General features: G+C 68.3%; 52 protein-coding genes (2 of these 52 cut by a window edge). 26 read left to right on the top strand and 26 right to left on the bottom strand.

All coding sequences use genetic code 11. The features are described 5' to 3' along the window. Window positions 1-32, top strand: partial view of an ABC transporter substrate-binding protein gene (locus EJI01_RS20910; protein ID WP_126839045.1) — the final stretch only. The gene continues 1,036 nt to the left of window position 1, outside the view; 32 of the gene's 1,068 nt are visible here — the last part of the coding sequence; the start codon falls outside the window, past its left edge; it ends in the stop codon at window positions 30-32. 19 nt (window positions 33-51) lie between these two features. Here EJI01_RS20910 and EJI01_RS20905 read toward each other — a convergent pair whose 3' ends face one another. Both EJI01_RS20905 and EJI01_RS20900 read right to left on the bottom strand, forming a co-directional pair. Next, window positions 52-714: an NUDIX hydrolase gene (locus EJI01_RS20905; protein ID WP_126839044.1), complete on the bottom strand. Its 663-nt coding sequence runs from the start codon at window positions 712-714 to the stop codon at window positions 52-54. Between the two features lie 3 nt (window positions 715-717). Then, window positions 718-1,230 (bottom strand): MarR family winged helix-turn-helix transcriptional regulator, encoded by a 513-nt coding sequence (locus tag EJI01_RS20900; RefSeq protein WP_126839043.1) that lies wholly within the window; start codon window positions 1,228-1,230, stop codon window positions 718-720. A gap of 74 nt (window positions 1,231-1,304) precedes the next feature. Here EJI01_RS20900 and EJI01_RS20895 point away from each other — a divergent pair, with 74 nt between their 5' ends. After that, window positions 1,305-2,219, top strand: a complete 915-nt coding sequence (locus EJI01_RS20895) for an EamA family transporter (RefSeq protein ID WP_185878992.1) — start codon at window positions 1,305-1,307, stop codon at window positions 2,217-2,219. A gap of 54 nt (window positions 2,220-2,273) precedes the next feature. On the opposite strand, the gene EJI01_RS20890 is transcribed toward EJI01_RS20895, so the two are convergent. Then, on the bottom strand, window positions 2,274-3,788 hold the full coding sequence (locus EJI01_RS20890) for a tripartite tricarboxylate transporter permease (RefSeq protein WP_126839042.1): 1,515 nt from the start codon (window positions 3,786-3,788) through the stop codon (window positions 2,274-2,276). A gap of 13 nt (window positions 3,789-3,801) precedes the next feature. After that, entirely contained in the window at window positions 3,802-4,287 is a 486-nt protein-coding gene (locus tag EJI01_RS20885; RefSeq protein WP_126839041.1) for a tripartite tricarboxylate transporter TctB family protein, read from the bottom strand. Between the two features lie 224 nt (window positions 4,288-4,511). Here EJI01_RS20885 and EJI01_RS20880 point away from each other — a divergent pair, with 224 nt between their 5' ends. After that, window positions 4,512-4,937, top strand: coding sequence for a MarR family winged helix-turn-helix transcriptional regulator (locus EJI01_RS20880; RefSeq protein WP_126839040.1), 426 nt, complete (start codon window positions 4,512-4,514; stop codon window positions 4,935-4,937). A gap of 19 nt (window positions 4,938-4,956) precedes the next feature. On the opposite strand, the gene EJI01_RS20875 is transcribed toward EJI01_RS20880, so the two are convergent. Together EJI01_RS20875 and EJI01_RS20870 are read right to left on the bottom strand one after the other, a co-directional pair. Then, window positions 4,957-8,001: an FAD-binding and (Fe-S)-binding domain-containing protein gene (locus EJI01_RS20875; protein ID WP_126839039.1), complete on the bottom strand. Its 3,045-nt coding sequence runs from the start codon at window positions 7,999-8,001 to the stop codon at window positions 4,957-4,959. A 10-nt stretch (window positions 8,002-8,011) separates the two neighbouring features. Then, entirely contained in the window at window positions 8,012-8,710 is a 699-nt protein-coding gene (locus EJI01_RS20870) for a GntR family transcriptional regulator (protein ID WP_126839038.1), read from the bottom strand. A gap of 127 nt (window positions 8,711-8,837) precedes the next feature. Between EJI01_RS20870 and EJI01_RS20865 the strand changes: the two genes are divergently transcribed. From EJI01_RS20865 to EJI01_RS20855, 3 genes are all read left to right on the top strand, one after another. Continuing rightward, window positions 8,838-10,079 (top strand): pyridoxal-phosphate-dependent aminotransferase family protein, encoded by a 1,242-nt coding sequence (locus EJI01_RS20865; RefSeq protein ID WP_126839037.1) that lies wholly within the window; start codon window positions 8,838-8,840, stop codon window positions 10,077-10,079. Window positions 10,080-10,111: 32 nt separating this feature from the next. Next, complete coding sequence (locus tag EJI01_RS20860; protein WP_126839036.1) at window positions 10,112-11,092, top strand: Bug family tripartite tricarboxylate transporter substrate binding protein; 981 nt, start codon at window positions 10,112-10,114, stop codon at window positions 11,090-11,092. Window positions 11,093-11,153: 61 nt separating this feature from the next. Further along, the gene (locus tag EJI01_RS20855; protein ID WP_126839035.1) at window positions 11,154-11,909 is read left to right on the top strand and encodes a fumarylacetoacetate hydrolase family protein; all 756 of its coding nucleotides are present in this window, start codon (window positions 11,154-11,156) and stop codon (window positions 11,907-11,909) included. Window positions 11,910-11,980: 71 nt separating this feature from the next. Here the strand turns inward: EJI01_RS20855 and EJI01_RS20850 are convergent, their stop codons facing one another. Next, entirely contained in the window at window positions 11,981-12,259 is a 279-nt protein-coding gene (locus tag EJI01_RS20850) for a hypothetical protein (RefSeq protein WP_126839034.1), read from the bottom strand. Here EJI01_RS20850 and EJI01_RS20845 point away from each other — a divergent pair. The 3 genes from EJI01_RS20845 (at window position 12,258) to EJI01_RS20835 (ending at window position 18,507) form a co-directional block, all read left to right on the top strand. Continuing rightward, window positions 12,258-12,584: a DUF6172 family protein gene (locus EJI01_RS20845; RefSeq protein ID WP_126839033.1), complete on the top strand. Its 327-nt coding sequence runs from the start codon at window positions 12,258-12,260 to the stop codon at window positions 12,582-12,584. The genes EJI01_RS20850 and EJI01_RS20845 overlap by 2 nt on opposite strands. Then, entirely contained in the window at window positions 12,581-13,120 is a 540-nt protein-coding gene (locus tag EJI01_RS20840; protein ID WP_126839032.1) for a hypothetical protein, read from the top strand. Before EJI01_RS20845 ends, EJI01_RS20840 begins: the two co-directional genes overlap by 4 nt. A gap of 137 nt (window positions 13,121-13,257) precedes the next feature. Next, window positions 13,258-18,507, top strand: a complete 5,250-nt coding sequence (locus EJI01_RS20835) for a non-ribosomal peptide synthetase (RefSeq protein ID WP_126839031.1) — start codon at window positions 13,258-13,260, stop codon at window positions 18,505-18,507. On the opposite strand, the gene EJI01_RS20830 is transcribed toward EJI01_RS20835, so the two are convergent. Both EJI01_RS20830 and EJI01_RS20825 read right to left on the bottom strand, forming a co-directional pair. Beyond that, window positions 18,452-19,114 carry a DNA-3-methyladenine glycosylase gene (locus EJI01_RS20830; protein ID WP_126839030.1) on the bottom strand — a complete coding sequence of 221 codons (663 nt, stop codon included), beginning with the start codon at window positions 19,112-19,114 and terminating at the stop codon, window positions 18,452-18,454. The genes EJI01_RS20835 and EJI01_RS20830 overlap by 56 nt on opposite strands. Beyond that, complete coding sequence (locus tag EJI01_RS20825) at window positions 19,111-20,031, bottom strand: LysR family transcriptional regulator (protein ID WP_126839029.1); 921 nt, start codon at window positions 20,029-20,031, stop codon at window positions 19,111-19,113. The genes EJI01_RS20830 and EJI01_RS20825 overlap by 4 nt, the downstream gene beginning before the upstream one ends. Before the next feature lie 116 nt (window positions 20,032-20,147). On the opposite strand from EJI01_RS20825, the gene EJI01_RS20820 reads away from it, so the two are divergent. From EJI01_RS20820 to EJI01_RS20805, 4 genes are read left to right on the top strand one after another with little or no spacing between them, the layout of a single operon-like run. Beyond that, window positions 20,148-20,609: a DoxX family protein gene (locus EJI01_RS20820; RefSeq protein ID WP_126839028.1), complete on the top strand. Its 462-nt coding sequence runs from the start codon at window positions 20,148-20,150 to the stop codon at window positions 20,607-20,609. After that, window positions 20,606-21,235: a (2Fe-2S)-binding protein gene (locus EJI01_RS20815; RefSeq protein ID WP_126839027.1), complete on the top strand. Its 630-nt coding sequence runs from the start codon at window positions 20,606-20,608 to the stop codon at window positions 21,233-21,235. Before EJI01_RS20820 ends, EJI01_RS20815 begins: the two co-directional genes overlap by 4 nt. Beyond that, window positions 21,228-22,223 (top strand): FAD binding domain-containing protein, encoded by a 996-nt coding sequence (locus EJI01_RS20810; RefSeq protein ID WP_185878991.1) that lies wholly within the window; start codon window positions 21,228-21,230, stop codon window positions 22,221-22,223. Before EJI01_RS20815 ends, EJI01_RS20810 begins: the two co-directional genes overlap by 8 nt. A gap of 4 nt (window positions 22,224-22,227) precedes the next feature. Beyond that, window positions 22,228-24,438 (top strand): xanthine dehydrogenase family protein molybdopterin-binding subunit, encoded by a 2,211-nt coding sequence (locus EJI01_RS20805; protein WP_126839025.1) that lies wholly within the window; start codon window positions 22,228-22,230, stop codon window positions 24,436-24,438. Window positions 24,439-24,513: 75 nt separating this feature from the next. Here the strand turns inward: EJI01_RS20805 and EJI01_RS20800 are convergent, their stop codons facing one another. Next, window positions 24,514-25,158, bottom strand: coding sequence for a TetR/AcrR family transcriptional regulator (locus tag EJI01_RS20800; RefSeq protein WP_260602560.1), 645 nt, complete (start codon window positions 25,156-25,158; stop codon window positions 24,514-24,516). A 106-nt stretch (window positions 25,159-25,264) separates the two neighbouring features. Between EJI01_RS20800 and EJI01_RS20795 the strand changes: the two genes are divergently transcribed. Together EJI01_RS20795 and EJI01_RS20790 are read left to right on the top strand one after the other, a co-directional pair. Then, window positions 25,265-25,672: a VOC family protein gene (locus EJI01_RS20795; RefSeq protein WP_126839023.1), complete on the top strand. Its 408-nt coding sequence runs from the start codon at window positions 25,265-25,267 to the stop codon at window positions 25,670-25,672. A 45-nt stretch (window positions 25,673-25,717) separates the two neighbouring features. After that, window positions 25,718-26,146: a VOC family protein gene (locus EJI01_RS20790; RefSeq protein ID WP_126839022.1), complete on the top strand. Its 429-nt coding sequence runs from the start codon at window positions 25,718-25,720 to the stop codon at window positions 26,144-26,146. 21 nt (window positions 26,147-26,167) lie between these two features. Here EJI01_RS20790 and EJI01_RS29380 read toward each other — a convergent pair whose 3' ends face one another. After that, window positions 26,168-26,299 (bottom strand): hypothetical protein, encoded by a 132-nt coding sequence (locus tag EJI01_RS29380; protein WP_260602559.1) that lies wholly within the window; start codon window positions 26,297-26,299, stop codon window positions 26,168-26,170. An 82-nt stretch (window positions 26,300-26,381) separates the two neighbouring features. On the opposite strand from EJI01_RS29380, the gene EJI01_RS20785 reads away from it, so the two are divergent. Together EJI01_RS20785 and EJI01_RS20780 are read left to right on the top strand one after the other, a co-directional pair. Continuing rightward, window positions 26,382-27,398, top strand: a complete 1,017-nt coding sequence (locus EJI01_RS20785; protein ID WP_260602558.1) for a M14 family zinc carboxypeptidase — start codon at window positions 26,382-26,384, stop codon at window positions 27,396-27,398. Continuing rightward, window positions 27,395-28,153, top strand: a complete 759-nt coding sequence (locus tag EJI01_RS20780; protein ID WP_126839021.1) for an alpha/beta fold hydrolase — start codon at window positions 27,395-27,397, stop codon at window positions 28,151-28,153. The genes EJI01_RS20785 and EJI01_RS20780 overlap by 4 nt, the downstream gene beginning before the upstream one ends. Before the next feature lie 6 nt (window positions 28,154-28,159). Here the strand turns inward: EJI01_RS20780 and EJI01_RS20775 are convergent, their stop codons facing one another. Further along, on the bottom strand, window positions 28,160-29,008 hold the full coding sequence (locus tag EJI01_RS20775; RefSeq protein ID WP_126839020.1) for a helix-turn-helix domain-containing protein: 849 nt from the start codon (window positions 29,006-29,008) through the stop codon (window positions 28,160-28,162). A gap of 190 nt (window positions 29,009-29,198) precedes the next feature. Between EJI01_RS20775 and EJI01_RS20770 the strand changes: the two genes are divergently transcribed. The 3 genes from EJI01_RS20770 to EJI01_RS29375 all read left to right on the top strand — a co-directional run bounded on the left by EJI01_RS20770 (window position 29,199) and on the right by EJI01_RS29375 (window position 30,466). Beyond that, window positions 29,199-29,468, top strand: a complete 270-nt coding sequence (locus EJI01_RS20770) for a hypothetical protein (RefSeq protein ID WP_126839019.1) — start codon at window positions 29,199-29,201, stop codon at window positions 29,466-29,468. A 27-nt stretch (window positions 29,469-29,495) separates the two neighbouring features. After that, the gene (locus tag EJI01_RS20765; protein ID WP_126839018.1) at window positions 29,496-30,191 is read left to right on the top strand and encodes a hypothetical protein; all 696 of its coding nucleotides are present in this window, start codon (window positions 29,496-29,498) and stop codon (window positions 30,189-30,191) included. An 80-nt stretch (window positions 30,192-30,271) separates the two neighbouring features. Then, the gene (locus EJI01_RS29375) at window positions 30,272-30,466 is read left to right on the top strand and encodes a putative quinol monooxygenase (protein WP_260602556.1); all 195 of its coding nucleotides are present in this window, start codon (window positions 30,272-30,274) and stop codon (window positions 30,464-30,466) included. A 165-nt stretch (window positions 30,467-30,631) separates the two neighbouring features. On the opposite strand, the gene gap is transcribed toward EJI01_RS29375, so the two are convergent. Together gap and tkt are read right to left on the bottom strand one after the other, a co-directional pair. Then, on the bottom strand, window positions 30,632-31,633 hold the full coding sequence (gene gap, locus EJI01_RS20755; RefSeq protein ID WP_126839017.1) for a type I glyceraldehyde-3-phosphate dehydrogenase: 1,002 nt from the start codon (window positions 31,631-31,633) through the stop codon (window positions 30,632-30,634). A gap of 42 nt (window positions 31,634-31,675) precedes the next feature. Then, window positions 31,676-33,727: a transketolase gene (gene tkt, locus EJI01_RS20750; RefSeq protein WP_126839016.1), complete on the bottom strand. Its 2,052-nt coding sequence runs from the start codon at window positions 33,725-33,727 to the stop codon at window positions 31,676-31,678. Window positions 33,728-33,830: 103 nt separating this feature from the next. Between tkt and EJI01_RS20745 the strand changes: the two genes are divergently transcribed. Both EJI01_RS20745 and EJI01_RS20740 read left to right on the top strand, forming a co-directional pair. After that, window positions 33,831-34,223, top strand: coding sequence for an S-adenosylmethionine decarboxylase family protein (locus EJI01_RS20745; RefSeq protein WP_126839015.1), 393 nt, complete (start codon window positions 33,831-33,833; stop codon window positions 34,221-34,223). A gap of 11 nt (window positions 34,224-34,234) precedes the next feature. Then, a complete protein-coding gene (locus EJI01_RS20740) occupies window positions 34,235-34,960 on the top strand; it encodes an NDP-sugar synthase (protein WP_126839054.1) in 726 nt (241 codons plus the stop codon). 15 nt (window positions 34,961-34,975) lie between these two features. Here the strand turns inward: EJI01_RS20740 and EJI01_RS20735 are convergent, their stop codons facing one another. Then, window positions 34,976-36,715 (bottom strand): hypothetical protein, encoded by a 1,740-nt coding sequence (locus tag EJI01_RS20735; RefSeq protein WP_126839014.1) that lies wholly within the window; start codon window positions 36,713-36,715, stop codon window positions 34,976-34,978. A 1,081-nt stretch (window positions 36,716-37,796) separates the two neighbouring features. After that, window positions 37,797-39,614, bottom strand: a complete 1,818-nt coding sequence (locus EJI01_RS20725) for a hypothetical protein (protein WP_185878990.1) — start codon at window positions 39,612-39,614, stop codon at window positions 37,797-37,799. A gap of 293 nt (window positions 39,615-39,907) precedes the next feature. Here EJI01_RS20725 and EJI01_RS20720 point away from each other — a divergent pair, with 293 nt between their 5' ends. Next, entirely contained in the window at window positions 39,908-41,293 is a 1,386-nt protein-coding gene (locus EJI01_RS20720) for an aminopeptidase P N-terminal domain-containing protein (protein WP_126839011.1), read from the top strand. Here EJI01_RS20720 and EJI01_RS20715 read toward each other — a convergent pair. The 7 genes from EJI01_RS20715 to EJI01_RS20685 form a co-directional block, all read right to left on the bottom strand. After that, window positions 41,290-41,889 carry a zeta toxin family protein gene (locus EJI01_RS20715; protein WP_126839010.1) on the bottom strand — a complete coding sequence of 200 codons (600 nt, stop codon included), beginning with the start codon at window positions 41,887-41,889 and terminating at the stop codon, window positions 41,290-41,292. The genes EJI01_RS20720 and EJI01_RS20715 overlap by 4 nt on opposite strands. Further along, a complete protein-coding gene (locus tag EJI01_RS20710) occupies window positions 41,889-42,257 on the bottom strand; it encodes a TA system antitoxin ParD family protein (protein WP_126839009.1) in 369 nt (122 codons plus the stop codon). The genes EJI01_RS20715 and EJI01_RS20710 overlap by 1 nt, the downstream gene beginning before the upstream one ends. 197 nt (window positions 42,258-42,454) lie before the next feature. Then, a complete protein-coding gene (locus EJI01_RS20705; protein ID WP_126839008.1) occupies window positions 42,455-44,023 on the bottom strand; it encodes an FAD-dependent oxidoreductase in 1,569 nt (522 codons plus the stop codon). Beyond that, window positions 44,024-45,565, bottom strand: a complete 1,542-nt coding sequence (locus EJI01_RS20700) for a polyamine aminopropyltransferase (RefSeq protein WP_126839007.1) — start codon at window positions 45,563-45,565, stop codon at window positions 44,024-44,026. A 97-nt stretch (window positions 45,566-45,662) separates the two neighbouring features. Continuing rightward, window positions 45,663-45,884: a DUF350 domain-containing protein gene (locus EJI01_RS20695; RefSeq protein WP_126839006.1), complete on the bottom strand. Its 222-nt coding sequence runs from the start codon at window positions 45,882-45,884 to the stop codon at window positions 45,663-45,665. A gap of 21 nt (window positions 45,885-45,905) precedes the next feature. Continuing rightward, a complete protein-coding gene (locus tag EJI01_RS20690) occupies window positions 45,906-47,384 on the bottom strand; it encodes a DUF4178 domain-containing protein (RefSeq protein WP_126839005.1) in 1,479 nt (492 codons plus the stop codon). Window positions 47,385-47,461: 77 nt separating this feature from the next. After that, window positions 47,462-48,517 carry an SPFH domain-containing protein gene (locus EJI01_RS20685; RefSeq protein ID WP_126839004.1) on the bottom strand — a complete coding sequence of 352 codons (1,056 nt, stop codon included), beginning with the start codon at window positions 48,515-48,517 and terminating at the stop codon, window positions 47,462-47,464. A 157-nt stretch (window positions 48,518-48,674) separates the two neighbouring features. Between EJI01_RS20685 and EJI01_RS20680 the strand changes: the two genes are divergently transcribed. The 3 genes from EJI01_RS20680 to EJI01_RS20670 all read left to right on the top strand — a co-directional run bounded on the left by EJI01_RS20680 (window position 48,675) and on the right by EJI01_RS20670 (window position 52,089). Next, on the top strand, window positions 48,675-51,014 hold the full coding sequence (locus EJI01_RS20680; RefSeq protein ID WP_126839003.1) for an NADP-dependent malic enzyme: 2,340 nt from the start codon (window positions 48,675-48,677) through the stop codon (window positions 51,012-51,014). A gap of 179 nt (window positions 51,015-51,193) precedes the next feature. After that, window positions 51,194-51,607, top strand: coding sequence for a ribonuclease domain-containing protein (locus tag EJI01_RS20675; RefSeq protein WP_126839002.1), 414 nt, complete (start codon window positions 51,194-51,196; stop codon window positions 51,605-51,607). A 47-nt stretch (window positions 51,608-51,654) separates the two neighbouring features. Beyond that, window positions 51,655-52,089 (top strand): barstar family protein, encoded by a 435-nt coding sequence (locus EJI01_RS20670; RefSeq protein WP_093107358.1) that lies wholly within the window; start codon window positions 51,655-51,657, stop codon window positions 52,087-52,089. A 245-nt stretch (window positions 52,090-52,334) separates the two neighbouring features. Here EJI01_RS20670 and rsmA read toward each other — a convergent pair whose 3' ends face one another. The 3 genes in view from rsmA to EJI01_RS20650 are tightly spaced (at most 11 nt apart) and all read right to left on the bottom strand, a layout consistent with a single transcriptional unit that may run on beyond the window. Further along, window positions 52,335-53,108, bottom strand: coding sequence for a 16S rRNA (adenine(1518)-N(6)/adenine(1519)-N(6))-dimethyltransferase RsmA (gene rsmA / locus EJI01_RS20660; protein WP_126839000.1), 774 nt, complete (start codon window positions 53,106-53,108; stop codon window positions 52,335-52,337). An 11-nt stretch (window positions 53,109-53,119) separates the two neighbouring features. Next, a complete protein-coding gene (locus EJI01_RS20655; protein WP_126838999.1) occupies window positions 53,120-54,532 on the bottom strand; it encodes a peptidylprolyl isomerase in 1,413 nt (470 codons plus the stop codon). Window positions 54,533-54,543: 11 nt separating this feature from the next. Next, window positions 54,544-55,391: the 3' portion of an LPS-assembly protein LptD gene (locus EJI01_RS20650; RefSeq protein ID WP_126838998.1), read on the bottom strand. 1,543 nt of this gene lie beyond the right edge of the window; the window shows 848 of its 2,391 coding nt (coding positions 1,544-2,391); its start codon lies beyond the right edge, outside the window — the gene reads right to left on this strand; the stop codon is at window positions 54,544-54,546.

Below are 55,391 nucleotides of genomic sequence, written 5' to 3'. Positions count from 1 at the left end.
TCCTGGCGTCGGCGGATGCGGTGATCGAGTAGCTAGTGCGAAGTCCGCCAGCTAGCGGCGCGCGAACAGCGGCTGCTCGAAATGCGCGACGCGCGTGGTGCGCCCGGCGATGCACAGCTCGCGGAACTGATAGAGGAAGGCCGCTGTCGGTGCCGCGATCCAGGCGTCGCCGACCGGCATGCGCAGCACCGGGTGCACGCTGTCCTCGATGGGGTCGAGCAGCGGCGCATCCGCGCGCATGAACTCGGCAACCGGAATGCGGTGGATGCTGGCGACCTCGGCCTCGCTGGCCACCAGCGCGCGTGCGGCGCCGGCCCAGACCACGACCGGCGTGATCGCGAAGCCGGAGCGGGTGACGAAGTCGTCGAGCCGGCCGAGGATCGCGCTGTCGTCGAGCTCGAGGCCGACTTCCTCGTGCAGTTCGCGCAGCGCAGCCTGTTCCGGCGACTCGGCGCCGTCGATGCTGCCGCCCGGCAGCGCCCATTGCCCCGGGTGATTGCGCATGTGGGACGGGCGCCGGGTCAGCAGCACCGCGGCGTCGCGGCTCCAGGCCGCGGGCGCGGGAAGTCCCGGCAGCGCCGCGCCGGCGCCTTCCTCGATGAGCGCAAGGGCGACGGCCGCACGCCTCGAGCCGGGGACGGCGCTCAGCGCCTGGCGCTCGAAGACGCGAAGCCGTTCGGCGATCAGGGCACGCAGCGTGTCATCGAGCAGCATCGGTCACTCCCTGGGTTCCAGCGCGGCGAGCAGCAGGGCCAGGCGCGCATCGAGCGCCGCGAGGTCCGCGGACTTGATGGATGCCAGCAGGCGCTGCTCGTTCGCCACATGCGCCTCCACCGCGCGGTCGATCAGCTTCAGGCCGGCCGGCGTGAGCTGCACCAGCATGCTGCGCGCATCCTCGCGGCTGGCGATGCGCTTCACGAAGCCGCGCGACTCCAGCCCCTTGAGGCGGTGCGTCATGGTGCCGGAGCTGATCATGAGCGACGAGAAGAGGGCGGTCGGTGCCAGGCAGTAGGGCGCGCCGGAGCGCCGCAGCGTGGCCAGTACGTCGAACTCCCAGCGCGTCATGCCGAAGTCCGCGAAGCATCGGTCGAGCTCGCGCTGCAGCAGCGCCGCGCAGCGCTTGATGCGGCCGATGGTGCCCATCGCGCCCACGTCCAGGTCCGGACGCTCGCGCCGCCACTGATCGAGGATCGCATCCACCGCGTCCGCCGGCCGCTTCTTCGCACCCATGGCCAAAACCCCGTTTATCTTGAATTCGAGATTATCTGCTAGGCTTCGTTTATCTTGAACTGAAGACAAATTCGATGCGCAACGCACACGCCTCCATCGCCTGGACCGACGTCCTCCTGACCGGCCTGGCCCCGGCGATCTGGGGCTCGACCTACATCGTCGCCACCGAACTGCTGCCGCCCGACCGGCCCTTCACCGCGGCCCTGCTGCGCGCGCTGCCGGCCGGGCTGCTGCTGGCGCTGTACTGCCGCCACCTGCCGGCGCGCGGCGAGTGGGGCCGACTGATCGTGCTGTCCGCGCTCAACATCGGCTTCTTCCAGGCGCTGCTGTTCGTCGCGGCCTACCGGCTGCCCGGCGGACTGGCCGCGGTGGTCGGTGCGATTCAGCCGCTGCTGGTGATGGGCCTCGCCTGGGCCTTCGACCAGCACCGGCCTCCGCGGCTGGCGGTCGGCGCCGCGGTGCTGGGCATCGCGGGCATGGCGGCACTGCTGCTGTCGCCGGGCACGGTATGGGATCCCATCGGCATCGCCGCGGCCCTGGCCGGCGCGGCCTGCATGGCGGCCGGCACCTTTCTCACGCGGCGCTGGCAGCCCGCGATGCCGGTGCTGGCGCTCACCGGCTGGCAGTTGTTGCTCGGCGGGCTGATCCTCTTGCCCATGGCATGGGCCATCGATCCGCCGCTGCCGGTACTGAGCGGCACGCACATCGCGGCCTACGCCTATCTTTCGCTGGTCGGTGCGCTCGTGGCCTATGCGCTGTGGTTCCGCGGCATCGCGCGGCTGTCGCCGGTGGCGGTGTCCTCGCTCGGGCTGCTGAGCCCGCTGACCGCGGTGATCCTCGGCTGGGCCTTGCTGGGACAGGCGATGCGCGGCCTGTCGCTCCTCGGGCTGGTCGCGGTGCTGGCGAGCATCCTCGCCGTGCAGTGGGCCATGAGCCGCCGGGCCGCTCCCAAGGCGAATACCGCAGCGCGTAGCGCGGAAGCTATCTAATGAGTCAGCGCCAGCCGGCGCCTGCCTTGCGGGACGGGCGCTGAAGCGGCGCGCTCAGCCCTCCTCGACGAAGGCCTCCTCGCGCTTCGAACGCACGGCCGGCATGAGCACGATCACCAGCATCAGCGCGCAGGCGACGAGCAGGCCGGCCGAGATCGGCCGCGTGACGAACACGCTCCAGTCGCCGCGCGAGAGCAGCAGCGCACGCCGCAGGTTCTCTTCCATCATCGGCCCGAGGATCAGGCCCAGCAGCAGCGGCGCCGGCTCGCAGCCGAGCTTGATGAAGGCATAGCCGATGACGCCGAAGACCGCGACCATCCAGATGTCGAAGGTGTTGTTGTTGGTCGAGTACACGCCGATCGCGCAGAACAGCACGATGGCGGGGAACAGCCAGCGGTAGGGGATGGACAGGAACTTGATCCAAATGCCGATCAGCGGCAGGTTCAGGATCACGAGCATCGCATTGCCGATCCACATCGAGGCGATCAGGCCCCAGAACAGCTCGGGGTTGCTGGTCATCACCTGCGGGCCGGGCTGGATGTTGTGGATGGTCATCGCGCCGACCATCAGCGCCATCACCGGGTTGCCCGGAATGCCTAGCGTGAGCAGCGGGATGAAGGAAGTCTGCGCGCCGGCATTGTTCGCGGACTCGGGGCCGGCCACGCCGCGGATGTTGCCTTGTCCGAACGGAATCTCTCCCTGCTTGAGCTTGAGCTTCTTCTCGAGCGTGTAGGAGGCGAAGGCCGACAGCAGCGAGCCGCCGCCCGGCAGGATGCCGAGCGAGCAGCCCAGCGTCGTACCGCGCAGGATCGCAGGCACGATGTTCTTGAAATCTTCTCGGGTCGGCCAGAGCCCATGCACTTCGGCCGTGTAGACCTGTCGATCCTCCTCGGGCTTCGACAGGTTCGAGATGATTTCGCCGTAGCCGAACACGCCCATCGCGATCGCGATGAAGCTGATGCCGTCGGTGAGCTCCGGAATGTCGAAGCTGTAGCGCGCCACGCCCGAGTTCACGTCGGTGCCGACCAGGCCCAGCAGCAGGCCGAGGATGATCATGCAGATGGCCTTGAGCAGCGAGCCCGAGGCCAGCACCACGGCGCCGATCAGGCCCAGCACCATCAGCGAGAAGTATTCGGCCGGGCCGAACTTGAAGGCCAGCTCGGTCAGCGGCGGCGCAAAGGCGGCGAGCACCAGCGTGGCCACGCTGCCGGCGAAGAAGGACCCGATCCCCGCGGTCGCGAGCGCTGCCCCGGCGCGGCCGCGCTTGGCCATCTGGTGGCCGTCGATCACCGTCACGACGGAAGACGATTCGCCCGGCAGGTTGACCAGGATCGCGGTGGTCGAGCCGCCGTACTGCGAGCCGTAGTAGATGCCTGCCAGCATGATCAGCGCGGCCACCGGCGGCAGCGCATAGGTCACGGGCAGCAGCATCGCGATCGTGGGCACGGGCCCGATGCCGGGCAAGACGCCGATCAGCGTGCCCAGCAGGCAGCCGACGAAGGCATAGATCAGGTTCTGCAGCGTGAACGCCGCGGCGAAGCCGATGGAAAGGTTGTCGATGAGTTCCATGACGAAGTCGGCCTCAGCTGATGAAGGTGGGCCAGACCTGGAACTGCAGGCTGAGGCCGAGGATGAAGGTGAGATAGCTGCCGATGGCCAGCACGGTCGCAAGGATCAGCGCCGACTTGATCGGAAAATTCTTGGCGGCGCGGCTCGCGACGATCACCAGCGCGTAGATCGCGGCGATCAGCCCCAGGGCGGGCAGCCCGATGGAAGGCAGGCCGCCGAGCAGCACGCCGAAGATCAGGTTGGCGCCGATGACCAGCAAAAGCGGCTTCCAGGCGATCCTGCCCACCGGCTCGCCGTCGCCAGTGTCGACCGTCACGGCACTCGCGATCACCAGCAGGCCGAGCAGCGCCAGCAGGATGCCGAGCATGAGCGGGAAGTAGCCGGGGCCCATGCGGGCGCCGGTGCCGATGTTGTAGTTCGTGGCGCCGATGGCGAAGGCGGCGCCGACGCCGCAGAACATCAGGCCCGAGAAGAAGTCCTTTTGACTCTTGATCTTCATGAATGGATTTCCGTGAGATGAAGCGTTGGAACAAGCGAGCGGCCGGAACCCGGGCGCACCGGGCGGCCGAGATCGTTGCGGGCGTGCGCCGGCAACGACCACGCGGGCGCGCACAACGAAGCCATCGACGCGCGGCCCATTTACGTCATGCTATGAGGTTTTATACATCACATCATGAGTAATTACCCTGCCGGCGAACACCGTCGGCTTGCTACATTGCACGCATGGAAGAGGAGCAGGTCACCAAGCAGCGCATGGAAGCGCTTTCCGAGTTCAGGTTCAGGCTGCGCAGCTTTCTGCGTTTCAGCGAGGACGCGGCACGCGATGCCGGCATCACCGTGCTGCAGTACCAGCTGATGCTCCATACGCAGGGATTCCCGGGCCGCGAATGGGCTACGGTGAGCGAGATCGCGGAGCGGCTGCAGGCGCAGCCGCATGGCGTGGTGGCGCTGGTCTCGCGCTGCGAGGAGGCCGGGCTGGTGCGGCGCAAACCGAGCACCGTCGACCGGCGCCAGGTCGAGGTGCATCTGCTTCCCAAGGGACGCAGGACGCTGGCCAAGCTTGCGACCGCGCACGCGGACGAGCTCGAGGAACTGGCCGAGGCGGTGCGGCTCGCGAGCGGCCTGCGCAGCGTCGGCGCCAAGCCCTAATCCGCGTCCGGCCGGCGGCTCAGGCCCGCAGCGTATCGAGCAGCCGCGCCACGTGCACAGCTTCGCGCTGCGCGCCGTCCGCGATCTGGTGGCGGCAGCTGGTGCCGTCGGCGACGATGATGGCGTCGGGGTTCTTGCGCACCGCGGGCAGCAGGCCGGCCTCGGCCATCTGCATCGACACTTCGTAGTGCGAGGCCTCGTAGCCGAAGCTGCCCGCCATGCCGCAGCAGGAGCTTTCGATCAGCTCCGGCTTCGCATCGGGAATGAGCCGCAGCACATCGAGGATCGGGCTCACGGCGCCGAAGGCCTTCTGGTGGCAGTGGCCGTGCAGCAGGATCGGCTTGGCCGAAGGCTTGAGCGCCAGCCTGAAGCGGCCGGCCTTGGCTTCGCGCGCGATGAACTCCTCGAACAGCAGCGCTTCCTTCGCGACCGTTTCGGCCTTCGCGCCCAGGCCCATCACCAGCGTTTCGTCGCGCAGCGTCAGCAGGCAGGACGGCTCGAGCCCGACGATCGCGACGCCGGCCTCGGCCAGCGGCAGCAGCGCATCGACGAGCGCGCCGGCGCGGGCCTTGGCCTCGTCGACCATGCCGTTCGCGAGAAAAGTGCGGCCGCAGCAGTGATGGCCGCCGTCCTTCTCGACCGTATGCAGCAGGTAGCCCGCCGCCTTGAGCACGCGCGCTGCGGCGAAGGCGTTCTCGCTTTCGAAGGTGCCGTTGAAGGTGTCGACGAACAGCACCGCGACCTTGCGTCCCACGCAGGCGGCGGCGATGGCCATGTCGCGGTTCACGAACATCGATGCATCCGCGGCGCGCCAGAAGGTGTCGCTGCGCCATGCGGGCAGCGAGCGCCTGGCCGAGAGGCCCAGCAGCCGCTCGCCGAGCCAGGCCGCGCCCGGCACGCTGTTGCGCAGGTTCATGAGCCAGGGGAAGCGGCTCGCGGCATGCGCGTAGTCGGGCAGTTTCGCGATCAGCCGGTCCTTGAGCGTGTGGCCGTGCTTCTTCTTGTAGTGGGACAAGAACTCGATCTTCATCTTCGCCATGTCGACACCGGTCGGGCAGTCGCGCTTGCAGCCCTTGCAGGAGACGCAGAGGTCCATCGTTTCGTACATGGCCTCGCCGGTGAAAGCCTCGAGGCCGAGCTGCCCGGAGACCGCGAGCCGCAGCGTGTTGGCGCGGCCGCGCGTCAAGTGCTTCTCGTCGCGCGTGACGCGGTAGCTCGGGCACATGGTGCCGGCGTCGAACTTGCGGCAGTGGCCGTTGTTGTTGCACATCTCGACGGCCTTGGCGAAGCCGCCGGTGGCGTCGCCGCCGGTGCCGGGCGCGGTGGTCTCCTCGGTCACCGGGTCGGCCTGCACGTTCCAGGCCGACCAGTCGAGCACGGGCACGAGCGGGATGCGCTTGTAGGGCCGCGGCGCCGACGGCGGCGCAAAGCGGAACAGTGCGCCGTCGTCCATCTTCGGCGGATCGATGATCTTGCCGGGATTGAAGAGATTGATCGGGTCCAGCTTGTTCTTGATGGCGCGGAAGGCCTCGTTGATGGCGGGGCCGAACTGCCATTCGATCCATTCGCCGCGGCACAGGCCGTCGCCGTGCTCGCCGCTGAAGGCGCCCTTGTACTTGCGCACCAGCGCGCTCGCCTCCTCGGCGATGGCGCGCATCTTCGCGGCGCCGTCGGTGCGCATGTCGAGGATCGGGCGCACATGCAGCGTGCCCACCGAGGCATGCGCATACCAGGTGCCGCGCGTGCCGTGCTTGGCGAACACGGCGCTCAGGCCGTCGGTGTACTCGGCCAGGTGCTCGAGCGGCACCGCGCAGTCCTCGATGAAGCTCACCGGCTTGCCGTCGCCCTTGAGGCTCATCATGATGTTGAGGCCGGCCTTGCGCACTTCCCACAGGTTCTTCTGCGCCGCGTCGTCGGGCATATGCACCACGCTGCCACGCAGGCCGAGGTCGCCCATCAGGTCGGCCAGGTCCTTCAGCTTGGGCAGCAGCCAGGCCTTCTCGCTGCCCGAGAACTCGACCAGCAGGATGGCGGCGGGGCGGCCGATCAACGCGGTTTCGACAGTCGACTTGAAGGCGGGGTTGGCGAGGCTCAGCTCGATCATCGTGCGGTCGACCAGCTCGACCGCGGTCGGCCCCAGCTTCACGATGTGCTGCGCCGCGTCCATGGCGGCATGGAAGCTCGGGAAGTTGACGATGCCGAGCACCTTGGCGCGCGGCAGCTCCGCGAGCTTGAGCGTGAGGCTGCGGGTGTAGGCCAGCGTGCCTTCGGCGCCGACCAGCAGGTGCGCGAGGTTGACGCTGCCGTCGTCCGTGTACGGCTTCTCGCTCTGGTTGTCGAAGATGTCGAGGTTGTAGCCGGCGACGCGCCGCATCACCTTGGGCCAGCGCTCGGCGATCTCGCGCCGGTGCTGGTGCGCGAGCTGCTGCACATGCTGCGCGATGTCGGCCGCGCGCGGGCCGAGGGCGGAGACCGGGCCGAAGTCGACCAGCTCGCCGTCGGACAGCCAGGCGCTCGCGCCCGCCACGTTGTGGACCATGTTGCCGTAGGCGATGGAGCGCGAGCCGCAGGAGTTGTTGCCGGCCATGCCGCCGAGCGTGGCCTGCGCGCTGGTCGACACGTCGACCGGGAACCAGAGGCCGTGCGGCTTGAGTTGCGCATTGAGATGGTCGAGCACGATGCCCGGCTCCACCGTGGCGCGGCGCGCTTCGACGTCGAGATCGAGCACGCGCCGGAAGTGCTTGCTGTTGTCGATGACGAGCGCGGCGCCCGTGGTCTGGCCACACTGGCTGGTGCCGCCGCCGCGCGCGAGCACCGGCACCTTGAGATCGCGCGCGATGTCGATCGCGGTCGCGATGTCGCGCTCGGTCTTCGGCACCAGCACGCCGGCCGGCATGATCTGGTAGATCGAGGCGTCGGTCGCATAGCGGCCGCGCGAGGCGGCGTCGAACAGCACCTCGCCCTCGGTTTCGGCGGCGAGCCGCCGTGCCAGCGCCTCGCATGTCTCGTTGGGCGGCGGGATGGCGCCGGCCGGCTGGAGGTGGCTCGCGGGCTCGATGCGCATGAGGTCCGATTCAGTTCTTGGCCGTCTGGGTCTTGGCCGGATAGATCTCGCCGGCGCGCAGCAGCTCCAGCACGGTGTCGCGCTTGCGGTTGAGGTGCTGGATCATCAGCGTGCGCATCGCGGCCGCGTCGTGCGCGGCCAGGGCCTCGACCATGCGCTCGTGCTCGGCCACCGCGTTCTTCCACTTGGCCTCGTTCTGGTTGGTGCGAAAGCGCAGCGACTGCACGCGGGCGTTGATCGAACGGTAGGTGCTCGCGAGCACGGGATTCCTGGCCGCGTCGTTGATCGCGGTGTGGATGCGCGCGTTGAGGCGGTAGTAGCCCGAGAGGTCGCGGCGCGCGAAGCAGGCCATCATTTCGTAGTGCAGCGCGCGCAGCTCGGCGAGCTCCTCGTCGGTGATGCGCTGGGCCGCGAGTTCGCCCGACATGCCTTCGAGCGTGGCGAGCAGCTCGAAGGTGTTGACCACGTCCGCCTCGGTGAGCTTGACGGCCACCGCGCCGCGGTTCGGCAGCAGGTCCACCAGGCCCTCGGCCGCCAGCAGCTTGATGGCTTCGCGCAGCGGCGTGCGCGAGACGCGCAGCTGCGCGCTGAGCTCGCGCTCGTTGAGCTTGGCGCCGGGTGCGATCTGGCCTTCGACCAGCATGGTGCGCAGCCGCGCTGCCACTTGGTCATGCAACGCGAGGCGAGAGATTTCAATGATTTCGGCCATGGTTCACTTTGTCCTGAATGCATTTTGAATGCAAAGCGACCTCCTCTCAGTCCAAGCTAGATAGGGGTTAACGAGCACTACAGATTGCACTTTGCATGCAAAACTGAAAAAGAAAGGACAGTCTCGCATGCTTCAACTCGACTTCCATCCCACCGGCAGGCACTTCCTCCAGATCCCCGGCCCGAGCCCGGTGCCGGACCGCATCCTGCGGGCCATGAGCCTGCCCACCATCGACCACCGCGGCCCCGAGTTCGGCGCCCTCGGCCTGCAGGTGCTCTCGGGCATTAAGAAGATCTTCAAGACCAAGCATCCGGTCGTCATCTACCCCTCTTCGGGCACCGGCGCCTGGGAAGCGGCGCTTGCCAACACGCTGAGCCCCAGCGACCACGTGCTGATGTACGAGACCGGCCACTTCGCCTCGCTGTGGCAGAAGATGGCCACGCGCCTGGGCCTCACGACCGAATTCCTGGCCTGGTCGGGCAGCGATGAACATCTGCCGCACGCGCCGAGCTGGCGCCGCGGCGTGCAGGCCGACCTGATCGAGGCGCGCCTCGCCAAGGACACGGAGAAGAAGATCAAGGCCGTGTGCGTCGTGCACAACGAGACCTCGACCGGCGTCACCTCCGATATCGCTTCCGTGCGCCGCGCCATCGATGCGGCGGGCCATCCGGCGCTCCTGATGGTGGACAGCATCTCGGGCCTCGCGAGCGCCGACTTCCGCCATGACGAGTGGGGTGTGGACGTCACGATCAGCGGCTCGCAGAAGGGCCTGATGCTGCCGCCGGGCATCAGCTTCAACGCCCTTTCGCCGCGCGCGCTCGAAGCATCGAAGAGCGCCAGGCTGCCGCGTGCCTTCTGGGCCTGGGACGAGATCGTCGAGATGAACAAGGACGGCTACTGGCCCTACACGCCCAACACCAACCTGCTCTACGGCCTGGCCGAGTCGCTGGACATGCTGCTCGGCGAGGGCCTGGACAAGGTGTTCGCACGCCACCAGCGTTGGGCCGCCGGCGTGCGCGCCGCTGTCGAGGCCTGGGGCCTGCCGATCCAGTGCGCCGACCCCGCGGTGTACTCGCCGGTGCTGACCGGCGTCATCACGCCCGAAGGCGTGGATGCGGATGCGCTGCGGCGCCTGATCCACCAGCGCTTCGACCTCTCGCTCGGCACCGGCCTCGGCAAGCTCAAGGGCCGCATGTTCCGCATGGGCCACCTGGGCGACAGCAACGACCTCACGCTGGTCGCGATGGTGGCCGGCGTCGAGATGGGGCTCAAGCTCTCGGGCGTGAAGCTCGCGGCGAGCGGCGTGCAAGCCACGATGGACCACTTCGCGAGCCACGCGGCACCGGCGGCATTGCAGAAGGCCGCCTGAGCCCATTCATTCACCAACAAGGAGACCGACAGATGCAGCGACGTTCCCTCATCCAGGCCGCGGGCGCGGCCGCGGCGGTCACGCTCGGAGTGCCGCGCGTGTTCGCGCAGGAATGGCCCAACGGGCCGGTGCGCATCGTGGTCGGCTTTCCGCCGGGCGGCGGCACCGATGCACTGGCGCGCGTGGTGGCGACCAAGCTGTCGGTGATGTGGAACCAGTCGGTCATCGTCGAGAACAAGGGCGGCGTGGCGGGCGTGCTCGCTGCGGACTACGTGTCGACGCAGCCGAGCGACGGCAGCACGCTCCTGATGGCGCACATCAACAGCCATGCGCTCGCGCCTACCCTGCAGCCCAAGCTGCGCTACAGCGTGGAGCGCGACTTCGTGCCCATCGTGCTGGTCGGCGTCACGCCCAACCTGCTGATCGCGAGCCCGACGCAGAAGGCGGTGTCGGTGAAGGACATCGTGGCGCTCTGCGGCGCGGAGCCCGGCAAGGTGAGCTTCGGCTCGGCCGGCGCCGGCTCGGCGCAGCACCTGGCACTGGAGATGTTCAAGCTGCAGGCCAAGGTCGATGCGCTGCACGTGCCCTACAAGGGCAGCGGCCCGTTGCTGGCCGACCTGATGGGCAGCCAGATCCAATACAGCTTCGAGACCATGACCGCGGCCACGCCGCACGTGAAGAGCGGCAAGGTGATCGGCGTGGCGCAGACGCGCACCAAGCGCGCCAAGGGCCACCCCGGCATTCCGACCATGCAGGAGCAGGGCTTCGACGGCTTCGAGGCCACCACCTGGTACGGCCTCGCGGGCCCGGGCAAGCTGCCGGCCGGCATTGCGGACAAGATCAACCGCGACGTCAACACGGTGCTCGCGATGCCCGACGTGCAGGAGCGGCTCGACACCTACGGCGCCGAGGACGGCGGCGGCTCGCGCGAGAAGTTCAGGCAGTTCATCGCGAGCGAGATCACGAAGTGGGCCAAGGTCGTCAAGGACGGCAAGGTGAAGGTCGACGCATGAGCCACGCCCGGCCGCCCGAAGGGGCTCGCACCGCAGTGCGGAGCACGGAGGTTATCCAGTGATGGAGCTGGCGCAGGCGCTGGCCTCGGCCTGGCGCGAGGGCCGCGCGCTGGATGCCGCCGCGTGGCAAGGCAGCGTGGGCGATGCCGCAGAAGCCTACCGCGTGCAGGAAGGCGTGGCGGCGGCGATGGGGTGGTTCGACGATGCGGCCGTGCCGGGCCACTGGAAATCGGGCGGTCCTTCGCGCGACGCCGTGCTCACCCATGCGCCGCTGCCGCCGGCCGGCGTGCGCGCGAGCCCCGCGCAATTCGCAGACATGCACTTCAACGCGCCGGGCATCGAGGCCGAGATCGCGCTGCGGCTCGGCGCGAACGTCACGCCCGAGCGCGCCGCCGCGCTCACGCCGCAGAACGCTTCGGCAGTGGTCGATGCGATGGCCGTCTCGATCGAAATCGTCGATTCGCGCTGGAAGGACCCGGCGCAGGCGTCGGCGTGGCTGCGCCTCGCCGATCAGCAGTCGCACGGCGCGCTGGTGCTCGGCACATGGATTCCCTACACCGCGTGCGACTGGGCGGCGCAGCGCTGCGAGACGCGCATCGGCGCGCGCGAGCCGGTGCTGCGCACCGGGACCCATCCGCTGGGCGACCCCGTCTGGCTGCTGCCGGCCTGGCTCCGGCACGCGACGCGCAACGGCACCATGGTGCCCGCCGGCACCGTGGTCACGACCGGATCCTGGGTCGGCGTGCTGCCGGTCGCTGCCGGCGATGCGGTGGTCGTCGAGTTTCCGGGCATCGGCCGCGCCGAAGCCCGGCTTTGAGACCCTTCTTGCTCAGCCCTCGCCCCGGCGCGGGGTGCGGATCGCGATTTCCGTTCAAGGCCCGAGGCGCGTCAAGCCGGAGGCTGCTCGTTCCAGGTGGCAGGGTCGAGGGCCTTGGGCTCGCTCCACAGGCAGGGGCCGCACATGGTGGCGAGATAGACCAGCCTCTCGGCCTTCATGCCGGCCACCACCGGCGTGGTGCCGCACACCTCGCAGGCGTGCGTGTAATCGGGTACGTAGCGATCGATGGAGGTGATGGGATCCATGGCGGGATGATCGCGCATTTCGCGCCGCGCTGTCACCGCGCCGGAGGGCGTGCGGCCCGGTGCCGGCGCGTTAGGATCGCCCATGAAAAAGACATTCCAGCTTCACATCGAAGGCAAGAACCCCAACCGGGTTCTGGATGCCGTCAAGCACGAGCTTCGCAAGTACGTCAAGCGCGAACGGCGGCGCGATCTGCCCGAGGGCGCGGACTTCTGGGACTTCGACTGCAAGTTCGGTGCGACGCCCGAAACGGCCGAGCCGGTTCACCTGTCCGCGCTCACGGCGCTGGTCGACGGCGTGGCGAAGGAGGGCGGCGCGCAGTTCTATGCCGAGATCCTGGCCAAGCCCGGCCATCGGCGCAGCCGGCCCGCGGATGCGACGGACGCAGAACCCGACCCGGCCGCCCCGTGACCACCATCCAGGCACGGCGCCGGCTGATCGTGATCGCGCTGCTGTGCGTGGCAGCCGGCGGCGCGCTGCTGCGGCATTTCGCGGCGCCGGGATCGACCGCGCGCGACATCGGCACGCTGCTGATGGTGCTGTGGCTGCCGGTCATCGGCAGCGTCATCGCCTGGCTCATGGCGAAGCGGCGGCGCAAGGCCCCGGCGGGCGCCGATCCAGCGGGCTTCGAGGCCAAGGGCGCATTCCATCCGCACGCCCTGGTCGAACTCACGCTGCGCCCATCGCAACTGCCTTCGGAAGACACGCCCATCGCCGAAGGGGAGTACCGCTGCGCGCTGGTGGTGGATAACGAAGGCTTCTCGGCCCGGTTGTTCGTGGCGCCCGGCCGTGCATTCCGGCGCGGAACGGCGCAGGCGCTCGAAGTCGAGTTCCTGGCACCGACAGTCGCACTGCCGCGCTTCCGGCCCGACGCCGCGTTCCGGATGCTGGTCGGCGAATCCTTCGTCGGCGATGGGCGCGTGCTGCGGCTGCTCGATCGCGCCTGAGCTCCGCAGCCCCTTCAGGGTAGGCCTGGGACTACGCCGGCACGGGATGGCGACGCGTGACATTCCGCTGCACCGCAACATAATGACGCAGGCTTTAGTACTCATCGGCACGACACTCTCTGGGGCCCAATCCATCCATGTTTCATTCATCGACCGAGACCGCCTTGTCCGCGGCTGCTCCCAGCGTGTTGCCCCAACAAAGCCTGGTCTCGCTGTTCGACGCGCAGTGCGAGGCGCACGCGAACAAGGTGGCCTATGGATTTCTCAAGGACGACCTGAGCGTCGCGCAGGAGAGCAGCTACGGCCGGCTGCAGGCCGATGTCCACGCCATCGCTGCCTGGCTGTCGACCCAGAGCCACGCCGGCGACCGCGTGCTGCTCGCATTTGCGCCCGGGCTGGACTTCGTGCGCGTGTTCTGGGCCTGCCTGCTCTCGGGACGCGTGGCGGTGCCGGTTCCCGCGCCCGATCCGGTGCGGCTGCACCATGCGGCGCCGCGCCTGCGCAGCCTGATTGCCGATTCGCGCGCGGCGCTGGTGCTGACCAGCGCCGCGCTGCTCGATGCCGCGGCCGCCACGCTGGATCCGGCCACCTTCGCGATGGCGCGTTGGATGGCGCTGCCCGATCCGGCGACGCTGGCCGGCGCCGAAACCGGAACCTTCGCGCCGCCGGCGCCCGAGCCCACCAGCCTCGCCTACCTGCAGTACACCTCCGGCTCCACCTCCGCGCCGCGCGGCGTGCGCCTGACGCATGCCAACGTGATCGCCAACATCCGCGCCGTGGTCGCGACCACGCATGGCAACGAAACCAGCCGGGCCCTCTGCTGGCTGCCGCACTTCCACGACTACGGCCTGGTGTTCGGCGTGCTGGCGCCCGCCCTCACGGGCGCGACCAGCTACCTGATGTCGCCCATCGCTTTTCTGCGCCGGCCGCTGCGCTGGCTGGAGGCCGTGGCGGCCCACCGCATCACGCACAGCGGCGCCCCCGAATCGGCCTACGCCGCCTGCCTGCAGGCACTGGGCGACAAGCCGCTCGGCGTGCGCCTCGACAGCCTGGTGTCGCTGACCTGCGGCGCCGAGCCGATCCGCGCCGCGACGGTCGAGCGCGTGCTGGATGTCTTCGGCGCCGCCGGGCTGCGCCCGAATGCCTTCGCGCCCTCCTATGGCCTCGCCGAGGCCGTGCTGGGCGTGAGCTCGGGGATGCTCGATGCGCCGCCGCGCATCGTCTCCGCGGATGCGGTCGCATTGCTGGCCCATCGCTTCGAACCCGTCGCCGACACGTCGGGCGAGGTGCGTCGCCTGGTCGGCTGCGGGCGGGCGCTGCCGAACACCGAGATCCTGGTCGTCGAAGACGGCCGGCCCTGCGCCGACGGCGAGGTCGGCGAGATATGGGTGAGCTCGCCGAGCGTGGGCGAGGGCTACTGGATGCAGCCCGAGGCCAGCGAAGCCGTCTTCGGCGGCCACCTCGCCAACGGCGCCGGGCCTTTTCTGCGCACCGGCGACCTCGGCTTTTTCGACCGCGGCGAGCTGTTCGTCACCGGGCGCCTGAAGGACTTGGTGATCGTCCACGGCGAGAACCACTATCCGCAGGACCTGGAATGGAGCGCGGAGCGCGCCCACCCCGATCTGCGCGTGGGCCACGGTGCCGCCTTCGCGGTCGATACGCCGGGCGGCGAGGCGGCGGTGCTGGCGCTGGAGCTCGAGCGGCGCGCGGAACCTCCTGACGCCGAGGCGGTCTTCCGCGCGGTGCGCCGCGCCATCGCGGTGGAGCACGGGCTGCCGGTGCACGCGGTGGCGCTGGTGCGCGCCGGTGCCTTGCCGCGCACCTCGAGCGGCAAGATCCAGCGGCAGCGCTGCCGCGAAGCCTTTCTCGCGAACGAGCTCGCGTTGGCGGCGCCGGTCGATACCGGCGGCGACGAGGCGACGGCGTTCGACCCCCAGGCCGGCCCCGACGAACGGCCCGGCGCCGTGATGCCGCGCGACGCGCGCGAGCAGGCCGTCTGGGACATCTGGCGCGAGGTGCTGGGCACGCGCGCCTTCGGCGTGCATGAGAGCTTCTTCGAGCTCGGCGGCAACTCGCTGCGGATGACGCAGGTGCTCTCGCGCATCGAGGCGCGCTTCGACGTGGCGCTGCCGCTCTCGGAGTTGTTCGAGCATGCGAGCGTCGCTGCGATGGCGGCGCAGGTGCAGCGGCAGCGTGCATCGGGCGAGACGGCCGCCGCGCACGGCGGCAGCATCGAGCGCGTGCCGCGCGGCGCACCCCTGCCGGTCTCGCTCTCGCAGCGCCGCATGTGGGTGATCCAGCATTTCGACCCGGCATCGACCGCCTACAACGTGCCGATCGCGATCCGGCTGCGCGGCGCGCTCGAGCCTGCCCTGTGCCAGCAGGCGCTCGACCTCATGGTCGAGCGGCACGAAGGCCTGCGCACGGCTTTCGTGATGGGCGAGAGCGAGCCCATGCAATCGATCGCGCCGAAGCTCGCCGTGCCGATCGAGTTCATCGACCTGAGCCATCTGCCGGGCCGCGAGCGCAACGAAGAGGCACGCGCGCTGCTGGCACATCGGCTCGCGCAGCCCTTCGATCTCTCGCAGGCGCCGCTGCACCGGCCGACGCTCATCCGGCTCGGCGAGCGCGATCACGTGCTGTTCTGGCTGCTGCACCACGCGATCACCGACAACTGGGCCGGCGCACTGCTCATGCGCGAGGCGCTCGCGGCGTACGGCGCCCTGGCGGCCGGACGCAAGCCCGAATCGGCACCGCCCGCCATCGCCTACGCCGACTACGCCGCCTGGCAGCGCCGGCCCGAATCGGTGGAGGCCAGGCGACCGCACCTCGCGTATTGGCTCGAACGCCTGCGCGATTTGCCGGAGCTCGACCTGCCCACCGACTTCCCGCGCCCGGCCAAGGCCAGCTTCAAGGGCGCACGCGTGTCGGCGGAGCTGCCGCTGCGGCTGCGCGAAGCGATGCGCGAGTACGGCGGCCGCGAGGCCGTCACGCCCTTCGTCATCTACCTGTCGGCCTTCGTGCTGATGCTCGCGCGGCAGGCGAAGACGGAAGACGTCGCGATCGGCATGCCGATCGCGAACCGGCACCGCTTTGCCGCCGAGCAGCTGGTCGGCACCCTGGTCAATACGCTGGTGATGCGCACCGACCTCACGGGCGACCCCAGCTTCACGCAGCTCGTGCACCGCGTGCGCAGGAACGCGCTCGAAGCCTTTGCGCACCAGGAGGCGCCCTTCGACGAACTGATCGATGCGCTCGGGCACGACCGCACGCTGCGTCCCGAGGGGCCGGTGCGCGTGCTCTTCAACGTGCTGAATGCGCCGGTGGGCAAGCCCGAGCTGTTCGGCCTGGAAGTGGACGAGTTCGATTTCGAGCGCACCGCCGCGCAGTTCGATCTGTCGATGCACATCGACACCGAGTTCTCGCACCGCATCCACCTCGAATACGCGAGCGACCTCTACAGCGAGGCCAGCGCCGCGCGCATGCTCGAGAACTACCTGGCGCTGGTCGAGCGGCTGCTCGCGCAGCCCGAGCGCCACCTGTCCGAATACGAGATGCTGTCGCCGGCGCAGATGAGCCTCTTGCGCCACGGCTGGAACGGCGCCAAGGCGCCGCTGCCCGCGCAGCAGCTGGTGCACCGCTACCTGGGCCTGGGCGCGCCCGAGATCCGCGCGCGCGTGGCCGTCATCGACGCCGAGGGCGGCACGCTCAGCTATGGCGAGATCGAAGCGCAGTCGAACCGGCTGGCGCACATGCTGCGCGCGCGCGGCATCGCACGCGGCCGGCGCGTCGGGCTGTGCATCGAGCGCAGCCCCGAGATGCTGATCGCGCAGCTCGCGGTGATGAAGGCGGGCGCGGCCTATGTGCCGCTCGACCCCGACTATCCCGTCGACCGGCTGCGCTACATGGCGGCCGACGCCGACCTGTCCGCCATCCTCACGCAGCGCAGCGCGAGCGCCATCCTCGACGGGCTGAACGTGCCCATGCTGGCGGTGGACGACGCGGCCCTGACGGCCGGCCACTCGAGCGACGCGCTGGAGCCGCAGCCGGAGCTCGATGCCACGCCGGCCGACGAGGCCTACCTGATCTACACCTCGGGCTCCACCGGCCAGCCCAAGGGCGTGCGCGTGCCGCACCGCGGCGTGGTCAACTTCCTCGCCGGCATGGTGAAGATGCCAGGGCTCGCGGCCGATGACTGCGTGCTGGCGATCACCAGCCCGTCCTTCGACCCTTCGGTGCTCGACCTGCTGCTGCCGCTGGTCGTGCGCGCGAAGGTGGTGATCGCCTCGCAGCGGCAAGTGCACGAGCCGGCCGCCCTGCGCGAGCTGCTCGAACGGCACGGCGCGACGCTGCTGCAGGCCACGCCCTCCGCCTGGCGCGCGCTGATCGAAACCGGCTGGAGCGGTTCGCCGGGCTTTCGCGCGCTGATCGGCGGCGAGTCGCTGCCGCCGATCCTGGCGGAGCGGCTGATGGAGCGCAGTGCCGAGCTCTGGAACATCTACGGCCCCACCGAGACCACCGTCTGGACCACGGCCTGGAAGGTCGAGTCGCCGCGCACCGGCATCGCCGTCGGGCGGCCGATCGACAACACCACGGTCTGGGTGCTCGACGAGCACGGCCATGCCTGCCCGATCGGCGTGCCGGGCGAGCTCTACGTCGGCGGCGCCGGCGTCACCCTCGGCTACTACCGCCGCGACGCGCTGACGGCGGAGCGCTTCGTGCCGGACCCCTTCAGCGACGATGCGGGCGCACAGCTCTACCGCAGTGGCGACCTCGGCCGCTGGCGCCACGACGGCCTGCTCGAGCTGCTGGGCCGCGCCGATCACCAGGTCAAGCTGCGCGGCTACCGCATCGAAATGGGCGAGATCGAGTCTGCGCTGCTCGATCATCCGCAAGTCGTCCATTGCGTGGCCGTGACGCGGGCCGAGAGCGAGGAAGACGTGCGGCTGGTGGCTTACTGCGTGGCGCGCAGCGGCACCGCGCCCACGCCCTTCGAGCTGCGCGAGCACCTGCGCACGCGCCTGCCGCACTACATGATCCCGCAGCATTTCGTCGCGCTCGACGCGATGCCGATGCTGCCGAACGGCAAGGTCGACCGCGCTTCGCTGCCGGCCCCGGTCATCGACGTCGTGCTGGCCGACGGCCGCAGCTACGTGGCGCCGGCCACGCACAGCGAGCAGGTCATCGCCGGCATCTGGTCGGAGCTGCTCGGGATCGAGAAGATCGGGCGCACCGACAACTTCTTCGACCTCGGCGGTCACTCGCTGCTGGCCATGCGCTCGGTGGCCGCCATCGAAGCGCTGCTCGGATGGAAGGTCGCGCCGCGCCGGCTCATCTACGAGAGCCTGCAGCAGGTCGCCCGCGAGGAGAACCTGGGGTCGCACTGATCGCGCCGCGCGCTGCCGGACGGAAAGGCTTGCTCAAAAAGCGCGAGCCGCGCTCGCCGAAGCGCCAGGGCACGTCGGCCGCCTTGGAGATGCCGATGCGCGGCCCGGTCTCGACCATCACCGCCGGATGATCGTCCGCCGCGGCCAGCAGCACGAAGGGCGGGCGATCCAGCGACTTGCCGTTGAAGCTGCCATCGATGCCCAGCGCCTGCGCGACGCGGCCGGGGCCGGCGCAGAGCAGGCGGATGTCCTCGAGCCCGCGGCGCGCGCGCATGCGCTCGACGCCCATCGAAGGCGCCAGCGCGCGGATCAGCACCCCGGCGCCGTGCCCTTCCTCGCGGCAGACGAAGTTGAGACACCAGTGGATGCCGTAGGAGCGGTAGACGTAGGCGCGCCCCGGCGGCCCGAACATCGCGGCGTTGCGCAGGGTCGGACCGCCGAAGCTGTGCGAAGCCGGGTCGTCGCGGTCGTAGGCCTCGGTCTCGACGATGCGGCCGCCCACGCCGTCGACCAGCAGCGTGACGCCGATCAGCGCCCGCGCGACCTCGTGCGAGGGCGCGGCGAAGTCGATGGCGGCAGCCGCGGCAAGCGGGCGATGGGGTTTCACGCGGCGTAGCCCTCCAGCGCGCCGAAGCGCTCCGCATACACGCGCGTCACCCAGTCGACGAACACCCGCACGCGAGGCGAAAGCTGGCGATGGTGCGGATAGAGCACTGAATAGATCATCGGCGGGCAGGGCGTGTCGGGCAGGATCTCGACCAGCGTGCCCGCGCGCAATTGCGCTTCGACGTGGTAGCGCGGCAGCTGGATGATGCCGCAGCCCTGCTCCACGGCGGCGAGGTAGGTGTTGGCGCTGTTGACGGAGATCCAGTCCTTCAGCATGTACTCCCGCGCTTCGCCGTCCACCAGGAAGACGAAGGGAAAGACATCGGGCCGCGAGGCAGAGAAGAAGTTGACGGCCAGGTGCTGCGCGAGGTCGGCCGGCGAGAGCGGCGTGCCGCGCTCCGCCAGGTAGGCCGGGCTGGCGCAGGTGACCTGCGGCAGCAGCGCCAGGCGCCGCGTGACCAGCGACGAATCCTTGGGCTCGCCGGCGCGCACCACGCAGTCCACGCCTTCGCGCACCAGGTCCACCAGCCGGTCGCCGCTGCCGAGGGCGAGCTCGATGTTCGGGTACTGGCGATGGAACTCGCCGATGCGGGGCAGCACGATCTGGGTCGCCGCCTCGCCGTGGATGTCCAGCCGCAGCCGCCCGCGCGGGTTGGCCGCTGCGTGGGCCAGCGAGGACTCGGCGTCTTCCAGGTCATCGAGCACCTGCCGGCAGCGTGCGTAGAAGGTCTGGCCGTCGACGGTGGTGCGCACCTGGCGCGTGGTGCGCTCCAGCAGGCGCACGCGCACGCGCGCTTCCAGTTCCTTGATCGAGTGGGTGGCGGTCGCCCGCGGAATGCCCAGGGCCGCGGCGGCCTGGGTGAAGCTGCCGAGCTCGACGATGCGCACGAACAGCTGCAGGGCATCGAGACGGTCCATCCGGGTCCTATTGTTGAGTCGTGTTGAACAGTATTGGCAATGCTTGCATATTTATCGCTGCGTGGGGAATAGCCAGACTTCGGGCAACTGCTTTTTTCACCCCGAGGAGTGTTCCCATGAGTTCGACGACCCTTGCGTCCGCCCTGATCGTTCCCCGCCTGCGCGCCTTCCTCGAACGGCTCGAGCCGCTGGCGTACCTGCTGCTGCGCATCGGCTTCGGCCTGACGCTCATGACCCATGGCGTGCCGAAGCTGCTGGGTCGCAGCCATGGGTCGATGGCCGACCCGATGGCGGCATCGACGAACCTGATCGCCAACGTGCTGCAGCTGCCCGGCGCGCCGCTGATCGCGTGGGCGGTCGCGCTGCTCGAAGGGGTGGGCGGGCTGATGCTGGCGCTCGGCTTGCTGTCGCGGCTGGTGGCGCCACTGGTGCTGGTGCAGATGCTGGTGATCTGCTACCTGCTCGGGCCGACCTATCCCTGGATCGACCGCGGCATCGAGTACCCGGTGGTGCTGGCCCTGCTCGCCTTCTACATCGCCTGCCGAGGCAGCGGCCACGGCGCGCTGGACGCACGATGAACAAGACTTCGAACACGACCGCTTGCGATGCAGTGGCTTTCAACCGCCGCACCTTCATGGCCGGCACGGCCTCGGTAGGCGCGGCCGCCGCCGGCGCAGGCTGCGCCGCCGTGAGCGAGAGGCCCCGCCCGGCCCCGTCCGCAACCGCCACCCGCGTCACGGTCAACGGCCGCGTGCACCAGCTCGCACTGGAGCCGCGCGCCTCGCTGCTCGACGTGCTGCGCGAGCAGCTCGGTCTGACCGGCGCCAAGAAGGGCTGCGACCACGGCCAGTGCGGCGCCTGCACGGTGCACGTGGACGGCCGGCGCGTCGCCTCGTGCCTGACGCTGGCGGTCAAGACCGACGGGCGCGCCGTCACCACCATCGAGGGCATCGAGTCGGCCGACGGCACGCTGCACCCGATGCAGCAGGCCTTCATTGATCACGATGCGCTGCAGTGCGGCTACTGCACGCCGGGCCAGATCATGGCGGCGATCGCCTGCGTGCGCGAAGGCCATGCGGCGAGCGACGAGCAGATCCGCGAGTACATGAGCGGCAACATCTGCCGCTGCGGCGCCTATGCGGGAATCCTCGAAGCGATCCGCGATGCGGCTGCGCGGATGCCGAAGGAGAACGGCCGTGCGTGACTTCACCTACCTCCGGCCGCGCAGCACCGATGAAGCCGTGCAGCTCTTGGCGCGCCATCAACCCGGCGCGCGCTACTTCGCCGGCGGCACCACGCTCTACGACCTGATGAAGCTGGGCGTGGAAGCGCCGGCCACGGTGGTCGACATCACCGGCATCGACGGCCTGCGCGGCATCGACACCTCCGACCGGCGCGAGCTGCGCATCGGCGCGCTCGCACCGATGAGCGAAGTGGCGGAGAACGCGGTGCTGAAAGCCGAGTTTCCGGCGCTTTCGGAGTCGCTCTGGAAAGCCGCCTCGCAGCAGCTGCGCAACATGGCGACGGTGGGCGGCAACCTGCTGCAGCGCACGCGCTGCGCCTACTTCCGCGGCGGGCCGGAGTACGCCTGCAACAAGCGTACGCCGGGCAGCGGCTGCGCGGCGCTCGCGGGCCAGAACCGCGGCCACGCGCTGCTGGGCGGCAGCGAGGCCTGCGTCGCGGTCTATCCGGGCGACTGGGCAGTGGCGCTCGCGGCCTTCGATGCCGAGGTGGACACGATCGGTCCGCGCGGCGCGCGCACGGTGCCGGTGGCCGAGCTGCATCGCGCGCCGGGCGCCACGCCGCACCTGGAGACGGTGCTGGCGGCCGGCGAGCTGATCGTGCGCATCCGCGTGCCGCGCGTGCCGGCGGGGCGCGCCTCCACGTACCACAAGATCCGCGACCGCGAGTCCTATGCCTTCGCGCTGGCCTCGGCAGCGGTCGGGCTGCAGATCGAGGGCAACCGCGTGCTCGATGCGCGCATCGCGCTCGGCGGCGTGGCGACCACGCCGTGGCGCGCCGGCGAGGCCGAGCGCAGCCTGCTCGGCCAGCCGCTCACGCGCTCCACGGCACGGCGCGCGGCGGAGCTGGCCTTCGCCGGCGCGAAGCCGCTGGAACACAACGGCTTCAAGGTCGCGCTCGGCATCGAGACGGTGACCGACGCACTCATGCTGGCCAAGGACAGGAACTGATCTCATGGCAACCACAACGAACAACGCGAGAGCCGGCGCCGAGCGGGTCGACGCGCGCGACAAGGTGCGCGGCACCACGCGCTACGCGGCCGACGACGCGCGCGCCGGGCTGCTGCACGCGATGCTCGTGCCCTCGCGCATCGCGCGCGGCCGCATCCTGCGCATCGACAGCGCAGCCGCGCAGCGCGTGCGCGGCGTGCGGCTGGTGCTCACGCACGAGAACATCGGCGCCTTCGAGAGCGGCGGCTTCCTGATGAGCGGCAGCGGCTTCGGCTTCCAGAGCTTCCAGCCGCTGCGCTCGGCCGAGATCGCCTACCGCGGCCAGGCGCTCGCGCTGGTGGTGGCCGACACGCTCGAGGCGGCGCGCGAGGCGGCGGCACTGGTGACGGTCGAGGCCGAGGCGAGCCCCTTCGCGGCGACGATCGGCTCGCCCGGCGCGCAAACCGTGGCGCAGGCCTCGGTGCTTCCGCAGCCGGCCTTCGCCGACAAGCGCGCGGGCGATGCAGACGCGGCACTGGCGCGCGCCGCCGTCACCGTCGACGCGCGCTACGAGCTGCCGGCCCAGCACCAGAACCCGATGGAGCTCATCGCCACGGTCGCGGAGTGGAGGGACGGCATGCTCACCGTGCACGAGCCGACCCAGAACGCCGAGGGCGTGCGCCACGGGCTCGCGCGGCAGCTCGGCATCGATGCGGCGAAGGTGCGCGTGCTCTCGCCCACCCTCGGCGGCGGCTTCGGGCAGAAGAACTCGCTGCAGTCGCAAACGGTGCTGGCCGCGATCGCCGCGCGCATGCTGGGGCGGCCGGTGAAGCTGGTGGTGCCGCGCGGCCAGCTCTTCCACGCCGCGAGCTTCCGGCCCGCGAGCCGGCATCGCGTGCGACTCGGCGCCGATCGCGAGGGACGCCTGCTGGCGGCGATACACGAGACCGAGCAGCAGACCTCGCGCCACGACCTGTTTCCCTCGACCGGCACCGACATGACGTCGCGGCTCTACGGCATCGCCGATTTCCGCGGCAGCGAGCAGCTGGTGCGCACCGACGTGCAGACGCCGGGCTACATGCGGGCGCCGCACGAGCACCCGGCCGGCTTCGCCTTCGAATGCGCGATCGACGAACTGGCGTACGCGCTCGACAAGGACCCGGTGGCGCTGCGGCTCGCCAACGACACGAGGAGCGATCCGATCACCGGCAAGCCTTTTTCATCGCGCCACGTGGCCGAGTGCCTGAGGCGAGGCGTGCAGCGCTTCGGCTGGGCGCGGCGATCGATGGCGCCGGGCTCGATGCGCGCGCCGGACGGCAGCCTCATGGGCTGGGGCGTCGCCATTGGCGCCTACAAGGCGGCCGTCGCGCCGGCCGTGGCCAAGGTACGGCTCGAGGCCGACGGGCGCGTGCGCGTCGCCGTCGGCGGCCACGAAATGGGGCAGGGCATCCGCACCGCCATCGCGCTGGCGGTGGCGCGTGCGCTCGGTGCGCCGGTGGCGGCGATCGAGATCGCGATCGGCGACACGCAGGCCGCGCCGCAGCACCTGACCGCCGGCTCCTGGGGCACGGCGACGGTGCTGCCGCCGGTGCAGGACGCCGCGGCGCGGCTGATGGAGGACCTGCGCCAGCAGGCGGGCGGCAGCAGCGGCACGGCGCTCGCCCTGCTGCGCGCCTCGGGCCGCCCTTTTGCCGAGGCCGAGAGCCGCCGGCGCGCGCCGGGCCAGCCCGAGCAGGTCTACGGCCGGCTCACGGGCGGCCTGCCGGCGGTGGGCGGGCCGGTGTATCCGGACTACGTGGCCTACAGCTTCATCGCGCATTTCGTCGAGGTGCGCGTGGAGCCGACCACGCGCCGCATCCGCGTGCCGCGCGTGGTCAGCATCGCGGACTGCGGCACGGTGGCGAGCCCGCGCACCGCGCGCAGCCAGGTCGAGGGCGGCGTGGTCTGGGGCATCGGCGCCGCGCTGCGCGAAGTGAGCGAAGTCGATCCGCGCCATGGCGGCTTTCTCAACGCCGATCTGGCGGAGTACGTGCTGCCGGTGGCCGCCGACATCGGCCGCATCGAGGTCGACTTCGTCGGCACGCCGGACCCGCGGCTCAATCCGCTGGGCGTGAAGGGCCTCGGCGAAGTCGCGATGGTCGGCGTGGCGCCGGCGATCGTGAATGCCGTGTTCCACGCGACGGGCAAGCGGCTGCGTCATCTGCCGGTGCGCGTCGAGGACCTGCTGCGGGCATGAGACGCCGGGCCGCTCCCAAGTCGAATAGCACCGCAGTGCATAGCGCGGAGGTTGCCGAGTGAATCGCGGCGGCTGCTAGAGGCCTTTTTCGACCATGTCCAGCAGCTGCTCGCCCAGCACATCCGTCTGCTCGCGCGGCATGCCGCGCAGCGGGCCGTCGATGATGAGCAGGGCCAGCCCATGCACCGCCGACCAAGCCAGGAATTCGGCGCCCGGCCGGCGCTCGGGCGGCAGCGCGCCGGCCGCGACCAGTTGATCGAGGGCGGCGCCCAGCAGCTCGAAGGGATTCAGTCCGCTCCGGCCGCCCTTGGCCTCGTCCGGCGCGCCTTCCACGTCCAGCGGCGGGCCGAAGGCGGTGCGGAACAGGCCGGTCTCGGTCTGGGCGAAGCGCAGGTAGCCGGCGCCGATGGCGCGCACCGCCGCGCGCGCGACTTCAGCGGGATCGCCATCGGTCTTCAGCGCAGCGAGCTCGGCTTCCATGGCGGTCGCGGCCGCCGCCAGCGCTGCGGCGCGCACCGCCTGCAAGAGCGCCTGCCGGCTCGCGAAATGCCGGTAGGCCGCATTGGGCACCACGCCGGCGCGCCGGGTGGCCTCGCGCAGCACCACGGCTTCGGGCCCGCCGGCGCGCGCCAGTTCGACCCCTGCCTCCAACAACGCACGCCGCAGATCGCCATGGCGATAGGTGCTGCGTGCAGGCGGGACGGGGCTGGGGACACTCATTTTCAATTCCATGTGGACAGCGTCCATTATGTCTGCTATCTTCTTGTGGACGTTGTACACAAAACCTGACTTTCCCCAACCATCGCGCTTTTCAAAGGAGAAACCCATGGCGACCCAGATCTACGTGAACCTGCCGGTCAAGAACCTCGACAAGTCGGTCGCGTTCTTCACCGCCCTCGGCTTCAAGTTCAACCCGCAGTTCACCGACGAGAACGCCACCTGCATGATCGTCGGCGAGAACATCTACGTGATGCTCCTGGTCGAGAGCTACTTCAAGACCTTCACGCCCAAGACCATCGCCGACGCGAAGAAGAGCACCGAGGTGCTGCTGTGCCTGTCGTGCGACAGCCGCGCCGAGGTCGATGCGCAGGTCGCCAAGGCGGTGGCCGCCGGCGGCGGCACGCCCAACAAGGCGCAGGACCACGGCTTCATGTACCAGCACGGCTTCGAGGACCTCGATGGCCACCTCTGGGAGCTGGCGTACATGGACATGAGCGCTTTTCCCAAGAGCTGAAGCCGGCATCGGCGATATCCCACCACCCCCCAAAGGAGATCCGAAATGAAAGTCCAGTCCTATTTGTTTTTCGACGGCCGCTGCGAAGAGGCGCTCGAGTTCTACGGCAGCAAGCTGGGCGCCAAGGTGAAGGACCTGCTGCGCTTCAAGGACAACCCCGACCCCCAGGGCGCCGCCGAGGGATGCGGCAACGGCACCGGCGCGCCCATCTCGCCGGACAAGGTGATGCACGCCTCATTCCAGATCGGCGACACCGAGCTGCTGGCCTCCGACGGCATGGCCCAGGGCCAGCCCAAGTTCCAGGGCATTTCGCTCGCGCTCACCGCGCCGAACGAAGCCGAGGCGCGGCGCCTCTTCGACGCGCTCTGCGAAGGCGGCCAGGTCCAGATGCCGATGGCCAAGACCTTCTTCTCGCCGGCCTTCGGCATGGTGGCCGACCGCTTCGGCGTGTCGTGGATGGTGCTGGCCGAGTGACTGAGTGAGGCAGGCGGGCGCTCAGCGGCCGGCGTGCCTGCGGGCGCTCCAGCGCGAGCGCGCCAGGGCGACCACTTCGACCACGCCCCAGACGAGGGCGCCGCCGAGTGCGCGGAGCGAATGGCTTGTGGTGGGCCAGAGCATGCGAGGCATGGTCCCACCCTAAGTGCGGTGTGTGACACGTTGATGGCATGCAATGCCGCTATCCTGGTTTCACCCGACTTCCATTTGACGAGTGAATCCGACGGACCTGCCCGAACTGTTCGAACTGCAGAAGCTCGCCGAGCTGGCGGGTCCGCTGATGGAACAGCGCGTGCTGTGCGAGGTCACGGCAGGCGAGCGGCGGTTTCCGGTCCAGGCCTTCGTGCTCGGCAGCGCGCGCGCCGACGCCCCGGCGGTCGGCTTTTTCGGCGGCGTGCACGGCCTGGAGCGCATCGGCGCCGAGGTGGCGATCGCCTACCTGCGCAGCATCGTGATGCGGCTGGCGTGGGACGAGACGCTGCACCGGCAGCTGGAGGCGATGCGCCTGGTGTTCATGCCGCTGGTCAATCCGGGCGGGCTGTGGCTCGGCACGCGCGCCAATCCCAATGGCGTCGACCTGATGCGCAACGCACCCGTCGAGTCGAAGGAGCGGGTGCCTTTCCTGGTCGGCGGCCAGCGCATCAGTCCGGGCCTGCCGTGGTACCGCGGTGCACAGGGCCGAGCGATGGAATGCGAGAGCGCCGCGCTGTGCGCGCTGGTGGAGACCGAGCTGCTGGGCCGGCCCTTGAGCGTGGCGGTGGATTGCCATTCGGGCTTCGGCCTGACCGACCGCATCTGGTTTCCCCATGCGCACACCGCCCGCCCGATCGCCCATCTTCCCGAGATGCACGCGCTGTGCGAAATCCTCGACCAGACGCTGCTGCATCACCGCTACCGGCTGGAACCGCAGAGCCGCCAGTACCTGGCCCACGGCGACCTGTGGGACCACCTGTACCTGGACGCCGCCGGCCGGCCGGACACGGTGTTCCTGCCGGTGACGCTGGAGATGGGCTCGTGGCTGTGGATCAAGAAGAACCCGCGCCAGATCTTTTCGCGCCACGGCATCTTCAATCCGATGATCGAGCACCGGCAGCAGCGCGTGCTGCGCCGGCACATCGGCTGGCTGGACTTCGTCACGCGGGCCGTGTGCAGCTACCAGCGGTGGCTGCCGGCCGGCGAACAGAGAACGCACCACCGGCAGCAGGCGATGGCGCGGTGGTACGGGCGATGAGCACCTGGATCCTGCTGCGGGGGCTGACGCGGGAAAGCGGCCACTGGGGCGACTTCCCGGCACTTCTGCAAAGTCGCTTGCCCGGGGCCCGGATCGTGGCGCTCGACCTCCCGGGCAACGGGCGTCTGAACCAGGCACGCAGCCCCGCGCGGATCGAAGCGACGATGGAGAGCTGCCGGCAGCAACTGCAAGCGCTGGCCATCGAGCCGCCCTTCCATCTGCTCGCCATGTCGCTCGGTGCGATGGTCGCGGTGGACTGGGCCGCGAAGCATCCCCGGGACCTCGCCGGCTGCGTGCTGATCAACACCAGCCTGCGCCCCTTCAGTCCCTGGTACCGGCGCCTGCGGCCGGTGAACTACGGTGCCTTGCTCGGTCTTCTGTTCGGGCGCCATGCTGCACGCCGGCGCGAGCAAACCATCCTGCGCCTGACCAGCCGCCACCTGCAGGCCGAGGCGCCCGTGATCGATCGCTGGACGGCGCTGCGCGAAGCGCAGCCGGTCTCGCCATCCAACGCCGTGCGGCAACTGCTGGCCGCGGCGCGCTACCGTGCGCCGGCCCAGGCGCCGGCCGTGCCCTTGCTGGCGCTGGCAAGCGCGCGCGACGCGCTGGTGGACGTGCGCTGCTCTCGACGACTGGCGCGGCAATGGGGCATCGAGCTGGTCGAACATCCCACCGCCGGCCATGACCTGCCGCTGGACGATGGGCGCTGGCTGGCCGAGCAGGTCGGCCGCTGGGCGGCGCGGGCTGGCGCTTAGGGCCCGTCAGCCGGCGGCAAGAGCGCCGGCGAGGGCGGCCGAAATGATCGGCAGCCGAGCCGGCTTCTCGAAGAACTTCAGACGGTATTTCGTCATGGCGGCCGCGATATCGGCTTCGTCGGCGAGACCTGTTCGCACTTCGCCTGTCAGCACGATGATCGGGCAGTGCGCATCGCGCGAGCGAATCGACGCGATGAGGCCCTGCGCAGTGACCCTTTCTCCGCCCCTGACCAGGATCCAGTCGAGCACGTAGCCGTCAAAACGCTCCGCCGTGGCGGCTGCCGTGACCCGGTCCAGGCTGGTGAATTTGACGGGGTCGAATCCGCCGGCCTCGAGGTGGTCGACGATCGCCTGCGCGCTGTCGGGGTGATCGTCCAGCACCGCGATGCGGCGGCTGACGGCCGACGATGGCTCCATGACGAGCCGCTGGATGTCATAGGCCTGGGTTGCGAGATCGTGCTCGGCCGGCAGCACCTGCCATACCGAATCGACCATTGCCGCGACCAAGGCGCCCTTCCTCGGCCTATGGACGGCCGGCCCGCGCACGATCCGGCATGGAACGGTGGCCGTGCCGAGGTTGACGATCGCATCCACCGTGCTGTCGGCCTGGCCCAGCGAGATCAGGTCGGTCAATGTCTCGCCGTACTGCTGGGCGAGTGCGCGCAGTTCCTCCAGCGCCCAGGTTGCATCGGTTGTGAGGCGCCGGTTGCCTTGTGAATACGACAGCTTGAGGACTTCGGTCACGACGGCCGAATGCTTGCGCCGCGGAACGCCATGGCGATCGAGCAGCGCCCGAACGCACTGCGCCGCGAGCGTGATTTCGGCACCGGAATCTGCCGAACGAGGAGTGGACATTGGAATTGTTGCGGTCGTTGCGCTTTGAGAAGCGAACGGAGCGTAGCTCGATCCAAACGCGCATGACGTGCGCGAACCAGCGTATATTGCGCGTCACGCAGATGGCAGGCGAAACGCCTGCCGCGAGATCCGGGTTCACCGGGCGGCGCCGAGATTTTCGCTGTCACACAAAGGCTATCAGGGAGTTCGCGTGGGCTACGAAGTCGATTTTTTCCCCGTGCTCGCGGACGGGGCCGCTATCGCCGTTCGCTGGGGCGCGCCCGGCAATTACAGGCTGCTCGTCTACGACGGCGGCACGGCCGCCTCGGGCAGGCGACTGGTCGCGCACATCGAGGAGCATTGCCTGACCTCCCACGTGGATTACGTGGTGAGTTCCAACCCCGCGCGCCAGCACAGCGAGGGATTGGGCGTGGTCCTGGAAAAGCTCAACGTCGGCGAACTGTGGATGCATCGGCCCTGAGCGCAATCTGAACGCGTATGGAAGAAGTTGGGCGCCGCGCATCGGCTCGAACAGCTCGCGCTGGCCCAGGGGATCCCGGTGCACGAGCCCTTTGCGGGCGCCCTCATCGGACCGTTCACGGTGCTCTCGCCGCGGCGGCAGTGGTATGTCGACACCTTGCTGCCGGCGTTCGGAGCGCGCCTGCCGCGGTCGGCGGCGCTCACGCTGGCCGACGTGGCGCGATGGGTTCGCCTTGCCGGCGCGGGTGTCGGCGGCCGGTGGGACTTCGAGCCGCTCCCTCGCACGGCGGCCACGAGCGCGGAGGACGAGTCGAGCGCCGTGCTGTACAGCGAGTTCGAAGGCCGGGGTGTGCTGCTGACGGGCAACGCGGGTGTTCGGGCGCTGGAAGGCGCGTGCACGTTCGCGGAGCGCCTGGGAATCGACCTGCCGGCCAGCCTTCGACTGATGCAGGTGCCCAATCAAGGCAGGTCGGACAACCTCTCGAGCCGCGTGCTGGATCGGATCGCGGGCGAACGCCAGCCGCGGGACCAGCGCCGCTACACGAAGTCCGCGTTCATCTCCGTGGGCCGCGATGCGCTGTCCTTCGACTACAAGATCGTGACCGACGCGCTTCGGCGCCGCGGCGTCGTGAGCTTCGCGACGCAAGGCATGCAGCTCCACCACGCCCACGACATGCCCGAGCGCGGCTGGCACCCGGCCGGGCCGCTGGGCGCCAGGACTTGACCGGGCCGCTCCCCAGGCGACAGGCGCGAACGGCTTCTTGGCTCTAAATTCGACGCTCCATTCCAAAGGAGCACCTGCCCATGATTCACGTCGTCGCCGTCATCACGGCCAAGCCCGGCCAACGCGATCGGATCCTCGAGGCCTTCCGCGCCAACCGGCCCGCGGTGCTGGCCGAGCAGGGCTGCATCGAATACGCCGCCACGGTGGATGCCGCCGGCATGCCGCCTTCGCGCGGCTCCTTCGGCGACGACACCTTCGTCGTGATCGAGAAGTAGGAAACGCTGGCCGCGCTGCAGGCCCACGCTACCGCGCCGCACATGGCGGCCTACGGCGCCAAGGTGAAGGATTGGACCCAGAACCGGGTCATCCACGTGCTGGAGCCGGTGTAGACGCAAAAAAACGCGCCCGAAGGCGCGTCTGTCGTTCGGCGCGGCGGCGGCTTACTTCGCCACCACCCGCACCATCTCCAGGCACTTGTTCGAGTAGCCCCACTCGTTGTCGTACCAGCTTACGAGCTTGATGAAGGTGCCGTCCAGGGCGATGCCGGCCTCGGCGTCGAAGATCGAGGTGCGCGGGTCGCCGCGGAAGTCGGTGGCGACCACCTTGTCTTCGGTGTAGCCCAGCACACCCTTCAGCGCGCCTTCGCTCTGCGCCTTCATCTCGGCGCAGATCTCCTTGTAGCTGGCTTCCTTGACCAGTTCCACCGTGAGGTCGACCACCGACACGTCGGAGGTCGGCACGCGGAAGCTCATGCCGGTGAGTTTCTTGTTGAGCTCGGGGATCACCACGCCCACCGCCTTGGCCGCGCCGGTGCTGGAAGGAATGATGTTTTCCAGGATGCCGCGGCCGCCGCGCCAGTCCTTGTTGCTCGGGCCGTCGACGGTCTTCTGCGTGGCGGTGGCGGCGTGCACGGTGGTCATCAGGCCGCGCTTGATGCCCCACTTGTCGTTGAGCACCTTGGCCAGCGGCGCCAGGCAGTTGGTGGTGCAGCTGGCGTTGCTGATGACGGCTTCGCCGGCATACTTCTTGTCGTTCACGCCGTAGACGAACATGGGCGTGTCGTCCTTGCTGGGCGCCGACATGATCACCTTCTTGGCGCCGGCGTCGAGGTGCTTCTGGCAGGTTTCCTTGGTGAGGAACAGTCCGGTCGATTCGAGCACGATGTCGGCGCCGACGTCGCTCCACTTGAGTTGCGCCGGGTCGCGCTCCTGGGTGAGGCGAATCTTCTTGCCGTTGACGACGAGGGTGTTGCCCTCGACGTTGATCTCGCCCTGGAAGCGGCCGTGCACCGAGTCGTACTGGAGCATGTAAGCCAGGTAGTCGGGCTCGAGCAGGTCGTTGATGGCGACGATCTCGATGTCGTTCTTGAAGTTCTGCACCGCCGCGCGGAGAACGTTGCGACCGATGCGACCGAAGCCATTGATGCCGATTTTGATAGCCATGTGCTTTGCTCCTGGAGGGTTGAAAACTGGGTGCGGTCGCGTTCAGCGCTTGAGCGCCGCTTCGACCGTGGCAGCGACGTTCTCTGCCGTGAATCCGAAATGCTTGAACAGCACGCCGGCGGGTGCCGACTCGCCATAGGTGTCGATGCCGACGACGGCCGCGACGCCGTACTTCCACCAGCCGTCGGTGGCGCCCATTTCGACCGCGATGCGCGGCGTTCCCTTGGGCAGCACGCTCTTTTTATACGCCACATCCTGGCGGTCGAAGGTGGTGGTGGACGGCATGGAGACCACGCGCGCGCCGATGTTCTTGGCGGCCAGCAGTTCTTGGGCCTTCAGCGCGAGCTGCACCTCGGAGCCGGTGGCGATGATGACGGCCTTGAGCTTCTTGTTCTTGAGGCCGACGGCCTCCGGCTCGGACAGCACGTAGGCGCCGCGGCTGATGTCGCCCAGGTCCTTCTTCGGCGAGTAGGGCAGGTTCTGGCGCGACAGCAGCAGCGCGGTGGGGCGGTCGGCGTTCTGCAGCGCGACGGCCCAGGCCACCGCGGTCTCGGCGGTGTCGCCGGGACGCCAGACGTCGAGGTTGGGAATCAGGCGCAGCGAGGCCGCATGCTCGATCGACTGGTGCGTCGGGCCGTCTTCGCCGAGACCGATGGAGTCGTGCGTGAAGACATGGATCACGCGCTGCTTCATCAGCGCCGCCATGCGGATCGCGTTGCGGCTGTAGTCGCTGAAAGTGAGGAAGGTGCCGCCGTAGGGAATGAAGCCGCCGTGCAGCGCCACCCCGTTCATGATGGCCGCCATGCCGAATTCGCGCACGCCGTAGTTGATGTGGCGGCCCGGCATGCCGTCGGGGACCTGTTCGTTGCCCTCGGTGCGGACCACGGCGCCGTTCTTGTCGAAGCGCAGGGCGGGCGTGCTCTTGGTGTTGGTGAGGTTCGAACCGGTCAGGTCGGCGCTGCCGCCCAGCAGTTCGGGCAGGGCGGCGGTGAAGGCTTCGAGCGCCAGCTGCGAGGCCTTGCGCGACGCCACGGTCTCGCCCTTGGTGTGGGCGGCGACCACGGTGTCGAAGGCGGTCTGGTGGAAGTTCTTCGGCAGCTCGCCCTTCATGCGGCGCGTGAACTCGGCTGCCAGGTCGGGGTACTGCGTCGCGTAGGCGGCGAACTTTTCGTTCCACGCGGCTTCGCGCTGGGCGCCGGCGGCCTTGGCATCCCACTCTTCGTACACGGCGTGCGGGAGCTCGAAGGGCTCGTGCGCCCATTGCAGCGCGGTGCGCGTGAGGCCGATCTCGTCGGCGCCCAGCGGCTCGCCGTGCGCCTTGGCGGTGTTGGCGCGGTTCGGGCTGCCCTTGCCGATCTGCGTCTTGCAGATGATGAGGGTTGGCTTGTCGGTGTGCTTCTTGGCCTTGTCGATGGCCTTGGACACGTCTTTCACGTCGTGGCCGTCGATCGGGCCGATCACGTTCCAGCCGTAGGCCTTGAAGCGTTCTTCGGTGTTGTCGATGAACCAGGGCTTCACCGGTCCGTCGATCGAGATGCCGTTGTCGTCGTAGAGCGCAATCAGCTTGCCCAGCTTCCAGGCGCCGGCCAGCGCCGCGGCTTCATGGCTGATGCCTTCCATCAGGCAACCATCACCGAGGAAGGCGTAGGTGTAGTGGTCGACGATCGCGTGGTCCTTGCGGTTGAACTCGGCGGCCAGCAGCTTCTCGGCCAGCGCAAAGCCGACCGCGTTGGTGATGCCCTGGCCCAGCGGGCCGGTGGTGGTCTCGACGCCGGGCGTTACGCCGGCTTCGGGATGGCCGGCGGTCTTGCTGTGCAGCTGGCGGAAACGCTTGAGCTCATCGACCGGCAGGGCATAGCCCGTGAGGTGCAGCACCGCGTAGATGAGCATCGAGGCATGGCCGTTGGACAGCACGAAGCGGTCGCGGTCGAACCATTGCGGGTTGACGGGGTTGTGCTGGAGGTGCTCGCCCCACAGCGCCACCGCCATGTCGGCCATGCCCATCGGTGCGCCCGGATGCCCCGAGTTTGCAAGTTGTACGGCATCCATTGCCAGCGCGCGGATCGCGTTGGCCATCAAGGCTTGGTTGGCCATCTGATCGGCTTTCTGGGGGGCAGGTTAGGGGGAACCCGGTATTTTAACGGGCGCGCTTCGCGGGCCCTCCGAGGCACAGGTCGGGGCTGCTAGAGTGCCGCCCATGCATGGCTTGCACCTCACCGCCGACCTTCACGATTGCCGCTGCGGGACGCATTGGCTGGTGGACGCCCAGGCCATCGGCGCGGCTTGCGTCAAGGCCGTGGAGGCGGCCGGGTTGCAGGCGGTCGGCACGCTGTTCCATGCCTTCCCTGCGACGCCGCTGGGCCCCGGCGGCGTGACGGCCACCGTGCTGCTGGCGGAGTCGCACCTGTGCGTCCACACCTGGCCCGAGCAGCGCGGCGTGACGCTCGATGTCTATGTGTGCAACTTCGGCGCCGACCACTCGGCCCGGGCGAGGGCTGTGATGGAGGCGCTGGAGGCGCTGTTTTCGCCGGGCCACGCGGAAAGGCACGCATTGACGCGCGGCACCATCGGGAAGGCCGACGCAGCGTGAGCATCAAGGCAATGATCCTCGCCGCCGGGCGCGGCGAGCGCATGCGGCCGCTGACCGATGTCACGCCCAAGCCCTTGCTCGAGGTTCAGGGCAAGCCGCTGATGCAGTGGCCGATGGAGGCCCTGGCAGCTGGCGGCTTCACCGGGCTCGTGATCAATACCGACTGGCTGGGCGAGCAGATTCCGCTTCGCTTCGGCTCCCGCCACGCGTCTTGCGACATTGCCTATTCCCACGAGGGCCGCGATTTCGGGGGTGCGCTCGAGACGGCAGGCGGCATCGTGCGCGCGCTGCCGCTCCTGGGCGACATCTTCTGGGTGCTGGCAGGCGACGTGTTCGCGCCGGAATTCGAGTTCACGCAGCAGGCCGTCGATCGCTTCGCCGCCAGCGGCCGGCTCGCGCATCTGTGGCTGGTGCCGAACCCGCCGCACAACCCGCGCGGCGATTTCGGAATCTCGCCCGCAGGGCTGGCGCTCTGCGAGGCAGCCGAGAAGTACACCTTCTCGACCATCGGCCTGTACCGCGCGACGCTGTTCGCGCCGCCGTACTGCGCCATCGCCGCCGGCAACGCCGGAGGCACGAAAGCGCCCCTCGCGCCCCTCCTGCGCGCCGCCATGAAGGATGGGCAGGTCGACGCCGAGCTCTATGCCGGCGCCTGGGCCGACGTCGGCACGCCCGAGCGCCTTGCCGCACTGAACCAAAAAAAACGGCCCGCACAAGGCGGGCCGCATACAGGCTAGATCACAGTCGGTCGATCAGGGCACGTTCGCCGTCCTGATCGTGAAGGGCTTGCCCTCCATCGCGAAGCTGCCGCCGAACTCCATGTTCATGCCGCCGGTGCCCTGAACCGGACATCCAGTGGGCGGCTGACAAGCCCAGGAGCCGCCGCGGTCGGCGAAGATCACCGCGCCATAGCGATAGTTCGACACCTGCTTGCCGGTGTAATCGGCAATGCTCAGCACCATGTTGTTGGTTGCGAAGTTGTCGGCATCTTCCACCGCGATCGGGTCGACGATGCGCGAGTCCTGCAAGGTGCGAACCACGCTGCCGCTGTTGCCGTCGGCGGCAAACCGCACCCACTGGATCTTGCGATCGCCGCGCGAGGCCACCAGCACCTGCTGGTTGTTCGCATCGACGCCACTGTCCGGATCGATCTTCGAGATCGCCAGCGAGGTCGGGTTCTTGCCGATCGCCACACGGCTCCGCTCGACCACGTCCGTCGCGGTGGTGCCGGTGGGCACGTTGCCCAGGCCGTAGATGCGCAGCGAACCCTCTTCGGTCGCGACCCAGGCGCGGTGCACGTTGCCGAAGACCGTCGTCTTGACCGCGGTCGGCTTGCTGTCCAGCGACACGGTCGAGATCACCGTCGGCGTCTGCTGCGGCTTGTGCGCGAAGGTGTACGGCCACTGGTTGTCGGCCTGGCCCAGGTTGGTGAACTCCGTCGGACCGGTGCCGAAGTAGACGCTGTTGACGTAGCTGAACAGCGGCTTCAGGTCGATGAAGGCGGCCTTCTTCTCCGATTTCGAGATCACCACCGCCACGCCCGCCTTGGCATACCGATTCGCGTTCTTGCCGGAACCCGAGAAGGTCGCGCGCTTGGCCGGATCGGTCAAGGGCGAGTAGGTCCGTCCCATGAACTCGCCGTATTGCTCGGGCAACGCGGTGTGGAACTGGTCGAAGCCGGTGGTCACCGCGATTTCGGTCGGCGCGTTCATGCCCGGCAGATCGATGTAGCCCAGCACCTTCATGAAGGCGATGTTGCCCATGTTCGGCAGGCCGGGGTACACGGCATTCCATTCATGCCACCAGTCGTACCACGCGTCGTAGGTGCCGTTCTTCGCCGAGTTGTACGGGTTGCAGTTGTTGCACAGCCCCGCCAGCGAGATCACCGCCACCTGGCCCTTGAGCGCCGTCGTGTCCCACACCGTCACCAGCGCGTATTCGCTGGTGTTGGTGATGGCCATGCCGGTCGGAACCTTGTTCGCGGGCAGTTGCACAGTGGTCCGGTTGTTTGCCGTGTTGCTGCCGGCGGTGCCGATCAGGCCGTTGTTGAAGGCCACCAGCGAGGTCGCACAGAAGCCCACGCGTCCGCCGCAGCGCGCCACCGCCACCGGGTCGCCAGTCGTGAGGCCGGCGGTCTTGTAGGTGCTGACGTTGTAGTTGGTGCGCCCGGCGCTGCCGTCCCACGCGGCCGCTTCCTGCCAGGGCAGCTGCGGCGCTTGCGCGAAGGTGTTGTGGTCGATGGCGGAGATCTGCAGGTTGCCCACGCCCATGCGCACCGCCGTGTTGTCGGCGACGAAGCCCACGTGCGCCTGGTTGGTCATGTAGAGGCCGTGCTCGCTCAGGACCGGGCCGCCGACCTGCCAGGTGCCGGGGTGGTAGCTCATGGTCTGGTCCGCGCGCTTGAACAGCGTCGGGATGCCGGTGTTGTTCACGGTCGGCGCGTTGCCGTAGCGGTAGGCGATGCCTTCTGCCTTGCCGAGGAGCGGGGCCATGGCGCGGTATGCGCTGGCCTGCACGTTGCCGGCGCTGTCGACGACGTCGCCAGAGACGGGGGCCGGAGCCGGTGCCGGTGCCGGTGCCGGTGCCGGAGCAGGGGCCGGTGCCGGAGCGGGCGACGGTGCTGGAGCCGGCGCAGGCGCCGGTGCTGGCGCGGGAGCCGGTGCGGTTGCCGAACCGAGTGAATAACAGGCCTTCACGACGAAGGGCAGAGGGTCGCGGCCGAAGAATTCGTTGGTGCAGCTGCCAGTGCCGCTGACCGTCTTTTGAACCCACGATGAACCGGATCCGTACTGCACCAGGGTCGCAGAGGCGACGCTGAATGACGAACCCTCGCCGGCGAGCCGCGTTCCTGCCACAGGGGCGGGGGCGGGGGCGGGGGCGGGTGCTGGGGCGGGTGCCGCAGCAGTCTGCGTGTAGCACGCTTTCACCACGTAGGGCAGCGGATCGCCGAATGTGGCGTTGCTGCACGCCACGGTGCCCGAAAGCGATTTGTTGGCATAGGTGTCGTTCGCGCCGTATTGCACGACGGTCCCGGAGCTGAGCGTGAACGACTGATTTTCGTCCGCAACCTTGGTCCAGCTCGCATCGAGCTTGCTGACCGGTGCTGCCTCCTTAGTGGCTGCAGTTTCGACTGGTTCAGCTGTGGTGGAAGCAGACGCCGAGTCTGCCAGCCCGACGAATCCGCCGCCGCCGTTACCACCGCCGCTACCGCCACCCCCGCAACCTGCGAGTGCGCTTGCTGCAACAAGCAGCAGAAGCGCGCTTTTGTCTGTGACTTTCAAGCAAATCCCTCCAAATTGGTTAAGTCCGGGTTTTTACGGGGGATGAGCGATGCAAGCAACCTCTCTTGCACTTCCTTTCCTGCATGTTTCAGGCCTCCTTGGGCCGTGTTACGAAGGTTGTGCTTGGTGACGACTTCAACGCAAATTCGAACACTGGACTGTTGTCTTACTTCTTACTGTCATATGGAGGGGGCACGAAAACAGGAAACCATGGTTCTGCCGCAGCGAGGCAAAAAAAAGCGGCCCCGCATGAGCGGGGCCGCAGTTCAAGTTGATTGCAGTTCGCAGCCGATCAAGGCACGTTGGCGGTTCTGAGTTGGAAGGGCTTGCCTTCCATCGCGTAGCTGCCCCCGAACTCCATCTTGATATCGCCGGTGGCCTGCACGGGGCACCCGCCCGGCGGCTGGCAATTCCAAGAGCCACCACGATCGGAGAAGAACACCGGTCCATAGCGATAGTTGGATACCTTTTTGCCGCTGTAATCCGCAACTGTCAGCACGTGGCCGACGTTCGAGAAGTTGTCGGCGTCCTCCACCGCGATCGGGTCGACGATGCGCGAGTCCTGCAAGGTGCGAACCACGCTGCCGCTGTTGCCGTCGGCGGCAAACCGCACCCACTGGATCTTGCGATCGCCGCGCGAGGCCACCAGCACCTGCTGGTTGTTCGCATCGATGTCGCTGTCCGGATCGATCTTCGAGATCGCCAGCGAGGTCGGGTTCTTGCCGATCGCCACACGGCTCCGCTCGACCACGTCCGTCGCGGTGGTGCCGGTGGGCACGTTGCCCAGGCCGTAGATGCGCAGCGAACCTGCTTCGGTCGCGATCCAGGCGCGGTGCACGTTGCCGAAGACCGTCGTCTTGACCGCGGTCGGCCGGTCATCCAACGCCACCGTCGTGATCACCGTCGGCGTCTGCTGCGGCTTGTTGGCGAAGGTGTACGGCCACTGGTTGTCGGCTTGGCCCAGGTTGGTGAACTCCGTCGGACCGGTGCCGAAGTAGACGCTGTTGACGTAGCTGAACAGCGGCTTCAGGTCGATGAAGGCGGCCTTCTTCTCCGATTTCGAGATCACCACTGCCACGCCCGCCTTGGCATACCGATTCGCGTTGGAGCCGGAGCCGCTGAAGCTCGCCCGCTTGCCCGCATCGGTCAGGGGGGAGTAGGTCTGGCCCATGAACTCGCCATTCTTCTCCGGCAAGGAAGTGTGGAATTGATCGAAGCCGGTGGTGACGGCGATTTCCGTCGGCGCGTTCATACCCGGCAGATCGATGTAGCCCAGCACCTTCATGAAGGCGATGTTGCCCATGTTCGGCAGGCCGGGATAGACGCCGAACCATTCATGCCACCAGTCGTACCAGGCGCTGTACTTCGTATCGCGAATGCCCGTCGCGTTTCCGCCATTGGGGTTGTAGGGATCGCAGTTGTTGCACAGCCCCGCCAGCGAGATCACCGCCACCTGGCCCTTGAGCGCCGTCGTGTCCCACACCGTCACCAGCGCGTATTCGCTGGTGTTGGTGATGGCCATGCCGGTCGGCACCTTGTTGGCGGGCAGCTTCACCGAGACGCGGTTGTTCGCGGTGTTGGTGCCAGCGGTCCCGATCAGACCGTTCTGGAAAGCCACCAGGGAAGTCGCGCAGAAGCCCACGCGGCCGGCGCAACGCGCCACAGCCACCGGTTCGCCGGTCACCTGCCCGGCGGCCTTGTAGGTGCTGATGTTGTAGTTGTCGCGTCCGGCGCTGCCGTCCCAGGCTGCCGCTTCCTGCCAGGGCAGCTGCGGCGCCTGCGAGAACGTGTTGTGATCGACCGCCGTGATCTGCAGATCGCCAACGCCAACGCGCGCAGCCGGGTTGTCGGCCACGAAGCCGACGTGCGCCTGGTTGGTCGAATACAGGCCGGCGTCCGGGAGGACGGGGCCGCCGACCTGCCAGGTGCCGGCGTGATGGCTCATCGTCTGGTCCGCGCGGCCTGCCAGGGTCGGGACGCCGGAGTTGTCCACCGCCGCGGCGTTGCCGTAGCGGTAGGCAATGCCCGCATCTTTCGCGAACTGGGCAGCGGTCGACCTGTAGGCATCGGCCGATGGATTGCCGGCGTTGTCGACCACGTCGTTCGGCATCGGCGTGCTCGCGGGCGTCGTGCCCGCACCCGGATCACTCGCGGCAGCGAGGCCAGCGAAGCTACCGCCGCCACCGCCTCCTCCTCCACCTCCACAAGCTGATAACGCGCCAGCGGCAACAACCAGGAGAAGCGCGCTTTTATGGATAAATTTCAACAAAAACACCTCCAATTTACAAAGATGTGCGTTTGTACGTGGGAGGTGTCCTACCGGGCAACCCTTCTTGCAAATCTTTTCCTGATGTTTTTCCACTCTCCCCTAGTGGAGTTACAAAGGTATTGCATAGTGACGTTATGACCGCAAATCATCAAGCCGCTCGTCGGGTACGTCTTTCTACTTATTTGGGTACGGACGGAATCGCCATCATTCCCACTGCGCCCGAGCGGCAACGCAATCGGGACAGCGACTTCCTGTACCGCCACGACAGCTACTTCTATTACCTGACGGGCTTCACCGAGCCCAACGCCTGGCTGGTACTCACAAGCGAAGGTCGTGCCACGTTGTTCTGCGCGCCCAAGGACCTGGAGCGAGAAATCTGGGACGGCTACCGGCTTGGGCCGGAGGCAGCGCCGGCCGCACTGGGCGTAGACGAAGCCTTCGCTATCGAGGAACTCGACGCCCGTTTGCCCCGGCTGTTGGAGAACAGGTCGACTGTCTGGTACCCCTTCGCGACGCACAAGGGGCTGGAATCGCGCATCGACGGCTGGCTGTCGGCGGTGCGCGCCCGGGTGCGCTACGGTGCGCTGTGCCCCGAAGGCCAGCGCGACCTGTGCGGGCCGCTCGACGAGATGCGGCTCGTCAAGGATGCGCAGGAGCAGGACACCATGCGCCGCGCCGCACAGATCAGCGCCCGGGCCCACATCCGCGCGATGCAGCTGTCGGCGCGCATGCTGCGCGAGGGCAAGGACGTACGCGAGTACCACCTCGACGCCGAACTGCTGCACGAATTCCGCATCGGTGGCTCCCAATACCCCGCCTACAGCTCGATCGTGGCCGCCGGCGCCAACGCCTGCGTGCTGCACTACCGCGCCGACGTGGCGCCGGTGCGCGACGGCGAGCTGGTGCTGATCGACGCCGGCTGCGAACTCGACGGCTACGCCAGCGATATCACTCGGACTTTTCCGGCCAACGGCAAATTCACCGGCCCGCAGCGCGCGTTGTACGAGCTGGTGCTGGCGAGCCAGGACGCGGCCATCGCGGCCACCCGGGCCGGACAGCGTTTCAACGATCCGCACGACGCCACGGTGAAGGTGCTGGCGCAGGGCATGCTGGATCTGGGCCTGCTCGATGCCAACAAGGTGGGCAGCGTCGACGACGTGATCGAGCAGCGCGCGTACTTCCCGTTCTACATGCACCGTACCGGCCACTGGCTGGGCATGGACGTGCACGACTGCGGCAGCTATGTCGAGCCCACCCAGGTGGGCGAGGTGAGCGAACGCAAGGATCCGCTGTCGAACGAGGTCATCAAGAACCGGCCCAGCCGGATCCTGAAGCCGGGCATGGTGCTGACCATCGAGCCGGGCATCTATGTGCGCCCGGGCGAAGGCGTGCCGGAGCAGTTCCACAACATCGGCATCCGCATCGAGGACGACGCGATCGTCACCGAAACCGGCTGTGAGCTGATCTCGCGCGGCGTGCCGGTCAAGGCCGACGAGATCGAGGCGCTGATGCGGCCCTAAGCCGCATCGCCCGGCGGCGTCAGCACCCGGTGCGCCCAGGCAGGCAGCCAGGGCCCGTGCGGCTGGAGCCGGCCAGCAACGACCGAGGCTACGAGGTGCGGCCCGCCGGCGTCCGTGTCCGTCGCATCGAACAGCATCGCGAGCTGCACCTCGCGCACGGCCTGCCGCAGGTTCTCGAGCGTACGCGGATAGCGTGCCAGGATTTTGTTCGCGGGCACGCTGTGGCCGCCTTCGTGAACGCGCTGCTGCACGCGCTCGAGCAGTCGGCGCGGCTCATCGAGGCACACGATGTACAGCGCCACCTCGAAGCCGAGCGCACGCGCGTCGACGAGGAACCGGAGCTTGGAAGGATGCGAGAAAACGGTTTCGCTGACGAAGGACTGCCCAGCGCGCAGATGGCCCTCGCGTTGAGCATCGGCCCAGGCCCGGGCGGCTTCGGAGCGCCGGACCGCGTGGCGGACATGGCCGAGCTGCTCGCGCTCGTACAGATCGGCGTTGATGAAGGGCAGCTGCGGATAGCGCGGCTGAAGCAGGTAGCGATAGAGCGTCGACTTGCCTGCGCCGTTGGGGCCGGCGATCAGGTGGAGAACCGGCATCAGGCCGCGTTGCGGCCGCGCGCACGGGGCGCTGCCTTGGCGCGGTTCTCGGCCACCGCCACCTTGGCGCGCTCGGCCAAAGCACCGGACTGCGCCAATGCCAGCACGTGGCCGTGCAGGGCGTCGAGTTCGGGCGAGAGGGTGGGTTGCACGTTGACCTCGACGGCATTGGCCGCCGATTCCTCGCGCGCAATCAGCGCTTGGCTGTCCTGCGTGGACAGACCCGCCTGCTCCAGCGCGCGGCCGAGGGTGGCCCAGTATTCGATCTGGCTGGCCACCGAACGGCGCATGGGTTGCGCCGCGTCGCGCGCCTTGTCGACCAGCGCGGCCGGAAGCTTGACCGAAGCAAAGGGGGTTGCCGTGGACATGGTTTTACTCCTGATTGGCGCATTTTGCGCCAATCAGCAAGATCCCGCAACGCGTTGACTCAACACGCAACCCGTGGGCGGCGAAGCCAGGCCCCCTCGGGAAACACCGCGGAACCGGCTTCGCCGGGCCGCTGGTGTTGCCCCCTGCAAGGGGGAAGGCGCGCGCGACACGAAGTGCGCGAAGCCTGGGGGTGGGGTCAGATTGCAAGATGCCCGCGCGTGAACGCTTCTTCGAAGATCGAATAGCCCGACCAGTCGCTGTGCGCGAAGGCCAGTCGGCCGGCGACGACACGCTCTGGCGCGCCGAGCTGGGAAAGGAGGCCGGGCGCCGGTATCGCCATCGCGTGGCCGTAGCGTGTGATCTCGACGCGGGTGGCGAGCTCGGCAATGTCTGCGTGGGGCGGCGAGAGTTCGGCCAGCAAATCGCCGCGCCAGGCCGTCCATGGACGATCGAGCAGCCGGCGGCGGCCGTCCGGCCCGTCATAGGCGCTGGGGCCGAGCGGGCGATACCAGCTCAGCACGGTGGCGCCCGGCGTCGGGTCCAGCGCCTGGTGGCGCGCGTCGACATAGCCGAGCCCGCGCGTGCCGTAGATCACGTTGTCCCAGCTCGGCGCCGCGCCGGGCCGGTCGGCCAGCGGCGCGCGCAGATGCACGTTGGCGACCAGCCACGGCGCGTAGCCCAGGCGGGCGGCCGCATGGCGCAGCAGTTCGGGCGGGTTCTCGACCACGCGCGCGGCGATGAACATCGGCAGCGCAACGATGCAGCGCTCGGCCTGCCAGCGCACGCGCGACCGGGTGGCGACATCGAAGGCATCGACCTCGACCCCGGAACGGGTGTCCGCGATGCGCACAACGGCGTGGGCCGCCTTCAAGCGATCGCCGAGCGGGTCGGCGAGCCGGCGCGCGAGCCAGCCGTTGCCCTCGGGCCAGGTCAGCACCGCATCGCGCTCGGCGCTGTCCACGCCCGGCGCATGGAAGCCATGGCGGCTGGCGAAGTAGTGGATGCCGGCCCAGGCCGAGACCTGGGCGACGCCGGCACCGTAGTCGTCGCGGCAGCTGTAGTCGAGGTACCAGCGCAGCTGCGGGTCGGTAAAGCCTTCGCGGTCGAGCCAGGCGCCGAAGGGCACGCCGTCCAGCGCGAGCAAGAGCGGTGCAGGCTGCGCCCGCAGCACGGGAATCGAAAAGCGCGCCGCGTGCCGCAAAGTCTCCACGCGCTGCGCGAAGCGGCGGTACTGCGCCAGCGTGGCTTCGTCAACGCCCTGCACAGGCAACAGGCCGTCCTGCCACGCGCCCTGGAAGAACAGGCGTTCCTGCGGGCTGTGGCAAAGGTGGCGCTCGTCGTATTCCCAGCGGCCCGCCACGCGCCGGCGCAGGCCCAGTTCTTCGAGCAGGTCCTGCACTTCGCGCGCCTCGTCGCCCGGCACCGGCAGGTAGTGCGCGCCGAGCGGGCAGGCGATACCGCCGACCTGGCCGCCGCGGCTGTTGCCGCCGGCGGTGTCTTCGAGTTCGAGCAGCACGAAGTCCTCGATGCCGGCGAGCCGCAATGCGCGGGCGGCGGCGAGGCCAGCCACGCCGCCGCCGGCAATCACGACGCGGGTACGGCGCACGCCGACAGGCGCGCCGGCGCGCCAGGCGCCATGGCGCAACGAGTGACCGCGCTCTACATCGATGCCGGTGAAGCCGCCTTCGATGCGGTGCGGCGCCTCGCAGCCCGCAACGGCGGCAGCACCCGCTGCCGCAGCGCCGAGGAATTCACGGCGTTTCATCTAGTCGCCCGTGACCTTGCCCCATTCCTGCTCGTAGGTGGTGACCAGCGTCTGGTTCGACAGCCGGTTCACTTCGGCCGGCACGCGCGCCATGTCGCGCGGGAACTCGAACAGTTGCGGCACCGCCGACAACGCGAGAAAGCGCAGTCCGTCGGGCAGGGCATCGGGCAGCCGGTAGGGCCGCCGGCTCGCGATGATGTAGCCCCACTCGCCGAAGCTAGGCACATGGGCGTGATAGGGCGTCGCGAGCAGCCCCACCGATTCGACGGTGGCGGCCACGGTCCAGAAGCTCTTGCGCGCCACCAGCGGCGAGGTGGTCTGGATCACGGCATAGCCGCTGGCGGCCAGCCGCTTGTCGAGCAGCGAATAGAAGGAGTTGGTGTAGAGCTTGCCGATCGCGAAGTTGGTCGGGTCGGGGAAATCGACCACGATGACGTCGAAGACCTCGCCGGCCTGCTGCAGCCACTGGAAGGCGTCGGTGTTGACGATGCGGAGCTTCGGGGACTTCAGCGCGCCGCCGTTCAGCGCGGCCAGGGTCTCGTGTTCGCTGAAGAGCCGCGTCATGTTCGGATCGAGCTCGACCAGCGTGACGCTTTCCACCGAGGCGTACTTGAGGACCTCGCGCACCGCCATGCCGTCGCCGCCGCCAAGCACGGCGACCTTCTTCGGCGCGCCGTGCGCGGCCATCACGGGATGCACCAGCGCCTCGTGATAGCGGTACTCGTCGCGCTCGGCGAACTGCAGGTTGCCGTTGAGGAACAGGCGATGCCCGGCGCTGCCGCGCGTGACCACGATCCGCTGGTAGGGCGAGCTTGCGCTGAACACGATGCGGTCCTGATAGAACTTGTCCTCCGCCAGCGTCGTGATGTGCTCGGCGAACACGAAGGCGGCGGCCAGCGCGCCGAGCGCCAGCACGCAGGCCAGCGCATGCGCGCCGACGCGGCGCAGCTCGTGGCGGAACAGCCAGAGCGCCCACAGCGCCACCGCCGCGTTCATGAGGCCGAAGAGCAGGCCGGTGCGGATCATGCCGAGCTGCGGCACCAGCAGCAGCGGGAATGCGACCGACACCGCGAGCGCGCCGAGGTAGTCGAAGGTCAGGACCTGCGAGACCAGGTCCTTGAGCGCCACGTTGCGCCTGAGGATGCGCATCACGAGCGGGATCTCGAGCCCGACCAGCGTGCCGACCACCAGCACCAGCCCGTAGAGCAGCAGGCGGAACGCGCCCGGAACATAGGCATTGGCGATGAAGAGCAGCGCAGGCAGCGCGCCGCCGATCAGCGCCACCATCAGCTCGATGCGCAGGAAATGCGCCGGCAGCTGGCGTTCGAAGTAGCGCGAGAGCCAGGAGCCCACGCCCATCGCGAACAGGTAGGTGCCGATGATGGTGCTGAACTGCAGCACCGAGTCGCCGAGCAGGTAGGAGCTCAGCGCCGCCGCGCTCAGCTCGTAGACCAGCCCGCAGGCCGCGACCACGAACACGCTGGCGAGCAGCGCGATCTCGACGGGCTGCGGTCCACTCCCCGCAGCGGGGCGCGCGGACATGGGCGCTTCGTTCATGGATCGCAGCCGGGCCGCCCCAATGTGGCCGAGCCGCCCCCGCGGGGGGCGGCGAAGCACACGAAGTGGCAGGCCGGGGAGCTCAATGGATGGCGGCGGCGACGATGACGCAGATGCCGAGGCTCATCGCAGCCACGACCATGCCGAGCGCCACGTTCTGCTTCTCGACCAGCTCCTGCCACAGGTCATAGGGCGTGAGCTTGTCGATGAGCAGGAAGGTAACCCAGAACAGCAGCACGCCGATGACCGCGTAGAGGATCGACCCCAGGAAGGCCGCGGGCCGTAACCATTCAATTCCCAACATAAGGACCTCCGGAAAAAAACGTCATTTGTGACTGCCGCCACTCGAATAGCCGCCATAGGAGCCGCCCGAGCGGCGCGTACCGCCGCTCGAACTGCTGCACGTGCTCAGGATGATCAGCAGGATGATGATCATCACGATGATCAGGATGATCGTGCCGCAGCCCAGGCTGGAGGCCGCGCTCACGGGCAGCGCGTCGCCGCGCTTGAACATGTCTTTCTTGCCATCGAGCTTGAAGGCGGCGGCCACGGCCGCGCTATCGACCTTGCTGCCCGAGGACCAGGTCAGCTCCTTGGCCGAACGCTCCATCGACAACAGCGCGCTGCCGCTGGCGAAATCGCGGTTGAACGTCTTCTGCCCGCGCTCGACCTGCCAGTAGAACTCGCCCGCCACGTAGCCGGTCTCGGCGTTGTAGGCGTACTGCTGCTGGTAGACCTTGCCGAGGTATGTGGCCCTCGAACCGTTCTCGGCCATGGTCGGCGCGCCGGTGGTGGGCTTGACCATGCTCCAGCCGTCTTCGGCATCGACCAAGAAGCTGAAGCCGCGCTTCTTGTTGTACAGCAGGTACTCGTTCCAGCCGAAATGTTCGTCGTCGCCGGGCGCCACGCCCATGCGGTGCTGGAAGCCGACGACCTGCCACTGCGCACCCTGGAACTGGCCCACGGTGCCGATCGGAATCAGCGGCTGGACCGGCTCGTCCTGCACGGCATGCTTCAGCTCGCCGCCGATGCCCTGCGTCAGGTCGATGATGCTGTCGCAGGCGCGGCAGGTGATGCTCTTGCTGTCCGCCAGGTTGACGGTGACCGGCGAACCGCAGTTCGGACAGTTGAAGCTGCGGCCTTTCTCGTCCTTGGCCGATTCGTCGCGCAGACCGGTGAGCTGCAGATCTTCGAGCCGGACGGCGCGGCCGAGGTAGGCGCCCGGCGGCTGGGTGTCGTAGTCGAGGCTGAGCACCTGCCCCTTGTCGCTGCGCAGTTCGACCACCGCGAAGGGCCGGCCGAGCTCGGGCAGCCGCGGCAGCTCGCCCTGGGCCGACACCAGACGGACCTGCTCGTTCGAAGCCACCGTGTAGCTCTGGCCGTTGAAGGCGGTGGTGGCGCCGACGCGCAGTTCGGCCGGATGCGGGGCCTCGCGCTGCAGCTTGAAGGGCAGCGAAAAGACGAAGGCGCCGTTGTCCTCGCTCAGGATGCCGGTGCGCTCGCCGTCGAGCGCGGCGATCCACTCGGTCCAGCGCCCGCCGTCGTAGCTGTATTGCAGGCGTCCGACCAGCGTGAAGGGCTGGTCCTGGATGCGGCCGGCGGCGAACAGCTGCAGCGGGCTGAAGTCGTCGAACAGCTCCGCCATCTTGCCGGTGCGCGCGAGCGTGTCGCCCTGACGCACCACGGTGCTCTGGCAATAGGGGCAGACGGCGTGCGTCGACTGGGCCGAACGGAATTCGACGGGCGCGCCGCAGCCGGGGCAGGGCGCGCGGTAGTAGCGCTGCTGGGAGGAGTCGGTGGCCACGAAAGGCGACAGGCAGAGTTCCGCTCGCCCCGGACCGGTCGAAAGGCTTCGACAGGCTCAGCGCAAACGGAAGCGGCTCAGACCAGCTTTTTCAGCAGATCCGCCTTCTTGGCGTCGAATTCTTCCTGCGTGAGGATGCCCTTGGTCTTCAGCTCGCCGAGCTTTTCGAGCGTGGTCATCACGTCGGCCGGGCTGACCACGGCGACGGAAGGCTGCTGTGCCGCTGGTGCGCCCGCTGCCGCCGCAGGGTTGTTCTGGCTGAGCCCCTGCGAGAGGTTCTGCGCCAGCACCTGGCCCAGCGCCACGCCGGCGCCCAGACCCATCGCATCGCCCGCGATGCCGCTGCCGCCGCCCGCGCCCTCGGCGAACTTCGGGATCGCCTGCGCCGTCTGGTATTGCATGAACTTGCCCATGTCGTTGCCGACCATCCCCATGCCGATCTTCTGGTCGAGGATCTTCTGCAGCTCTTCCGGCAGCGAGACGTTCTGGACCGTGATGACCTCGAGCTTGATGCCGATCTTGGCGAACTCCGGCACCAGCTGCGCGGCGAGCGCCTGCGCGAACTGGATCTGGTTGGCTGCCAGGTCGAGAAATGGCACGCCGCTGGAAGCGATCGCGTTGCTGATGTTCTGCAGCACCAGGCCGCGCAGCTGGCCATCGAGATCGGCCACCGAATAGATGTCGCGCGTGCCGGAGATCTCGGTGTGGAACAGCTTGGCGTCGCCGATGCGGAAGCTGTAGTTGCCGAAGGCGCGCAGCCGCACGGCGCCGAAGTCCTTGTCGCGGATCGTGATCGGCTGCGGCGTGCCCCATTTCTGGTCGACCTGCTGGCGCGTGCTGAAGAAATAAACGTCGCTCTTGAACGGGGACTCGAAGAGCTTGTCCCAGTTCTTGAGGTAGGTGAGCACTGGCAGCGTCTGCGTCGTGAGCTTGTACATGCCGGGGCCGAACACGTCGGCCACCTGGCCCTCGTTGACGAACACCGCGATCTGCGACTCGCGCACGGTGAGCGAGGCGCCATTCTGGATTTCCATCTCGGCCATCGGGAAGCGCCAGGCCAGCGTTCCGTCGCCGGTCTCGGTCCACTGGATGATGTCGATGAACTGCTTCTTGATGAAATCCATCAGCGCCATGGTCGCTCCTCGTCAGGTTTTTCTGAGCCGGGCATATTGCCACATCGGGGTCGACGCTTCTGCGCTTCTTGGGGCCCTGCGCCTCGGGCGGTGCCCTTGGAGCCCGAGGTCTACAATCGGCGCCCCTCACAAGAAGCGTTGCACGGAGCCAAGGCACATGTCAGATCTGACCTCCCCGATTTCCACGCCCGAAGACAAGCGCGCCGAATTGCGCCGGGCCGCGCTCGAGTACCACGAGCTTCCGGTCGCGGGCAAGATCGCGATCGCGGCGACCAAGCAGATGCTCAACCAGCGCGACCTGGCGCTGGCCTATTCACCCGGCGTGGCGGCCCCTTGCGAGGAGATCGTCAAGGACCCGGTCAACGCCTTCAAGTACACCGCCCGCGGCAACCTGGTCGCGGTCATCACCAACGGCACCGCAGTGCTGGGCCTCGGCGACATCGGGCCGCTGGCCGCCAAGCCGGTGATGGAAGGCAAGGGCGTCCTGTTCAAGAAGTTCGCCGGCGTCGATGTGTTCGACATCGAGATCGACGAGAAGGACCCGGCCAAGCTGGTGGAGGTCATCGCCGCGCTGGAGCCGACCTTCGGCGCCATCAACCTCGAAGACATCAAGGCGCCGGACTGCTTCTACATCGAGCGCGAGCTGCGCAAGCGCATGAAGATCCCGGTCTTCCACGACGATCAGCACGGCACGGCCATCACCGTTGCGGCGGCGATGCTCAACGGCCTGAAGGTGGTAGGCAAGGACATCTCGCAGGTCAAGCTCGTCACCTCGGGCGCCGGCGCCGCGGCGCTGGCGTGCCTGAACCTGCTGCTCAAGGTCGGACTGAAGCGCGAGAACGTGTTCGTGACCGATCTCGCAGGCGTGGTGTACGAAGGCCGCACCGAGCTGATGGACGACGACAAGCGCCAGTACATGCAGAAGACGTCGGCGCGCTCGCTGGCCGAGGTGATCGAAGGCGCCGATGTGTTTCTCGGCCTCTCGGCCGGCGGGGTGCTCAAGCCGGCGATGGTCGCGAAGATGGCCGCCAAGCCGGTGATCTTCGCGCTGGCCAATCCCAACCCCGAGATCTCGCCCGAGGACGCGCATGCCGTGCGTGGCGACGTGGTCATGGCCACGGGGCGCACCGATTACCCGAACCAGGTCAACAACGTCCTGTGCTTCCCCTACATCTTCCGCGGCGCGCTCGACTGCGGAGCAACCACCATCACCGACGAGATGGAAGTCGCGGCGGTGCATGCCATCGCCGAACTCGCGCAGGCCGAGCAGAGCGAACGCGTGGCCGCAGCCTACGTCGGCGAAAAGCTCAGCTTCGGGCCCGAGTACCTGATTCCGAAGCCCTTCGATCCGCGGCTCATGATGAAGATCGCGCCGGCAGTGGCCAGGGCGGCGGCCGAAAGCGGCGTCGCGCTGCGCCCGATCACGGACCTCGACGCCTACCGCGACAAGCTGCAGAGTTTCGTCTACGCCTCCGGCACCACGATGAAGCCGATCTTCGATGCCGCCAAGCGGGCCCCGAGGAAGCGCGTCGCCTACTGCGAGGGCGAGGAAGAGCGCGTGCTGCGTGCGGCGCAGATCGTGGTGGACGAAGGCCTCGCGCGGCCCACCCTCATCGGCCGACCGGCGATCATCGCCCAGCGCATCGAGAAGTTCGGCCTCCGTCTCAAGGAAGAGCTGGACTACGACATTGTCAACGTCGAGCACGACCATCGCTACCGCGACTTCTGGCAGACCTACCACCGCATGACCGAGCGCAAGGGCACGACGGTGCAGACGGCCAAGATCGAGATGCGCCGCCGCCTGACGCTGATCGGCGCCATGCTGCTGCACAAGGGCGACGTGGACGGCATGATCTGCGGCACCTGGGGCACCACAGCCATCCACCTGCACTACATCGACCAGGTGATCGGCAAGCGTCCGGGCGGCTGTCCCAATACGCCGCAGGACGTGCCCGTCTATGCCTGCATGAACGGCCTGCTCCTGCCCGACCGGCAGGTGTTCCTGGTCGACACGCACGTCAACTACGACCCGACGCCCGAAGAGCTCGCCGAAATCACCACCATGGCGGCCGAGGAAATGATGCGCTTCGGCCTCAAGCCGAAGGCCGCGCTGCTGTCGCATTCCAACTTCGGCAGCAGCAACCAACCCAGCGCGGTCAAGATGCGCCAGACCCTCGATCTGCTGCGCGTCCAGGCACCCTGGCTGGAAGTCGACGGCGAAATGCACGGCGACGTTGCTTTGGACGGCAAGCAGCGTGCCGCCGTCATGCCGCACAGCGCCCTGGCCGGCGACGCCAACCTGCTGGTTTTCCCGAACATCGACGCGGCCAATATTTCCTACAACCTGCTCAAAACGGCGGCAGGCGGCAACATCGCCATTGGCCCTGTCCTGCTCGGAGCGGCCAAACCTGTGCATATTCTCACGGCGAGCGCGACGGTTCGCCGGATCGTGAATATGACAGCTCTCACGGTCGCGGACGCAAACGCAGAACGATAGGCGCGAACGCGACAGCGGTCGCTAACTTCAGAGGCCGGGCTAGACCCTGACGTCTGCTCAAAGATTGAGCAGACGCTTGCTATTTGTGCGCCCCTGGTGCACACTTGCGGCCTTGAAATTGCGGGTTAACCCCAAGGTTGCCCCCGATTCGGCCCTCGCTCTTTTCCTTCTGGTGCCCCATGGCGGCTTACGCCTCGATCACGTCCCGCGTCTCCAAGTTTGCGCTCACTAGCTTAGTGCTGGTAGCCCTCACTGCCGGAGCCCAGGCCCGTGAATGGTCCGGCACCCGCGCCGTTCAGCCGGCACAGGAAACGATCGCTCTGGCCGAATTGCCGGTGCAGGGCCAGCGCACTTATGGGGCCATATTGAACGGTGGTCCTTTCCGGTATGAGAAAGACGGCACGGTGTTCGGCAATCGCGAACGCTTGTTGCCGCGAGAGCGACGAGGCCACTACCGAGAGTACACGGTCGATACACCCGGCTCGCGTGACCGTGGTGCACGACGCATCGTCTGTGGAGGCGAGCGTACGGCGCCGGCGACGTGCTGGTACACGGCGGACCACTATGCAAGTTTCAGACGGATCGTGCCATGAGCAATGAATTGGATTGGAGCGGCGCACCCAAGCGTCCAGAAGAAATGATGACGACGACAACTATGGAAAGACCAGCGGAGATGACCCTATCCCTTCGTTCCGTGCGACCTAATATCGTGCAGTCGATTCGCGCCTTTCGCGTGAGCGACCTGCAGGAGGCGGCGCATGCGGCGGGCCAGCACTTCCTCTATGCGAATCTGGGCAACGCCCAGACCAAGCAAGACGTGCTTGATCTGATCGCTCAGCAGTTCACCTTTCCACAGCATTTCGGCAAGAATTTCGACGCGCTGTACGACTGCATGACTGATCCGCTGCATAAATCGGGCCCGCAGCCCGGCTTCGTCATCGTGCTCGAGCAGATCCCGGCCAATGCCAAGTTCGACAAGGAAGCCCGCGAGCAGCTGCTCGACATCTTCCGCGACGCCGCCGACTACTGGGGGGACAGGAAGATACCGTTCAGGTGCTTCTATTCTTTTCTGTAGCCCGTTCTGCACACACCAGCCAAGCAGAACGGGCGAACGAGGCTCAACAGAACGCTGCCGCTCCGGTTTCCGGCATCGATCTCCCACCCACCGACCCGGCCGCCGAAAAGATGCCGACCGACAAACTGGTCGACGTCTCGCCGCTGGCGCTGCGCATGAGCAGCCCCTTCAATGCCGGTTACTGGCTCGCCGCGGCGTGACGGCAGCACGCTGAAGAAAAAAGCCCGTCTCCGGACGGGCTTTTTTCATGGCGGGACGGCCTGTGCGAGCGCAAGGTACTCCGCAACCGGCACCTCCTCGGCGCGGCGCTGCGTGTCGAAGGTTCCCGCAAAACCGTGCTGCTCCAGCCACCTGCCCAAGGTGTGGCGCAGCAGCTTGCGGCGCTGGCTGAACGCGACCTGGACGATCTCGCCGAGCCGCGCTGCGTCGACCTGCGGCGGCGCCGCGAAGGGCACCATGCGAACCACCGCGCTGTCGACGCGCGGCGGCGGCTCGAAGCTCTCCGGCGGCACGAACAGCACGTTGTCCATCGCATAACGCCATTGCAGCATCACGCTCAGGCGGCTGTAGTCCGAGGTGGCCGGTTTCGCGACCATGCGGTCGATGACTTCCTTCTGCAGCATGAAATGCTGGTCGGCGATCAAGTGCGCAGAGCCCAGCAGATGGAACAGGATCGGCGTCGAGATGTTGTAGGGCAGATTGCCGACCACGCGCAGAGCCGTTGCAGGGGCTGCGACCAGCCTGGCGGCCAGCGCGGCAAAGTCCACCTTCAGAACGTCGGACTCGATCACCTCGAGCTGGCCGTGGGCGCGCAGCCGCTGCGCCAGATCGCGGTCGAGTTCGATCACCGTGAGCCGCCCCAGGCGCTCCACCAACGGCTGCGTCAGCGCCGCGAGGCCCGGCCCGATCTCGACCATGGCATCGCCCGGCTGGGGCGCGATCTCGCGCACGATCGCATCGATGATGCCGGCGTCAGACAGAAAGTGCTGCCCGAAGCGCTTGCGCGCGATGTGTTTCACCGCGCGGCGTTTCAGGATTGAGGCGGTTCGCGGTACTCGACGTAGGCCCGCGCCCGAATTTCCTGCGCCCAGGTTTCGAAGGCCTCCTCGACCTTCTTCTCGCGCAGCACGGCCCGAGCGGCTTCGCGCTGTTCGGCCTGGCTCAGCTTGGCGTCGCGCCGGGCGACCACCTGGATCAGGTGTACGCCGAAGCGCGAAACGACAGGATCGCTGAGCTGGCCCGGCGCCAGCCGGTTCATCGCCTCTTCGAACTCGGGCACGAACTGGCCGGGGCGCGACCAGCCCAGGTCGCCGCCCTCCTTGGCGCTGGCATCCTGCGAGTTGTCCCGTGCCAGGCCGGCGAAGTCGGCGGTGCCCTTCTGGATCCGTTCCTTGAACTCGGCCAACTGGGCGACGGCTTGCGCCGTGCTGCGCTTGGCATCGCTGCGCAGCAGGATATGGCGCACCTGCGTCTGCGTCACGACCGCATCGTCCGCGCCAGGCTGGCTCTTGGCCAGCACCTTGAGCACGTGGAAGCCGGCGCCCGAGCGGACCGGCCCCGCGATTCCGTTGACCGCCGTCGATTGCGTCGCGTCGACGAACAGGGTCGGATAGCGGTCGGCACTGCGCATGCCCAGCGCGCCGCCATTGGCGCGATCCGGCGAGTCCGAGAATTCCTGCGCAAGCTTGGCGAAATCCTCTCCGGCACGGGCACGCTGGGCGACGCCCTGGGCGCGCTGCTGCAGCGAAGCGACTTGCGCGTCGCTCGCGCTCTCGGGCACGGCGATCAGCACCTGCGCGATATTGATGTTCTGCGTCGCTGCATTGGGTGAGGTCCGCTGGTCGCGAATGAACTGGTCGACCTCGATATCGCTGACCTTGACCTTGGCCTCGACCTCACGGTCGCGCAGGCGCGTCAGCAGGAGCTGGTCGCGCAGGTCGTTGCGGAAGGCCTGCGGCGAGATGCCCTCGGCCGCGACGCGGCTGCGCAGCTCGGGCAGGCTCATCTGGTTCTGGCGCGCCACCGTCTGCTCGGCCTGGTCGATCGCGAGTTCGTCGACCTTGATCCCGGCTTCCTTGGCCTGTTGCAGCTGGGCGCGTTCGGCGATGAGCCGTTCGAGCACCAGGCGCGTGAGCTCGGCGCGCGGCACGCGCTGCGCCTCGGCGTTTTCCCTCAGGATGCGCTCGACTCGCGTCTGCACCTCGGTGTTGGTGATGGGCTCCGAATTGACCAGCGCCACGATGTATTCGGCCGAGCGCTGCACCGGCGCGGCCGGGGGGGTGGCGCGCGGTGCGGCAGGCACCGGTGCGAGGCGCGGGCCCGCGCGCATGATGTCCGTGATGCCAAGGCCGGTGCCGGAGCGCGGCCCTTGCCCCTGCGCGCCGGCCGCCGCGGCCAGCGTTGCGAGGCACGCCAGGGTGAGGATGGAGCGGATGTGGTTCATGGCGAAGAAGCTCAGTCGTAATTGGTGAAGCGGCTCGGTGCGGCCACCGGTTGACGCAGGGGCTGGTAGCGCTGGATGTTCTGTGTCAGCGTGCGCTTCGGGCTCGAACCGATGGCGGCAAATCCGACGAACTCGAGTTGGAACATGATGCGCGTCGCGGCCGTGACTTGGCCAGTACTGATGCGTTCCAGCACCACGCGTCCGATCCAGCAGCAGCCGTCGTATTCGAAGCCGAGCACGCCATCGGTGAGCTTGCGATCCTGCAGACTGTAGTTGAGACGGCCGACGGCGTACCAGCGCCCGCCGCCCTGGCCTTTGCCCGGGCCGAGGTCCTGGCCCTTGTCGCCCCACAGGTCGTTCAGCGGCCATTGCCAGCTCACGTCGATCGACTTGTTCCCGTCAGCGGCCATCGGCGTGCTGTTGGCCTGGTAGCGGTAGGCCGCGCTGATGTTGCGGTACGAGCCGGGGTTGTAGCGCGCGCTGATCGCCGTTCGGGTCGACTTCTGGTCGTCGGGGTTGTATTGCAGCGTGGTGTCCACGCTCCATTTCGGCGTCCAGTTGATCTGGGCACCGAGCAGCACGTCGCTGAGCCGGTCGGTCACCGCGGTGGTGTTGGGCAGCGTGACGCGCTGGTCGCTGAAGCGCAGGCGCTGGGCAATGCCGAAGCGCGCGGCCTCGGCGCCGCTTTCGGGGTCGATCAGGCGCGTCGTCACGCCCAGCGTGAGCAGGTTGCTGTCAGAAATACGGTCGTTGCCGGAGAACGCGTTCTCCGTGTAGACGGTCGCGAAGTTGAAGTCGTTGGACGCCGAGTCGTAGTTCGGCAGCAGGCTCTGATCGCGATAGGGCGTATAGACGTAGA

Source organism: Variovorax sp. MHTC-1, from assembly GCF_003984645.1.
Classification (GTDB): Bacteria; Pseudomonadota; Gammaproteobacteria; order Burkholderiales; family Burkholderiaceae_C; genus Variovorax.
Note: the sequence above shows the minus strand (reverse complement) of the source record. Positions and strands in the feature narration are given on the sequence as shown.

Coding starts and splice junctions, on each gene's coding strand:
- EJI01_RS20905 (WP_126839044.1), bottom strand. CDS start 714: ATGCTGCTCGATGACACGCTGCGTGCCCTGATCGCCGAACGGCTTCGC.
- EJI01_RS20900 (WP_126839043.1), bottom strand. CDS start 1,230: ATGGGTGCGAAGAAGCGGCCGGCGGACGCGGTGGATGCGATCCTCGAT.
- EJI01_RS20895 (WP_185878992.1), top strand. CDS start 1,305: ATGCGCAACGCACACGCCTCCATCGCCTGGACCGACGTCCTCCTGACC.
- EJI01_RS20890 (WP_126839042.1), bottom strand. CDS start 3,788: ATGGAACTCATCGACAACCTTTCCATCGGCTTCGCCGCGGCGTTCACG.
- EJI01_RS20885 (WP_126839041.1), bottom strand. CDS start 4,287: ATGAAGATCAAGAGTCAAAAGGACTTCTTCTCGGGCCTGATGTTCTGC.
- EJI01_RS20880 (WP_126839040.1), top strand. CDS start 4,512: ATGGAAGAGGAGCAGGTCACCAAGCAGCGCATGGAAGCGCTTTCCGAG.
- EJI01_RS20875 (WP_126839039.1), bottom strand. CDS start 8,001: ATGCGCATCGAGCCCGCGAGCCACCTCCAGCCGGCCGGCGCCATCCCG.
- EJI01_RS20870 (WP_126839038.1), bottom strand. CDS start 8,710: ATGGCCGAAATCATTGAAATCTCTCGCCTCGCGTTGCATGACCAAGTG.
- EJI01_RS20865 (WP_126839037.1), top strand. CDS start 8,838: ATGCTTCAACTCGACTTCCATCCCACCGGCAGGCACTTCCTCCAGATC.
- EJI01_RS20860 (WP_126839036.1), top strand. CDS start 10,112: ATGCAGCGACGTTCCCTCATCCAGGCCGCGGGCGCGGCCGCGGCGGTC.
- EJI01_RS20855 (WP_126839035.1), top strand. CDS start 11,154: ATGGAGCTGGCGCAGGCGCTGGCCTCGGCCTGGCGCGAGGGCCGCGCG.
- EJI01_RS20845 (WP_126839033.1), top strand. CDS start 12,258: ATGAAAAAGACATTCCAGCTTCACATCGAAGGCAAGAACCCCAACCGG.
- EJI01_RS20850 (WP_126839034.1), bottom strand. CDS start 12,259: ATGGGCGATCCTAACGCGCCGGCACCGGGCCGCACGCCCTCCGGCGCG.
- EJI01_RS20835 (WP_126839031.1), top strand. CDS start 13,258: ATGTTTCATTCATCGACCGAGACCGCCTTGTCCGCGGCTGCTCCCAGC.
- EJI01_RS20825 (WP_126839029.1), bottom strand. CDS start 20,031: ATGGACCGTCTCGATGCCCTGCAGCTGTTCGTGCGCATCGTCGAGCTC.
- EJI01_RS20820 (WP_126839028.1), top strand. CDS start 20,148: ATGAGTTCGACGACCCTTGCGTCCGCCCTGATCGTTCCCCGCCTGCGC.
- EJI01_RS20815 (WP_126839027.1), top strand. CDS start 20,606: ATGAACAAGACTTCGAACACGACCGCTTGCGATGCAGTGGCTTTCAAC.
- EJI01_RS20805 (WP_126839025.1), top strand. CDS start 22,228: ATGGCAACCACAACGAACAACGCGAGAGCCGGCGCCGAGCGGGTCGAC.
- EJI01_RS20800 (WP_260602560.1), bottom strand. CDS start 25,158: ATGAGTGTCCCCAGCCCCGTCCCGCCTGCACGCAGCACCTATCGCCAT.
- EJI01_RS20795 (WP_126839023.1), top strand. CDS start 25,265: ATGGCGACCCAGATCTACGTGAACCTGCCGGTCAAGAACCTCGACAAG.
- EJI01_RS20790 (WP_126839022.1), top strand. CDS start 25,718: ATGAAAGTCCAGTCCTATTTGTTTTTCGACGGCCGCTGCGAAGAGGCG.
- EJI01_RS29380 (WP_260602559.1), bottom strand. CDS start 26,299: ATGCCTCGCATGCTCTGGCCCACCACAAGCCATTCGCTCCGCGCACTC.
- EJI01_RS20780 (WP_126839021.1), top strand. CDS start 27,395: ATGAGCACCTGGATCCTGCTGCGGGGGCTGACGCGGGAAAGCGGCCAC.
- EJI01_RS20775 (WP_126839020.1), bottom strand. CDS start 29,008: ATGTCCACTCCTCGTTCGGCAGATTCCGGTGCCGAAATCACGCTCGCG.
- EJI01_RS29375 (WP_260602556.1), top strand. CDS start 30,272: ATGATTCACGTCGTCGCCGTCATCACGGCCAAGCCCGGCCAACGCGAT.
- gap (WP_126839017.1), bottom strand. CDS start 31,633: ATGGCTATCAAAATCGGCATCAATGGCTTCGGTCGCATCGGTCGCAAC.
- tkt (WP_126839016.1), bottom strand. CDS start 33,727: ATGGCCAACCAAGCCTTGATGGCCAACGCGATCCGCGCGCTGGCAATG.
- EJI01_RS20745 (WP_126839015.1), top strand. CDS start 33,831: ATGCATGGCTTGCACCTCACCGCCGACCTTCACGATTGCCGCTGCGGG.
- EJI01_RS20740 (WP_126839054.1), top strand. CDS start 34,235: ATGATCCTCGCCGCCGGGCGCGGCGAGCGCATGCGGCCGCTGACCGAT.
- EJI01_RS20735 (WP_126839014.1), bottom strand. CDS start 36,715: ATGGCCCCGCTCCTCGGCAAGGCAGAAGGCATCGCCTACCGCTACGGC.
- EJI01_RS20725 (WP_185878990.1), bottom strand. CDS start 39,614: ATGCCGAACGACGTGGTCGACAACGCCGGCAATCCATCGGCCGATGCC.
- EJI01_RS20720 (WP_126839011.1), top strand. CDS start 39,908: ATGACCGCAAATCATCAAGCCGCTCGTCGGGTACGTCTTTCTACTTAT.
- EJI01_RS20715 (WP_126839010.1), bottom strand. CDS start 41,889: ATGCCGGTTCTCCACCTGATCGCCGGCCCCAACGGCGCAGGCAAGTCG.
- EJI01_RS20710 (WP_126839009.1), bottom strand. CDS start 42,257: ATGTCCACGGCAACCCCCTTTGCTTCGGTCAAGCTTCCGGCCGCGCTG.
- EJI01_RS20705 (WP_126839008.1), bottom strand. CDS start 44,023: ATGAAACGCCGTGAATTCCTCGGCGCTGCGGCAGCGGGTGCTGCCGCC.
- EJI01_RS20700 (WP_126839007.1), bottom strand. CDS start 45,565: ATGTCCGCGCGCCCCGCTGCGGGGAGTGGACCGCAGCCCGTCGAGATC.
- EJI01_RS20695 (WP_126839006.1), bottom strand. CDS start 45,884: ATGTTGGGAATTGAATGGTTACGGCCCGCGGCCTTCCTGGGGTCGATC.
- EJI01_RS20685 (WP_126839004.1), bottom strand. CDS start 48,517: ATGGCGCTGATGGATTTCATCAAGAAGCAGTTCATCGACATCATCCAG.
- EJI01_RS20680 (WP_126839003.1), top strand. CDS start 48,675: ATGTCAGATCTGACCTCCCCGATTTCCACGCCCGAAGACAAGCGCGCC.
- EJI01_RS20675 (WP_126839002.1), top strand. CDS start 51,194: ATGGCGGCTTACGCCTCGATCACGTCCCGCGTCTCCAAGTTTGCGCTC.
- EJI01_RS20670 (WP_093107358.1), top strand. CDS start 51,655: ATGACGACGACAACTATGGAAAGACCAGCGGAGATGACCCTATCCCTT.
- EJI01_RS20655 (WP_126838999.1), bottom strand. CDS start 54,532: ATGAACCACATCCGCTCCATCCTCACCCTGGCGTGCCTCGCAACGCTG.